This window comes from Ferdinandcohnia salidurans (genome assembly GCF_042680725.1).
Taxonomy (GTDB): Bacteria; Bacillota; Bacilli; order Bacillales; family Bacillaceae_L; genus Ferdinandcohnia; species Ferdinandcohnia salidurans.
Window position 1 is genome coordinate 1 of sequence record NZ_JBHUEK010000020.1, and the last position, 57,671, is coordinate 57,671.

Sequence of the window (57,671 nt, forward strand, 5' to 3'; positions counted from 1 at the left end):
GTATGCGATGACCCGCACGTACGGATCTGTGAGAGGCGCATGAGTAATTCATGCGCCTACTCTATTGTGAAAAAAAGTTGTTGTAAAATTCTAAAATTTACATATAATAAAACTGAGAGGTGATTCAGGTGTCAGAAACAATTAAGTCTGAAGAAAAAATATTGACTCAAAAAGGGCTAGAAACAAGAGAGAAACTATTACGTGCAGCAGAGGAGGTATTTGGACAAAAGGGATATTATGAAACTTCAATTGTAAATATTTCACAAGAAGCAAACGTTGCTCAGGGTACATTTTATAATTATTTTCCCTCAAAAAAAGATATTTTTGACGAACTAATTCGACAATATAATCGTGAACTTCGTTTAGCAATAAAAGAAGAAATGAGTAAATCCAAAAATTTCGAAGATGCACAAAGGAAAGGTTTCAAGGCTTTCTTTAATTGGGTAAAGAGCCGTAGAAATTTATATAGTATTGTTCAACAAGCGGTAGTGGTCGATAAAGAACTTTATCGATGGTACTATGATAAACTCGCAAATGGCTTTTTAAAAAGTCTTGCTGCTGGCATCGAAGTTGGGGAATTTAAAGAAATTGATCAAGAAACGGTTGCGTATTGCTTAATGTCAATTGGTCAATTTCTTGGAATGAGATGGGTGTATTGGGAGCAACAGGATGTCCCGGAGGAGGCGTTTGAAGCAGCAATGACACTAATATTTGATGGACTTAAAAAGGGATAACAAGGAGGAGACTTTATGCAAGGCATTGCTTATTGGATTGATAAAAGAGCAGAATTACATCCAGAGCGTATAGCCATAATTACAGAAAAAGAACAGATCTCCTATAAAGCTTTGAAACAAGATGTAGACAAGTTAGCTACTTTCTTAAAACAAGATCTATCTATAATGGCAGGAGAACGGATTGCGATTTTATCCAATAATAGATATGAATATATTGTTTTATTATTCGCAATTGCAAAACTAGAATGTATCGCTGTTCCTCTTAACATTCGTTTAACGGAGAATGAGCTTTTGTACCAATTAAATGATAGTGGGACAGAGGTTCTATTTTTAGAAAATACCTTTAAAAGTACAGCTATTTCGTTACAGAAGAAAAGTAAATTGAAAGAAATAATTTCTATTGAAAGCGTAAGGAATCTTGAAGATAGAAATAAAAACCTTTCTTTAAAGATTAATGAAAGCACTCCCTTTATCATTTGTTATACTTCGGGAACAACCGGTAAGCCAAAGGGAGCGGTTTTAACACAGGATAATATGTTTTGGAATGCCATCAATAATTGTACTGCAATCGATATCACATCAAATGACCGTTCACTTGTGTTACTTCCACTTTTTCATATTGGTGGAATTGGTTTATTTGCTTTTCCTACACTCTTTACTGGTGGGACCATAATTTTACCTGAGGGGAAATTTAACTCGGAGAAGGCTTTATTGATGATTGAGCAGCATCAAGTGACTATTGTAATGGGTGTTCCTACAATTCATCAGGCCATTTTGCATAGTCCTTCATTTGAAAAGACAAATTTGCAATCTGTACGCTGGTTTTATAACGGTGGTGCACCATGTCCTCATGAACTAATTCAGGCTTTTTTTGAAAAAGGGTTACTGTTTGGTCAAGGATTTGGGATGACTGAAACATCACCGACATTATTTATGCTTTCCAAAGAGGACGCTAAACGGAAAATTGGGTCTATTGGAAAGCCTGTTATGTTTTGTGATTATAAATTAATAGATTCAAAGGGAGCTATTGTTAAAAGGGGGGATATTGGAGAACTCATTGTCCGTGGTCCAAATGTAATGAAAGAATACTGGAATAAACCAGAAGCAACAGGTGAAACTCTTCGGGATGGCTGGCTATACACAGGAGATTTAGCAAGGGTTGATGAAGAGGGATTTTTATATATAGTGGGAAGGAAAAAAGAAATGATTATTTCCGGTGGAGAAAACATTTACCCATTGGAACTTGAACAAATAATTGGTCAGTTAGCAGATGTTGTAGAGGTAGCAGTAGTAGGAGTTGTTGATGCAAAATGGGGAGAAACTCCAGTAGCCTTTGTTGTAAAAAAGAAAGAGAGTTTACTAACAGAAGAGGAAATTATTGAATATTGTAAACTGTTTTTGGCAAGATACAAGATTCCTCAAAAAATAGAGTTTATCGAAAAACTACCAAGGAATGCGACAGGTAAAATTCAGAAGAACCAGCTAGTTAATTCATAAAAAAGGAACTTGTATTCACTGGGGCAGCATTTAAGATGGCTCCATCAGAAGGGGGATTAGTATGATAAATGTTGGAATTGAAGCTACAAGTGTATATTTTCCAAAAGGTATTGAAACAGCAGAGGAATTGTCTAAAAAAACCGGAATTCCTGAACAGGTTATCATTGAGAAATTCGGGTTGTATCAAAAGCATGTTTCCGACGATACAATGCAGGCTACTGACCTTGGAATTGAGGCTGCAAAGCAACTACTTACTAAAATAGATCCTTTATCAATTGATGTTGTTATCTATTTTGGTAGTCCACATAAGGATTATTTAGTCTGGTCGTGTGCTCCAAAACTTCAATTTGAATTAGGAACGAAAAACGCATATGCATTTGAATTAATGAATGTGAGCTCTTGTTTTCCAATTGCTTTAAAAGTGGCCAAGGATATGCTTACATCTGACAAAACTATAGAAAACATTTTACTAGTTGGAGGTTGTAAGGAATCACAGATCATTGATTACGAAAACCCTCGTTCCAGGTTTATGTTTAATTTTGGTGATGGTGGGACAGCTGTACTCGTTAAGAAAAATTCCACTTTAAGTGAAATTCTGGAAAGCTCGATAATCACCGATGGTTCATTTTATGAAGATGTTCGGGTACCTGCTGGAGGTTCAAAGCTTTTCCCAAGCATTGAAACCGTAGTAAATAGGCAACATTTTATCGATGTACATAATCCATCCAGGATGAAGGAGAGACTTGACCCTGTATCCATTCCCAATTTCGAAAAAGTGATTCGAAATTCATTGCAGAAAAGCGGCTATTCACCTCAAGATATTAAAGTTCTTCTACCACTACATACGAAACGCTCCATGTTTAGAGAACTACTTCAAACATTACAAATACCAGAAGAAAACACAATATATTTAGATCATCATGGACATATGTCGGCACTTGACCCGTGTATAGGCCTTCATTTTGCTAATGAGCAAGGGAAATTATCTGAAGGGGACATTGCGGTTGCAGTAAGTGCCGGAACAGGTTATACATGGGCTGCTACTGTTATTCAATGGAAGGGTGTATGAAAAATTGATTTTGTAACTCAGTTGTAACTATCCTCAAGTACGATGAATGCAAAGGTTTCACAGTTTCAACGAACATAAGGGGGAAGGAAAAATGAAGAATTTCTCATTTCGTAAAATGCTTTTTTTAAGCATGCTTGCCATGCTAATGGTGATTGCTGCAGCATGTAGCTCAGGATCATCAACTACAGAAGAAAAGAAGCCAAGCTCAGGTGATTCAGACAAACCAGCAGAAGAATCAAAGGATCCAATCAAAATTGGTGTGCTTGCTTCATTAAGTGGTGGGCTTGAATCCTACGGCAAGCAATCAACACAAGGATTTGAACTCGGCCTCGAGTACGCAACAGACGGAACAATGGAAGTAAATGGTCAAAAAATCGAATTCTTTGTAGAGGATACTGAGACAAAACCAGAAGTTGCCATTCAAAAAGCAACAAAATTGATTGAAGAAGACGGAGTTGACTTCTTAGTTGGATCATCAAGTTCTGCAGATACATTAGCAGTTCTTCCATTAGCAGAAGAATATGAAAAGATTATGATTGTTGAACCAGCTGCAGCAGACAGTATAACAGGTGCAGACTGGAACGAGTATATATTTAGAACAGCCCGTAATTCATCACAGGATGCGGTTGCAGGTGCGGCAGCAATTGCAAAAGAAGGGGTTAAAATTGCAACCCTTGCACCGGATTATGCTTTCGGTCGAGATGGAGTTGCAGCCTTTAAGGAAGCCGCTGAAGATTTAGGTGCTGAGATTATCCACGAAGAATATGCAGATCCTGCAGCAACTGACTTTACTTCAAATATCCAAAAGATTATTGAAGCAAAGCCTGATTATTTATTTGTTGTGTGGGCAGGTGCAAATTCACCTTGGAACCAAATTGCAGATATGAAGGTCCAAGAAAATGGTATTAAAATTTCCACAGGTGCCCCAGATATCCCAGCACTTGCAACAATGGATGCGTTAGTTGGAATGGAAGGATTCACCGTTTACTATCATCAGCTTCCTAAAAATGAGATTAACGATTGGTTAGTTGAAAAACACAAAGAAAAGTTCAATGGTGAGGTTCCTGACCTATTTACTCCAGGAGGAATGACGGCTGCCTTAGCAATTGTGGAAGCGATTAAGAAGACAGATGGCGATACGAATGCTGATAAACTAATTGAAGCAATGGAAGGAATGAGCTTTGAAACACCGAAAGGAAAAATGACATTCCGTGAAGAAGATCACCAAGCTCTTCAAACTTTATATGCGATTCGCCTGGAAAAGGTTGATGGTGTGGATTATCCAGTTCCAGTCTTAATGAGAGAGTTAAGCCCTGAGGAAACAGCTCCACCAGTTCGCAATTAATTTGATCTATAAGCTTCGGTAGGAATGCTACCGAAGCTTACTTTTTAGAAAAAAGAGGTGAAAATACGTGATGAATATTATCGAAACGAAAAACCTGACAATCGCTTTTGGAGGGCATGTAGCTGTTGATAATGTGAATTTTTCAGTTCCTCCGAACCACTTCAAATCAATTATTGGCCCCAATGGTGCCGGCAAAACAACTTTTTTCAATTTATTAAGTGGTCAGCTTACACCGACTGCTGGCCAAGTTTTCTTACAGGGAGAAGATATTACAAAATTATCTCCAACAGCACGTACACGTAAAGGAATCGGTCGATCCTTTCAAATAACAAATGTTTTTCCTAATCTGACGGTTCTAGAAAACGTACGTTTAGCCGTTCAATCGGAATCTGGTGTTCGCTACCAAATGTTTAAGCATTTCCGTAAATATCGACAATTCGAAGAAAAGGCATTACAGATTTTATCGCTTGTTCTTCTTGATAATAAAGCTGATGCAATCGCTAAAAACCTTGCACATGGTGAAAAACGCAAGTTAGAAATAGCCATGTTGTTGGCATTGGAGACTGAGGTACTGTTATTAGATGAACCAACAGCTGGAATGTCACTTGAAGAGGTTCCTGCAATCCTAGAGGTCATTAAAACAATTAAGGAGGAAGGCAATCGCACCATCATTTTGATTGAACACAAAATGGATATGATTCTTGATCTTTCTGATAGTGTGATGGTCTTATTTAACGGCAGATTGCTTGCTGATGGAACACCGGAAGAAATCATGAACAATGAAACAGTTCAATCAGCGTATTTAGGAGGTTTGTACGATGACACTGCATCTTAAGGTTGAGGGAATAGAAACCTATATAGATCAATTTCATATACTTCAAGGCGTTTCATTTGAGGCTAAAAAAGGAGAGGTTACCGTACTATTAGGCAGAAATGGTGCCGGCAAAACAACTACCTTAAGGTCGATTATGGGCCTTAATCCACCGGCTAAAGGAAAAATCGAATTTAATGGTGAGAACATTTCAGGTCTACCAACCTACCATATTGCCACAAAAGGCATTGGCTATGTCCCTGAGGATCAAGGGATATTCGGAGAGTTGACTGTAGAAGAAAATATGAAAGTTGCAATCAAAAAGGAAAACGATGAAACGAAGGAACGTCTAGATTATATTTTGAATCTGTTTCCAGATTTGAAGAAGTTCTGGAAAAGAAAGGGCGGAAACCTCAGTGGTGGACAAAAACAAATGCTCTCAATTGCCAGAGCATATGTCAATAACAATGACTTATTGCTCATTGACGAACCAAGTAAGGGACTAGCACCAATTGTTGTTGAAAAAGTAATGGAATCCATTCAAGAAATGAAGTCAAAAACGACAATTGTGCTCGTGGAGCAAAACTTTATCATGGCAAGTACGATCGGAGACCGCTTCTACATTATTGACGATGGAAGAACCGTACATCGTGGTGAAATGAAGGAGTTAAAAGAAAATGAACAACTCCGTAGACAATATCTAGGAATTGCTTAGTAGGACTCATGGGTGAAAGGAGGAAAAATTTGTGGAAGCAATCATCAATTTAACAATTAACGGCCTTGCTACAGGTATGTTAGTTTTCCTACTTGCGGCAGGGTTAACCTTGATTTTTGGTCTTATGGATGTCCTAAACTTTGCACATGGAGGTTTGTTTGCCTGGGGAGCATATGCAGGAGTTTGGTCATATGGGCAAACTGGAAGCTTTGTAGCCGGAATTGTGACTGCCCTGATTACAGGCCTTATTTTAGGTTTACTTATGGAAAAATTCATTGTTACTCCTGTATATGGAAATCATGTTCAGCAAATTTTGATTACGCTAGGGGTTATGATCGTTCTTTCTGAAATGTTAAAGGTCGTTTGGGGACCGAACCAATTGAGTGCGAAAACCCCTGAATATTTAAGCGGGAGCTGGGAGTTTGGCGGGGTTATTTTAATCAAATACCGCTTGTTTATCATATTGGTTGGATTTCTAGTTTTCTTCCTCATTTACTATATCCTTAAAAATACAAAAATCGGATTAATTGTTCGTGCCGGTGTAATAAACAAAGAAATGGTTCAATCACTTGGAATCAATATTAAAAGGATTTTTATGCTTGTCTTTATGGTAGGTGCAGCTATGGCAGCACTTGGTGGTGTATTACTAGGACCATATTCCGGTCAAATTTATGCAGAGATGGGAATGGAATTTGCAATACTCGCATTTATTGTCGTTGTTATTGGTGGTATGGGAAGTATTACAGGCTCCCTGTTTGCAGCAATCCTAGTAGGATTATCGGGATCCTTCATGGCCTACTATGTCCCAGAATTATCACTAGCAGTTAATATGCTTCTAATGGCTGTTGTATTAATTTTTAGACCACAGGGATTATTCGGTGCAAAGGGGTGAGGAAATGAAGCTTCTTACTGGTTCTTCAAAAGCTAATATTATCTACATTGCAGCAGCTGTGTTCCTTCTATGCTATCCATTTATCAATGATACTAGAAGTATATTAATTTTATTTACACAAATTTTTATTTTTGCTGTCTTTGCAATGAGCTATGATATCTTACTAGGTTTTACAGGGATTGTTTCATTCGGGCATGCCATGTTTTTTGGAATAGGTGCCTATTCTACAGGAGTTCTTTTAGATCGCTTTGAACCAACAGTTCCTATATTTCTACTATCGATTATTGTTGGAATGATTCTGGCAGCCATTTTAAGTTATGTTGTCGGTTTACTCTCATTAAGGTTAAAGAGTCACTTTTATGCGATGCTGACGTTGGCGTTCTCAGGATTGTTTTTAGTAGCAGCAGAAAAATGGAGGTCGTTGACAAGGGGGAATGACGGATTTACTTTTCGCATCCCGGATGTCTTTAAAGATCGGATGACTCTATATTTTATTACATTAATTCTTATGATTTTTGTTTTTTTAGTGTTAAAGAGATTTACAGAATCTCCTCTAGGGAGAGTTCTTCAAGCTATCCGAGAAAATGAGCCACGGACAGAATCACTAGGCTACAATGTGATTCATTATAAAATCATTGCAAGTATTGTGGCTGGTGTTATCGCAAGTGTTTCTGGTTCGATGTATGTTCTTACACTACGTTTTGTAAATACTTCAGTATTCGCGCTCGATGTGACACTGGATGCTCTTCTCATGACGATTATTGGTGGAGTAGGGACACTTGTTGGAGCCATCATTGGAGCGGGACTAATTGAATTTGCACACCATTGGCTAACTGGACTTGCAAAGGTTCATTGGATTTTTGAACGATGGATGATCTTCTTTGGCATTTTATATATTTTAGCCGTTATGTTCTTCCCAATGGGAATCGTCGGAACTGTAAAGTCATGGTTTTATAAAAGAAAAGGTAGTAATAAAACGAAAGACGTCGATAAAGAAAAAATAGCTGGCTAAGGAGAGAGGGTCATGAATGATAATCAAACCATAACTTCATTCGTTGTCCGTTGTGCCTTAATTCATGTTGATAGTGAGACAATGAAAAAGCAGTGGCGGATAAAGGTAAGCCATGTTCAAGGGGAAGATGAAGTAATTGTTACCGATTTAGATGATGCTGTTCAGTACATGAAACGTGTAATAGAGGAGTGACTCACATTGACTTTGCAATCAGTTGGAATTATAAGTACAGGAATTTACATTCCAAATGATTTTCTAACTGGAGAAGACATTTCACGAATGAGCGGGATACCTAAGGAAATTGTTGAAAAGAAACTGGGCATATTGAAAAAGCCAATTCCCGGGCCTGATGACCATACGTGTGAAATGGGAATAAAGGCAGCAAGAGAAGCTATAAAGAAAGCAAAAATCGATCCTCTGGATATCGATTTAATCATTTATATCGGCGAGGAACATAAGGAATATCCCTTGTGGACAGCTGCGATTAAGATGCAGCAAGAGCTTGGTGCGGTTAATGCATGGGGATTTGACGTTGCGATGCGCTGTGGTACGACAATCATGGCTTTAAAAGTGGCTAAGAATATGATGAAGTCGGATGACTCTATTAAAACGGTTTTACTTGCCGGTGGTTATCGCAATGTAGATTTCATTGATTACGAGAATCCGAGAACGCGCTTTATGTATAATCTAGGAGCTGGTGGAGGTGCCATTCTTTTACAAAGAGGTGCACAAAAAAATCACGTCCTTGAAAGTCATATTATAACGGACGGTGCATTTTCCGAGGATGTTGTTGTGGTAGCAGGGGGAACAAAAAATCCAATCACAAAAGAGGCGCTTGAGCAAAAATTAAACATGCTCGATGTCCTTGATCCAGAGGGGATGAAGCAACGGCTTGAAGAAAAGTCCATGCAAAACTTTCTTAAGGTTATTCGAACTGCAGTAGAAAAAAGTGGATATACAGAGAAAGATATTGATTATTTAGGTATTCTCCACATGAAGAAATCAGCCCATGATTACGTGTTAAAGGAATTAGGCTTATCTGAGGAGCAATCAATCTATTTAAATGAATATGGGCATATCGGTCAAATGGATCAAATTCTTTCTTTGGAAATAGCGGAAAAAAAAGGTAAAATAAAAGAAGGAGATCTTGTTGTGTTAGTGAGTGCAGGAATTGGATATGCGTGGGGGGCCACGGCAATAAAATGGGGGGATTGTTCATGCTAGCTATCGAACTGAAAACTGTTAATCTAGCAAATGGAGAAACGTTAGGATATCGGGAACGTGAGGGTGGAGAAAAGGTTCTTTTACTTATACATGGTAACATGACTTCGTCAAAGCACTGGGATATATTAATTGATAAAATTGATAACGATTACAAAATTATCGCTGTTGATATGAGAGGATTTGGAATATCCTCATATAACAAGCCCATACAATCGATAAAGGACTTTTCTGATGATATCAAACTATTTGTTGATGAATTAGGCTTATCAGATTTTATCATTGCTGGTTGGTCAACTGGTGGTACCGTAGGAATGCAGTTTGTAGCGGATTATCCAGGATATTGTAATAAGTTGATATTAGTGGAGTCCGTCTCAACAAGAGGTATTGCGCTTTATGAGGTTAATTCAGAGGGGAAAGAGGATTATTCAAAGAGACTTAAAACTTATGAGGATATCTTAAAGGATCCACTTAGAATTATTCCGATTCAAAATGCGTATGACACTAGAAATAAAGAAGTATTAAAAGCGATTTGGAATGCTTTAATTTATACCCATAACTTGCCTGATGAGAATCATTATGACGAATATTTAGACGATATGTTAACACAAAGAAATCTAGCTGAAGTCTATTATTCATTAAATAAATATAATATCAGTGAATATCATAACGGATTGGTTGAGGGAAACGGTCTTGTGAAAAAGATTAAAATTCCAGTCTTAATTTTACGTGGTGATAGAGACTTGGTGATTACAGATAAAATGACAAAAGAAATAGTTGAGGATTTAGGTGAAGTAGGAACATTTATTGAATTAGCAGACTGTGGACATTCTCCGTTAATTGATAACCTAGATTTGTTGTTAAAACATATACATGAATTTATCGAACAAAAGGAGCCTGCAAAATGAGATTAAAAGACAAGGTAGCTATTATCACAGGAGCAGCAAACGGACTAGGGCTAGAAGCTGCTATCACATTTGTCCGAGAAGGTGCAAAGGTTGCGTTAACAGACTATGACACAACAGGTGCAAAGAGAGCAGAGGAATTAAAAGAACAAGGTGCAGATGTTGAGTTCTTTCAAGTGGATGTTGCTGATAGAAACAGTGTCGATCAAATGGTTGCTACAGTAATGGAGCGATTTGGAAAGATTGATATTTTAATAAACAATGCCGGAATTACTCGTGATGCGATGCTGACAAAACTATCTCAGGAGGACTTTCAAAAGGTTATTGATGTGAACTTAACAGGTGTTTTTAATTGTACACAAGCAGTGGTTCCACATATGATAGCAAATGGTAAAGGAAAAATTGTCAGTACCTCTTCTGTAACGGGTGTATATGGAAATGTTGGACAAACAAATTATGCAGCATCTAAAGCCGCGGTAGTAGGGATGACAAAAACATGGGCAAAAGAGCTTGGCAGAAAAGGAATCAACGTCAACGCAGTTGTACCCGGATTTATTGAAACAGGAATGGTGGCAACCGTTCCTGAAAAAGTTATCAATCAATTAAAGCAAATGATTCCACTTCAAAAACTTGGGAGACCATCGGATATCGCCAATGCGTATTTATTTTTATCCTCCGATGAAGCCGATTATGTGAACGGAACAACCTTGCATGTTGATGGTGGGATTATGATGTAACGAAAAGAGTGGGAGCCCCACTCTTTTTTTTTCATAACTTACATCATGTAACTTCCATGTAACTCCTGTCTTCTATAGTAAGAATAGAATTAAGAAGACGTAAGGAGAGATAGTTGTGAGGTGGGAACTGGATTGGATTGCAAATCGGGCTCGACTATCACCTGATTCGATTGCTGTCGTGGATGGAGAAACAGGCAGCCGATATACCTTTCAGGAACTGAATAAACGTGCGGAAAGTATCGCTTGTTTTTTAAAAACAATTGGCATCCAGAAGGGAGATCGTGTAGCACTAATATCTCCGAATGATGTTAGTTATTTCGATTTGCTATTTGCATGTGGAAAAATTGGGGCAATCTTTGTGCCGCTAAACTGGCGCTTATCGAGTGAAGAAATCGATTATATACTTTCAAATTCGTCACCCAAACTGGTTGCATTTTCAAGCCAATTTGAGGCTTTATTGCAGGGAAATACATCTAGGGAAATCGTAAAAATTGATTCTGTTGAATATAAACGGATTGTCAATGAAGTAAGTACCATAATTGAACCAGAGGAGTGCATTCTAGAGGAAGACCCACTGGCGATCATTTATACAGGTGGAACAACAGGAAAACCTAAAGGAGTTGTCCTTTCTCATCAATCTATTTTGTGGAATGGGTTAAATACAATTGTGAGTTGGAATTTGTCAGCAGAAGATGTGACATTAACCTATATGCCGATGTTCCATACTGGAGGTCTTAATGCGTTATCCATTCCTATTTTAATGATGGGGGGCAAGGTTGTAATAGCAAAAAACTTTGAGCCCAAACGTGCTATTCAACTTATTAATCAAGAAGGATGTACAATCGTTTTACTCGTTCCAACGATGTACCATATGATGGTTAACACCCCTTCCTTTAAAAATGTGACATTTCCAACCATGCATACCTTTCTATCTGGGGGAGCGCCTTGCCCACTCGAAATTTATCAGGCCTTTGAAGAAAAGGGATTATCGTTTAAAGAAGGTTATGGTTTAACAGAGGCGGGGCCAAATAATTTCTTTATTGATCCGAAAATATCAAGGTTTCGAAGAGGGTCTGTTGGTAAGGCCATGTTTTTTAATGAAGTGAAGATTATGACAGCCGAAGGACATGAGGCAAAGGCTGGTGAAGTTGGAGAGCTATTGATTCGTGGAAAACATGTGTTCCACCATTATTGGAATAATCCGGATGCAACAAAGGAAGTGTATAATGATGGTTGGTTGCACACAGGGGATTTAGCCAGATGTGATGAAGAAGGCTATCACTATATTGTGGGGCGCAAGAAAGAAATGATTATTACAGGTGGAGAAAATGTATACCCACTTGAGGTTGAACAATGCATTAGCAAACACCCAGCAATTAATGAGGTTGCTGTTATCGGGGTACCTCATCAAAAATGGGGAGAGATGGTGATTGCTGTGGTCTCTTTAATGCCAGACCAACAGGTTTCAAAAAAAGAATTAATAGAGTTCTGTCAAGAAAAGATAGGCAAATATAAGGTGCCAAAAGAGTTTATCTTTGTGGAGGATATCCCTAAAACACATGTGGGAAAGATTGATAAAAGCCATTTGCAAAAGACTTATGAAAATTTAGTTGGTTAAGATAAAACAGATTTTGAGTGTAAATTTTATTGTTTAAAAAACGGCTACTTTTTTCATTTGTAGTCGTTTTTTGTGTTGTGTGCTTACCTAAAGAAAAAATATTAACATTAGACTACGACCATTTACCTATTGTTCGTGTATTATACTAATTTTTGTAATACTTTTGTTTAATTTTCGTAAATTTTATTGACCAAATACCCCTTTCCCAGTATTCTGTAGGCGTACCATATTCTACTAATTTACTAAGTGAGGGGAGAAAACTGTGAAAAAAGGCATAGTAAGAAAACTACTGTCGTTATTATTCGTTTTTAGTTTAATAGTGCCTAGTACTCTATTAAACTTTGCACCTGCTGTAAGTGCAGCAGAAGCAACTGCTGAACAAACATCCTATATAACTGTAGCAGATGCAATTGCAAATAATGCTGGCAAAGCTACAGTACAAGGATATATTGTTGGCACCGCTATTAGTGGAACAAATTATGATCAAGTTCCACCATTTGATAGTAATAATAGCAATACAAATCTTGGTTTAGCAGATGATCCGAACGAAAAGGATCCAGCTAAGATCTTACCTGTACAACTACCAAGTGGTAATGTTCGAACCGCGTTAAACTTGGTAGATAATCCAGAAAATTTTCAAAGAAAAGTAGCAATTACAGGAAGCCTCGAAAGATACTTTAGTGTTCCAGGATTAAAAAGTGCAACTTCTTATGAATTTCTTGACGGTGATTCTAACCCTGGTGAACCAACTCCAGAACCTGAACAACCAACTATAATCACAATTGCTGAAGCTCGCAGCCAAGGTACTGGTCAAGCAGCAGTCAAAGGTACAGTAACTGCATTATTAAAGAATACAATTCACATTCAAGATGAAACAGCTGCAATTGCAGTTCGTCCAACTTCTTTAGATGTTAAACTTGGTGATGAAATCACTGTAAGTGGTTCATTACAAGATTATAGAGGGTTATTACAATTAGATTCTGCAACATTGATTGGTAAAACAGAAGATCAAGGTGTACCTTCTCCAGTTGAATTAGACGGTACTAATGTTAATGAAGAAAATGAATCTAAATTAGCTCTAGTAAAAAATGTAGAATTAATCGATGTAAATAAAGGAAATGGCTGGGCAAATTATACAGCTAAAGCCGAAGATGGTACAGAATTTTTAGTTCGTGATGAAAATAGTACTTTAGAGTTATCTGTTAGCACTACTTACGAATCAATCACTGGTATCGTTCAACAATTTGACCAAGCTTATCAAATCATCCCACGTGGACAAGCTGATATTATTGAAGATGCTTCAAAAGTTCAAGCAGTTAGTGCATCTCAACCATCAGGTACAATTCCTGTGGGTACTCAAGTAACGTTATCTACTTCAACTGCGGATGCAGAGATTTACTTTACAACAGATGGTTCTGAACCAACAGTAGAAAACGGTCAAAAATATAGTGAACCAATTACAGTTAATGAAGATGTAATTATTAAAGCTATTGCTGTAAAAGAAGGTTTAACAGCTAGTGAAGTAAAAGAATTTACTTATAGCGTATACGATGCTGAAGAAATCAATATTCATGATATCCAAGGAGAATCTCATGAATCTCCATTAGATAATGTGAAAGTTGAAAATGTTGAAGGTATCGTCACGTATACTTATAAACTTAATGGCGCCAACTATTTCCATATGCAAACTCCAGATGATAAAAAGGATAACAATCCAAAGACATCTGAAGGGATCGTTGTTTATACAGGAAACCAAGCCAATGCAGAAGTGGGTAATCTAGTAAGTGTAACGGGTACAGTCGATGAGTATCATATCGATGGGTACTCTAATACTAAAGGTGACACGGATCTATCTGTGACACAAATTAACGCACGTGACGACAAAGGTGGATTAGTAAACGTAATTGAAAACAATGTAGAACTTCCTACTCCAGTAGAAATTACGAGTGAAAACCTACCAAATCAAGTTATTGATAATGATAGTTTCGGAGAGTTTGACCCAGAAGAAGATGCAATCGATTTCTGGGAAAGTATTGAAGGAATGCTTGTTGTAGTTGGAACAGTTAAGGCTGTTGCACCTCAAGAACACGGAGATTTGATTACGGTTCTAGAAAACAGAAAAACGGATACTCTACATGGTGGAGTATTACTTACGGAAGACAATGCGAATCCGGATCGTATCCAGTTTAAAATGTACGATAACAATGCTGCTAGAGATTTCGAGGTAGCAACAGGAGACAAATTTACTGGACCAATCACAGGTGTAGTAAACTATGGTTTCCAAAATTATAAGATTTATGTTGATTTAGAAGACATGCAATCGAACCATGTTAAGGGTAATGCAGAACCTGAGACAACAACGATTGTTAAAGAAGACGATAAGGTAACGATTGCTTCTTACAATCTAGAAAACTTCTCAAATAATTCGAAAGAAACATCAGACGATAAAGCTAGAAAATTAGCAAGAGCATTTGTTCAAGACATGAAGAGTCCTGACATCATCGGGGTAACTGAGGTTCAAGATAACAATGGACAAAGTGCAGGAGATTCAGCCGCTAACGAAAGTTATGAACGTTTGATTCAAGCAATTGTTGCAGCTGGTGGCCCTGAATATCAATATTTAAATATTGATCCTGTTAATAACCAAGATGGTGGAGCACCAAATGCAAACATCCGTGTTGGATTCTTATATAATCCAGAACGTGTTTCTTTACCAGAAGACATTCCGGCTGGTGATGCAACAACAGCTGTTGGTTATGAAGATGGCAAATTAACACATAACCCTGGACGAATTGATCCTACAAATGCAGCATTTGATAACAGTCGTAAACCTTTAGCAGCACAATTTACCTTCAAAGGTGAAGATGTAGTGGTTATTGTTAACCACTGGAACTCCAAATCTGGAGACACTCCATTATTCGGTTCAACACAACCGCCGGTATATGGTAGTGAAGTTCAACGTAAACAAATTGCAAATATTGTTTATGACTTTATCGAAGAAATAAAAGTTGATAACCCTAATGCAAATGTTGTATCAGTTGGTGATTTTAACGATTACCAGTTCGCTGAGTCCCTTAAAATCCATGAAGGCGACTTAATGACCAACATGATTAACCATGTTGAACAAAGTGATCGTTACACATATTTGTTCCAAGGTAACTCACAAGTTTTAGATCACATTGTGGTATCAAATAACTTAGTACCTGGAACTGAAATTGATATTTTACACATTAATGCAGACTTTACAGATATGGCGGGGCGTGCGAGTGACCATGACCCGGTTATGGTTCAAATTGACCTAAAAGCTAATTATGACTTAACAATCATGCACACAAATGATACTCATGCTTCCTTAGACAACATGCCAAAAACGGTAACTGCAGTGAAGGAAGTAAGAGCAGAAAATCCTGATTCTCTCCTTCTTCATGCAGGAGATGCTTTCACAGGAACACTGTATTTTAATGAGTTTCTTGGAAAAGCAGATTTAGCCATGATGAATTTAATGGGCTTCGATGCAATGACCTTTGGTAACCATGAATTTGACTTAGGTTCTTCAAGTGAAGGACATCAAAAATTAGTTGAATTTATCCAAAGTGCACAATTCCCATTTGTAAGTGCCAATGTTGATTTCTCGAAAGATGCTAAATTTGATGGGATTTTCAATAATTCAATCGCATCTGATATTGAAAATGGACAAATTTACAATGGAGTCATCAAAGAAGTAAACGGTGAGAAAGTGGGTATCTTCGGTTTAACAACAGAAGAAACAACTGACATTTCAAGCCCAGGTTCGATTGAATTCCAAAACTACATTAATGAAGCAAGAAAAGCTGTAGAAGCTTTTGAAGCACAAAATGTTAACAAAATTATTGCATTAACTCATATTGGTTATGACGATAATGCTGCGGTTGATAACGATCTACTTCTTGCTGAACAAGTGGAAGGAATTGACGTTATTGTTGGTGGACATAGCCATACAGTATTGGCTGAACCAGTCGTTGTTGCAAAAGATGCAACACCTACTGTAATCGTTCAAACAGGTAATGCAAACAGCAACTTAGGTGTTCTAAATGTTGAATTCGACGAAAATGGTGTAGTAGAGACACATGATGGTAAATTAATTGAGATTAAAGGACAAGTTCCTGATGAAGAAGCTCAGGCCGTATTAGCACCATTCAAGGCAAAAGTTGAAGAAGTGGCTAATACAGAAATCGGAGTTTCAACTCCTATTGAATTAGAAAACCCACGTACAAGTGGTGATGATACAAAACCAAGCGTACGTAGAAACGAAACAATTCTTGGTAACTTAATTACAGACGGTATGCTTGAAAAAGCAAAATCATTCACAGGTAAAGACGTGATAATGGCTTTACAAAACGGCGGTGGTATCCGTGCTGCTATTAATGCTGGCCCAATCACAACTGGTGAAGTAATTACAGTTCTTCCATTTGGTAACACGTTAGCAACAATGGATATTACTGGTGCTGAATTGAAAGAGGCATTTGAAATCTCCGTAAGCAAGTACCCTGGAGAAAATGGTGGATTTTTACACCTTGCTGGCGGTAAAGTTAAGTTTGACTCAACTAAACCAGAACATGAACGCGTGGTATCCGTATCTTACCTAAACGAAGATGGTGAGTATATCGAAGTACAAGATGAGAAGATGTATACTATCGCAACTAACGCCTTCACAGCTAAAGGTGGAGACGGCTATGATGTATTTGCAAAAGCCTACGAAGAAGGCCGTGTAACAGACTTAGGTCTTTCTGATTGGGAAAACTTCCGTGACCATTTAGTAAGTCTTGGAAGCGAGGGAATTCCAACTGAGGTTGAAGGTAGAATCGTTGATGTGGAAGGTCAATTTAACTTAACGGTACTACATACAAACGATACGCATGCTGCCTTAGATAAGATGCCTAAAACGGTAACGGTAGTGAAAGATGAAAGAGCCAAAAATCCGAATGCACTACTTCTTCATGCAGGAGATGCTTTTACAGGAACACTGTATTTTAATGAGTTCCTTGGAAAAGCAGATTTAGCCATGATGAATTTAATGGGCTTTGATGCAATGACCTTTGGTAACCATGAATTTGACTTAGGTTCTTTATCTGAAGGACATCAAAAATTAGTTGAATTTATCAAGGGAGCTAAGTTCCCATTTGTCAGTGCCAATGTTGATTTCTCGAAGGATGCTAAATTTAATGGGATTTTCAATGATTCTATCGCATCTGAAATTGATAATGGACAAATTTACAATGGGATCATCAAAGAGGTTAACGGTGAGAAAGTCGGTATCTTCGGTTTAACAACAGAAGAAACTGCTGACATTTCAAGCCCAGGTACAATAGCATTTGAAAACTATCTAAAAGAAGCTGAAAAAGCTGTTGAGGCTTTTAAAGCAGAAGGTGTCAACAAGATTATTGCATTAACACATATTGGTTATGATGATAATGCTGCGGTTGATAACGACTTAATCCTAGCTGAAAAAGTAGAAGGAATTGATGTTATTGTAGGTGGACATAGTCATACAGCATTGGATGTGCCATCCGTTGTTGCAAAAGATGACACACCTACAGTAATCGTTCAAACAGGTAATGCGAATAGCAACCTAGGTGTGCTAGATGTAGTATTCGATGAAAAAGGTGTAGTAATTGAACATGCTGGGGAATTAATTTCAATCGGTGATCAAGAGGCTGATTCTGAAGCAGCAGAAGTATTAGCACCGTATAAAGCACAGGTTGACAAAGTAGCACAAGAGGAAATCGGAGTATCAACTCCTATAGAGCTAGCAAACCCACGTACAAATGGTGATAATACAAAACCAAGTGTACGTAAAAACGAAACAATCCTAGGAAACTTAATTACAGATGGAATGCTTTTAAAAGCAAGAGAATTTACTGGTAAAAATGTAGTGATGGCTTTACAAAATGGCGGTGGCATCCGTGCAGCAATTAATGAAGGCCCAATCACGGTAGGTGAAGTAATCACAGTTCTTCCATTTGGTAACACGTTAGCTACGATGGAAATAACAGGTGCTGAGCTTAAAGAAGCGTTTGAAATTTCTGTTAGCAAGTATCCAGGTGAGAATGGTGGTTTCCTACATGTTGCAGGAGGTAAGGTAGAATTCGATTCTTCAAAACCAGCAGGCGAACGTGTAGTTGCAGTATACATTGAAGATGCTAAAGGAAACCTTGTAGCTGTTGATGATAATGCTACCTATACTATAGCTACAAATGCTTTCACAGCTAAAGGTGGAGACGGCTATGACGTATTTGCTAAAGCCTACGAAAAAGGCCGTGTAACAGATTTAGGACTATCTGATTGGGAAAACTTCCGTGATCACTTAGTAAGTCTTGGTAGTGAGGGAATCCCAACTGAAACTGAAGGTAGAATCGTTGATGTTACTACAACACCAGGCGAAGAGGAACCGCAGATTATTGTTGTTACTCCAGAAGTCGAAAGAGGAAACAAATATGTAGTATCTGCAGATGATTTAGGCGAACTAAAAGAAGGAGCTATTGTTAGAGTTGAAGTTCCTGAAAAGAAAAATACAATTTTTGTATCATTGAGCTCTGAAGCAATTGCGAAACTTAAAGCAGCAAATGCAACATTAATCATCTCAAATGGCGTGGTTGACCTTCAAATTCCTTCATCTATCTTACCTGATAGTGAAACGGAAGTTAAAGTACAGAAGGACAATCGTAAGGATGCTTTAGTTGCCTATGATTTTACAATCAAATCAGAAGGCAAGGGCTATCACAAGTTCAACGAAAAAGTCACAATGACTTTTTCGATTGACCCTAAAAAAGTGGATGATCCGAAAAAAGTGAAGGTTTTCTATTGGAATCCACAAAGTAAGGAATGGGAATTGGTCGGTGGCGAATACAATGATGGAAAAATTACTGCTACTACCGATCACTTTAGTACATTTGGAGTGTTAGAAGTTGAAGAGTCTAAGGAAGTTCCAGGTTCTGAAGTGAAAGATTCTGATACAAATGACTCAACTGTAAAAGATTCTGACTCGAAGAATTCTAATGGAGGGAAAAAACTTCCGATAACAGCTACAAATATGGCTAACATGTTAGTGGTTGGACTCGCGCTAATCCTTGTAGCTGCTGGCCTCCTCTATGTAATCAGAAGAAAAACAGCTTAATAGAATGAATTGAGGACTATAATAAAGTCCAATAATAGCAAGCAGTGAGAAAAACATTTGTTTCCTTCTCACTGCTTTTTAATTTGAACTTTTTTTTCGAAAATTTGATTCAAGTCAAAGTTTTTGCAACCTTTTCAATGGATAATGAAAGTATCAAAAGGAGGTAGACCATATGGAACCCTATGTATTTTTAGAGATTACTGGAATCATTACTTTAGCTTTTGGAGTCATTTTAAAATCTAAAAAAGTTTTCTTCACCCAACTAGTCATCTTGATTGGAATCTTTCTGCTAACGGACACTACATTAAATCTACTCTATTATTCTTCTTTATATGCCCTTCAATCCGTTATAAGTGCACTCGTACTACTTCGATATAAAAAGGCAATAGATCGAAATTACACACTTATCCTAGAAAAAACACACAAAATCCCTCGTAATCTAACGAAAGGTGGTGACCTCGGTAGTCAAACCTCATTTTTTGAAAAGAAATAATTTCTAAAGGATTTTTACAAAAAACGTTGAATTACTCTCTTAGTAAAAATAAGGGAGTAATTCGAATGATTACGTACAATTTGTTAAAAGGAAAAAAGGTTCAGCTTGTCAGAATTAAAGAAGATGACGTACCAACCATTGTAAGTTGGTATGAGGATCAAGAGTTTCTTAGAAATCTAGATACTTTACCGTCCTTCCCAAAACATCCGTCTGCTTTTAAAGAGTGGGTTGAGCAGAAAAACGAGAAAGAGTTTGTGTTTGGGATTAAAGAATTGGAGACTGATAAATTAGTTGGATTTGTGGACATTGACAGCATTATTTGGCCACATCGAAATGCATGGCTTGCAATCGCAATAGGTGGAGAAGGAAACCGTAATCGAGGGCTTGGATATGAAGCCATGCAACTCGTTTTGGATTTTGCTTTCCAAGAGTTAAATCTTCATAGAATCCAATTAACCGTTTTTCAGTACAATGAGAGGGCCATCGCCTTATATGAAAAGTTAGGATTTGTTAGAGAAGGTACCTCAAGAGAATTTCTAGAGCGTGACGGGAAGCGATTTGATATGTACTTTTATGGGCTGCTAAAACATGAATGGAAGAAATAAAAACAATTCCCCTAGATGCTAGGGGAATTTCCTTTACTTCTTTTCATAGTTTAAGTCCCATATGATCCCGAATGGGTCCTTTACTTTTGCATATTTTGCACCCCAAAATGTATCCTGTAACTCCATGAACACAGTGCCCTTTTGCATTAGGTCATTATAAGTTTTCGTAATTTCTTCTTCACTTTCAAATTCTATAACTAAAGAGATATTGTTTCCAAATGTTACACTATGGTCGGGAGAGTCATCTGATACCATTAGTAAGAATTCATTCTTTTTGAATTTACCATGAATAAGTCGGTCATTAGCCCAGTCCTGTGTTTCATAACCTGCCTTAGCATATGTTTGAACATCCAATATTTCGCCCTCAAATATTTCCTGATAATATTCCAAAGCTTCTTTCGCATTCCCATTAAACATTAAATAAGGTGTCGCTTGTCCTTTCATTCACAAAACACTCCTTTTTTTAATAAGTAAGTTGCCCTACACTATGATTTCTATTTACTAAAGATATCATACACTCTTTCCCCTCGAGAAAAAGTACAAGGTATTATTTCTCGAGAAATAATTGTCAATTTTTGTCTTGCTAAATAGGTAGGTGTCCCTTATTATTAATTGTAATAGTATATATTGATAGATTTTGAATATTAACAACTACATATTGTGTTTAGCCTTGGGAAAAAGATGCCATTTGTGCTTAAAAGGGAATCTGGTGAAAATCCAGAACTGCCCCCGCAACTGTAAATGCTGACGAAATGAACAGGCCACTGTATAAGATAACTTAAATAAAGGTGCTTATATGGGAAGGGTTCAAAGTAGAGTGACGCATTAGTCAGGAGACCTGTCTTTTCTTAAGATGTTTCACCTTCTTCGGGGATTGGGAAGATGAAACGATGGCGACAGGTAGGGCAACTCATGTGCTCTCTTGATGTTATCGTTTCATCCGCTCAATTCAATTGGGCGGATTTTTTTATTATAACGAAAAAAACGTTAAGGGAGAGAAATAGATGAATATTACAACACAAGGGGAATTGGATTCAGTTTTACACTCGCTTGAATATGCAGAAAGTACCTACCAGCTCGACACGACCGAAATTCGAAACAAACTGCAGGGAATGAATGTCACTACATTTGAAGCAAACCAGCATGCACTTTTTTATTCCTTAAACAAAATTGCCATGGATCAACCCAACTGGACATATTTAGCGGCTAATCTCTATTTAAATGAATTGTATGAAAAAGCTGCAACTAATAGAAATTACAATAGTGCTCTAAAATACGGCAATTTGCATGAGTTGCTACAGGAACTAACATCAAGAGGAATATATTCTAATGAATTAATAAACTCTTATTCTAAGGAAGAAATACTTGAACTAGGAGAAGTCATTGATCCTTCTAAAGATCATTTATTTACATACATTGGTTTGTTTTTATTAGCGGATCGCTATCTTGCAAGGGATTACGAACGAAATATTTATGAACTTCCACAAGAGCGATTCATGATAATCGCGATGACATTAATGCAGCATGAGGTAACGGAAGTTCGTCTTACTTATGTGAAAGAAGCCTATTGGGCATTAAGTAATTTATATATGACAGTAGCCACTCCAACTCTATCAAATGCAGGTAAAAGTTTTGGTCAGTTGTCCTCTTGTTTCATTGATACTGTTGAAGACTCACTTGATGGCATTTATTTAAACAACTGGGATATTGCTAGATTATCAAAAGATGGTGGCGGAATTGGCGTATATTATGGCAAGGTTCGCGCGTTAGGCTCCGACATAAAGAAATTCAAAGGGAATTCTTCTGGGATCGTTCCATGGATTCGCCTTATCAATGATACAGCAGTAAGTGTTGATCAATTAGGACAACGCCAAGGAGCAATTGCCATCTATTTAGACCTTTTCCACAAAGATATTATGAACGGTTTTCTAGACTTAAAAACAAATAATGGAGACGAACGTCGTAAGGCACACGATATTTTTACAGGGGTTTCCGTACCTGATTTGTTTATGGAGAAGTTACAAGAGGTAGATGAGAACGGCAGAAGTATTGGGGAGTGGCACACTTTTTGTCCACATGAAGTAAAACAAATCATGGGTTGGAAAGATGAGAACGGAAACCCATTAGGTCTCGAGGATTTTTACGATGAAGAGGATGAAAAATACTTCACTGAAAAATACTTGGAAGCTGTGAGTCATCCACTTTTACCACGTAAATCCTATCGCGCTATGGATGTCATGGCAAGGATCATGATTGCTCAATTAGAAACAGGAACACCTTACATGTTTTATCGCGATCAAGTAAATCGCCAGAACCCTAACAAACACCTTTTAGGAACAGGACGAACCTCGATTTTTTGCAGTAATTTATGTACAGAAATCGCGCAAAATATGTCAGCAACAGCGATTACGAAAGAGTATATCGACGATGAAGGAAATATTGTGATCATTCGAAAACCAGGTGATTTTGTGGTTTGTAATCTCTCATCTGTTAATCTACCAAGAGCTATCGGAGACAATGTCCTTGAACGACTAATTCGAATCCAGGTTAGGATGCTTGATAATGTTGTCGATTTAAATACGATATCGGTAAAACAAGCTGACCTCACAAATAAGAAGTTTCGAGCAGTAGGATTAGGTACCTTTGGTTGGCATCATCTTTTAGCATTAAAGGGTATTTATTGGGAATCTGATGAGGCTGTTCAATATGCAGATGAACTATATGAAGCAATTGCTTATCATGCAATCAAATCATCGATGGAGCTAGCGAAGGAAAAAGGAGCCTATAGTAAATTTAAAGGTTCTGAATGGGAATCGGGCATCTATTTTACTCGCAGAAAGTATTCGTCGGAACGATGGAGTATGCTTCAAGAAAATATATCAAAACATGGTGTGCGCAATGGCTGGCTAATGGCTGTGGCGCCAAATTCATCGACAGCTAAAATCGGAGGTTCCACAGATGGAATTGACCCAATCTATGCGGCTGAATATGCGGAGGAAAAAAAGAATTTTAAATTTAAAGTTACCGCACCTGATATCAATCATAAGACGTATGAGTTTTATCGAAAAGCACGTCATGAGGTGGATCAGGTTTGGAGCATTAGACAAAATGCAGCTCGCCAACGTCATATCGACCAGGGAATTAGCTTCAATTTGTATGTGAGACATGACATTAAAGCAAAGGATCTTTTACAGCTTCATTTAGAGGCTTGGAGACAAGGACTTAAGACAACGTATTATGTGAGAAGCACGTCACAAGCAGAAATTGAAGAATGTGAACTATGCCATAGTTAAGGGGGAATGGAGCTAATGACGAGTAATCAGCCATTAACAAAAATAAAATTGTTTAATCCAGAGTTTCCGAATAAATCAACGGGAATCATTAATGGGGAAACCTCGGGACTACTGAATTGGAACGATATCGCATATCCACAAATGTATACACTCTATCAAACCTTGCTATCAAATTTTTGGAAAGCACAAGAAATCAATATGCAGGATGACATCAAACAATGGGACCAACTAAGTTCTATTGAAAAGGATGTGTTTTTACGAATCAACACGCAACTAGCGTCATTAGATAGTTTGCAAACACCGACAATGAACCAGGTAATGGATTATGTGACGGACTCTAGTTTTAAAGCCATTTTTGCAGTGATTTCGCAACAGGAAGCCGTTCATAATGAATCATATTCTTATATTCTGAGCTCGCTTGTGCCTTTACCCGAACAAAAGGACCGTTTTAATCAGGCGAAGGAAGACCCAATTGTCCGAAAAAGGAATCAATTGATTTTAGAGGCTTACGAAGGTTTTAGGGAACATCCAACTCCGGAAAACTTATTTAAGTTAGCAATTAATTCGATTAATCTAGAAGGCATTTATTTTTATGCAGGGTTTGCCTTTTTCTATAATCTAGCTAGGCAACAAAAAATGCTTAAGACTAGTACAATGATTAGCTATATTCAAAGGGATGAAATGCAGCATGCATATTTCATTGCACAATTTGTTCGAATTCTTTTATCAGAGAACCCAGAATTGAATACCGAAGAGAACAAAGAGTATGTTTATAAATCAATTGGACAGGCAGTGGAGCTTGAAAAAGAGTGGGCACGCTATATTTTAAAAGACATTGATGGAATCGATTTACGTGAATTTGAAGAGTATGTCGAGTACCTTGCGAACAAGCGCTTCCGCCAACTTGGGTTTCAAAACCTATATGAAGAAAAAGAAAACCCAATGCCATGGATTCAGGTATTTAGTGACGAGATGATGAATGATACCAAATCTGACTTCTTCGAGCAAAAATCACGGACGTATACAAAGGTATCCCAATCCAATGGATTTGATGAACTATAAGTATGAGAGTCGCCATTGTCTATACATCAATTACAGGTAATACAGAGGAAACAGCAAAAATCATCAACCATTATATGAGAAGGTATACAACTGAGTGTTACGTCTATCAGGTGGAACACTTTCCTTATTACGAATTAGGATCATTTGATGTCATGATCATAGGGACCTATACATGGGGGAATGGGGAAATTCCGCACGAAATGCTTCGGCTTTATCGAGCCATTGAGAACAGCCCTACAAATGGTATTGTAACAGGGGTTTTTGGTACTGGAGACCAATGCTATCCGAATTTTTGTGGGGCGGTTGATGAATTTCGCGATATGCTTTATGTACACTCGAAGTTAGCGGCGACCTTAAAAATTGAATTAACTCCACAGCGAATCGATGAACCTCGGTTCGAACGCTTTGCCGAAGTTGTAGCAGAACGAGTTAATAGTCAAAAGGGTATCACTGTCTAGTGGTACCCTTTTTCATAGGCATGCTTAAGGCTATGTTGATGATAAACACTCCAATAAGGCTTACTAGTAAAATAGGAAAATCTAAAGCTGAGGCTATAATTGGACCAAAGCTAGCGCCGGTTAATAATGTAAAAGAATATAATGAAATAGCGGAACCACGTGCGTGTTCCCCCAATTTGCCTACTAGGGATATAATCGAAGGGAAGAGCAATGAGATTGAAGCAACAAAAGGTATGCTTAAAACAGCGATAACTCCTGGTCTACTGGACATTAAAAGACAAATAAGACTAGTGGTAGCTAAACTTAATCCAATTAATAATGTTCGCCGGTCACCGAATTGTTGAACTAATTTTCCCGTGAATAGCGATAGAGAAGCACCAATAAGGCCAATTGCCCTGATCTTGAATAATGTCTGTTCGTCGACCCCATGCAGTTCATTTAAGAACTGACCGATACCATCATAAAATGAAATAAAGGAAAGCAAAATTGAAAAAGTGATTATATAGCATATGACTAATGAAGGGTTTTTTATAATTTTATAAAAGTCTTGTAAGAGAGAGGCATCTGCCTTTTTCATAACTGGTACACTGGGGTATATAAACAGACTACCTATAAAAAGGACAAGATAGATCCCAGCATAACTATAAAAAACATACTCCCACCCATAAAAATAAGTGATACTTGAGCTCATGAGCTGCCCAAGGATTCCTGCAATTAAAAAACCGCTATTGATAAGGGCAAGAACTAGGGTTTGATGTCGCACTGGAAATATTTCAAATGTATAGGCGAACGCAACCGGTGCAAAGCTTCCAAGAGCAATCCCTTGCAATCCTCGAAAAACATATAGACTTACCTCATTAAAGGAAAAACCAACGAACCAGGTCGTAACAATTGAGAAGAATAAGCCAGAGACGATTACTTTTTTTCTACCTACCCTTTCAGAAAGTGGACCAAAGGTTAGTAACCCTATCGCATAAAAAAATGAAAAAATGCTCCCTCCAAGCACCGCTTTTTCATTTGTGATCTCGATGGAATCTGAAATGCTTTGATATATGGGGATCAAAGTATAAATGTTGGAGGCTACAAATACGCCCGTAATAATAAGCAAAAATGCTACAAGAAATAACCGATTCAATATAAACCACCACCTCTTTGTAACATATGCCTAACTTAAAATGCGGGTTCAAGAAAAATAGGCCTAGTGCTGAAATATCATGCACTAGACCTTCTTGAACGTTTAAGCAGAAAATATTCGTTTCCATACCTTCATAAATTCATTTCCTATAACAGGTACAATTGATAGTCCAAGAATGAGAAGCCAATCCTTGCCTGTAAGAAAATGAATGCCAAATACATTGTTGAAGAACGGGATATAGACAAGCCCCACTTGAATGGCAATACCTAAACAAATTGCGGCGATTAAGTATTTATTTGTAAATAGTCCCACCTTAAAAATCGATTTCTTACGACTTCTGAGATTGAGAGAGTGAAATAATTGAGAAATACTTAATGTAATAAACGCCATTGTTTGAGCGTGAATTAATGCATCTGCTGTAATGTTACTATAATCAATTGAAAAAACTGAGCTTGCACCAGAATAGAAACGTAGGCCTTCTACAAATGCAAATAAGGTAATAAAACCAATTAATAACCCATTCAATACGGTGAAGCTTCCACTCCCCTTGGAAAAGATGCTTTCCTTTGGATCTCGCGGTTTTTCCTTCATCACATCGGGATCATCAGGATCCATCCCTAACGCAATTGCGGGAAGGGTATCTGTAATTAGATTCACCCATAGAATTTGTACGGCTGTTAATGGAGCGGGTAAGCCAAGTAAAATACCAATGAATAACGCAGTAATTTCTCCTAGATTACAAGAGAGTAAAAATAAAATTGATTTCTTGATATTTTGGTAGATGTTTCTTCCATGTTCTACAGCTGATACAATTGTAGCGAAATTATCATCTGTAAGGATGATATCAGCGGCCCCTTTTGCAACATCTGTACCTGTGATCCCCATGGCTACTCCCACATCAGCCTGCTTTAATGATGGAGCATCATTCACACCATCACCAGTCATTGAGGCGATATGGCCATTATCTTTTAATGCTTTTACAATACGCACCTTATGCTCGGGAGAAACTCGCGCAAATACTCGAACAGTTTTCACTTTTTCCTGTAGCTCCATATCACTAAGTGCTTGTAGTTCTTGGCCAGTCATCGTTTGTGCCTCGTGGTTAGCTATTCCAAGTTCGGACGCGATTGCTAATGCTGTCTTTTGATGGTCACCTGTAATCATAATGGTCTGAATGCCCGCATCTTTACAAGAGGCAATCGATGCTTTCACTTCATCTCGGGGAGGATCTATCATCCCGATCAGGCCAAGGAAAATAAATTCTGTTTCTAAGTTGTTATCAAGGCTGTCATCTTTTGATACATTCTTCATAGCCACAGTTAGAACACGTAAGGCCTTATCAGACATTTTTCCTGCAGCTTGTTGAATACGTTGTTGGTCAATATCGGTAAGTGGGGTAACTTCCCCATTTTTATAAATAGCTGTTACCCTAGGTAGAATGCTCTCCAAAGCCCCTTTTGTAAAGGAAACAATCCTATCATTATCTTCGTGTACAGTTGTCATCATTTTTCGGTCGGAATCAAAGGGAAGTTCGTAGATCCGTTTAAATGCTTTTTCAAGTGTCTCTTTGTGCAACCCAATGTTCAACCCAGCTTGAACAAGTGCAATTTCGGTTGGATCTCCTGTACTTTGATCCTCTGAAACCTGGGCATCATTACATAATGTAATCCCATGAAAAAATGGATGGCTTTGTGCGATATCAGAAGGAACCTCACCAATCTCCCGATAACGATCATCCATAAATATAGTGGTGACTGTCATTTTGTTTTGTGTTAGTGTTCCTGTTTTATCCGAGCAAATCACACTTACTGCACCTAAAGTTTCCACGGCAGGTAGCTTACGTACAATCGCATGATGCTTAATCATCCGCCCTACACCCATAGCGAGTACAATCGTCACAATTGCAAGAAGACCCTCGGGAATCGCTGCGACCGCCAAACTTACAGCAATAAGGAACATATCCAACGGTTCTCTTCCTTGAAAGAAACCAATGAAAAAGATGACAATGGAAACTATAATCGCGCCTATTCCTAAGAACTTACCTAATTCGTCTAATTTCTTTTGAAGAGGGGTTGTTTCTTTTTGTTGTTTGCCAAGCATTCTAGCAATCTTTCCAATTTCCGTATTCATTCCTGTATCGACAACGATGCCAATTCCTCTGCCGTAAGTTGAAAGAGTTGTCATAAACGCCATATTACGTTGGTCCCCAATGGATGCCTCGTGACTGGTGATTAAAGTAGCATTTTTTTCAACTGGAACAGACTCCCCTGTTAAAGCAGATTCTTCGATTTGCATATTCGCTGATTCTACGAGGCGTAAATCTGCAGGGACATAGCGCCCAGCATCTAAAATGACAATATCACCTGGGACAATTTCTTCAGAAGCAAGTTCCCACAGGCTCCCATTTCTTTTGACAATCGCTTTTGGAGTGGACATTTTCTTTAGTTCTTCTAAAGCTTTTTCAGCTTTAGACTCCTGAACAACCCCAATTACAGCATTAAGAAGGATGACGATAAAAATAATGGTGGCATCAGCTATTTCGCCTACAAAAGCCGAAATAACAGCTGCAGCTATTAGTATGTAGATTAACATGCTATTAATTTGAACCCAAAACATCTTTAAAATCGAAGTTTTTTCATGATCTTCAAAGCGGTTTGGACCAAATTTTTGAAGTCGTTCCGCTGCTTCACTTTCTGAAAGACCTGTTTCAATATTTGTGGTAAGTTCCAATTCTACATCTGCTATCGATTTCTTGTACCATTGTGACATTATCATCACTTCTTTCTACATAATAAAATCTACTCATTCAAATATATTGGAAGTACCTTACAAAAATTATAACATCCTGAAAAATAACAGATTGTGAGCGTTCTTTGACACTTTCTAGAATCTGGATGGTGATACAATTCACTGTTCGACATTTTTTTTGATACAATTAGAGGATAAGAATGAAACGAATGATTCTTTCTCTCTTTAGGAGGTTACTATATGTCACTACAATTTATTTTGGGACGTGCTGGTACAGGGAAATCATATACATGTCTTGAAGATATTCGATCAAAGCTTCTTGACGACCCAACAGGTTTTCCGATTGTGTATTTAGTTCCAGACCAAATGACGTTCCAATCAGAATATGATTTAATCAACACCCCTGGAATTGGCGGTATGATGAGAGCTCAAGTATTCAGTTTTACTCGTTTGGCATGGCGAGTGTTGCAGGAAACAGGGGGAATGAGCCGTTATCATGTGAATAATGTTGGAGTGAATATGCTTCTACGTAAAATTATTGATTCCAAAAAACAGGACCTTAAGGTTTTCACACGTGCTGCTGATAAAAATGGATTTATTACTCAAATGGAAGAAATGGTTGCGGAGTTTAAACGATATTGTGTCACTCCTGAAACTCTTGAAGAACAAAAACAAACAGTTGCATCTGATAACAAAGTACTTTCAGATAAATTACATGATCTTCAACTTTTATATGACGAATTAGAAAAACATCTATTTGAGAAATACGTAGATTCTGAAGATTATTTACGACTTTTAGCGGAAAAAATTCCTCAATCTACCTATATTAAAGAAGCAGAAATCTTAATTGATGGATTCCATAGCTATACCCCTCAGGAGCTTGAAGTCTTAGGGCAGCTTATGAAAGTCTCAAAGAAAGTAACAATTGCTTTAACGATTGATAAGGCGTATGAAGTTCCGCCACATGATTTAAATCTTTTCCGAATGACTGGAAAAACCTATCAATCTATTATTCAATTCGCTCAAGAAAATAGCATAAAGGTTGAGGAGCCTGTTTTGTTAACAAGTCAATATCGATACTCCTCTGAACCTTCATTAGCACATCTAGAAAGATATTTTGATGAGAGACCAACAGTTCCATATCAAGGTCAGACGTCAATCAGACTTAGCCAAGCGGTGAATCGACGTGCTGAAATTGAAGGGATTGCGCGTGAAATTCAAAAATTAGCAAGGGATAAAAATTATCGATATCGTGATATTGCGATTATGATTCGAAATGCGAGTGATTATCATGAAATTATCGAAACGATCTTTCAAGACTATCACATCCCATTTTTCATTGACCAAAAACGATCGATGTTAAATCATCCATTAATTGAATTGATCCGTTCAAGTCTTGAGGTCGTAAATAGCAATTGGCGCTATGAGTCTGTATTTCGTTGTGTCAAAACAGATCTCCTGTATCCTTTTGGTGAAGAGATTTCAGCACTCCGGGAGGACATGGACAAGCTTGAAAACTATGTGCTTGAGTACGGGATTCAAGGCTTTAAATGGACAAATGGTAAGCGATGGAAATATAAGCGGATAAGGGGATTAGAGGATTCTGACCTTCCGCAAACAGACAAAGAACGTGAATATGAGGACAAGTTAAATGACCTACGTGACATGATTGCCCGCCCGTTACTTTCCCTCGGGAAACGTCTCCAAAAGGCGAAGGACGGTAGAGAGATGTGTGAGGCACTTTTTCTTTATTTAGAGGATCTTGAAATCCCTGCAAAAATGGAAGAGTTAAAGTTGAACGCAGAACTCGCTGGACGACTTTCGGAAGCAAGAGAAAATGATCAGGTGTGGAATGCGGTATTAGAACTACTAGATCAATATGTTGAAATCGTTGGTGACGAAAAAGTTTCCCTTACTACGTTTAGTAACATGATTGAAACTGGGTTGGAAAGCATGCGATTTGCACTAGTGCCGCCTGCGATAGACCAAGTCCTAGTTGCAAGCTTGGAACGGTCTAGATTATCAAACATTAAATGTACCTTTATTATCGGTGCGAATGATGGTGTCCTTCCTGCACGTCCAAATGAAGAAGGTGTATTTTCGGAATCAGACCGAGAAACATTAGGTGATGCTGGTTTACAATTAGCGCCAGGAAGTCGAGAGACTCTTTTAGATGAAAATTTCCTTATTTATTGTGCACTAACTAGTCCACAGGAAGCTTTGTATATTAGCTATCCTTTAGCTAACGAAGAAGGAAAGTCACTTCTTCCATCACCACTCATAAAACGTCTGAAGGATCTATTCCCAAATGCAGAAGAAAAGTTTTACATGAATGAACCTTCAGAGTTACCAGCTATAGAGCAGTTAGAATACATTGTGAATCCTGATGTTGCCTTATCTTCATTGGCAACACAATTACAGGCATGGAAAAAGCAGTATCCAATTCAGGATTTATGGTGGGATGTATACAATTATTTTGCAAACCACGATGAAATGAAAGATAAAAGTCAGCTTGTATTAAGTAGTTTATTTTATAAAAACAAACCGAAAAAGCTATCAAAAGAAATAACGGATGCCCTATTTGGTGACCATATTCAAGGGAGCGTTTCTCGAATGGAAGTGTTCCAGGGCTGTCCTTTCTCCCATTTTGCAAGCTATGGACTTCAGTTGAAAGAACGGAAAGTATTCCGCTTGGAATCACCAGATATCGGTGATTTATTCCATGCGGCTTTAAAGAATATTGCCGACTTTTTACGAAAGAATGGCATCGACTGGCGGGACTTAACAAAAGAACAGTGTGACAAGTTAGCGATAAAAGCAGTAGAAGAATTAGCTCCACGATTGCAGAAGGAAATTTTATTAAGCTCAAACCGTTATCACTATATCATGCATAAATTACAAAAAATCATCAGTCGTGCATCAAAGATTTTAAGTGACCATGCGAAAGCAAGTGGCTTTGCCCCAGTAGGAATTGAGCTAGGCTTTGGTAAGAAGGGGCCACTTCCACCAATCCGCTTTCAATTGGATAATGGCAGTACGATGGAGCTTATTGGCAGAATAGACCGTGTTGATAAAGCAGAAAGCTCAAATGGTGTGCTTTTACGAGTGATCGACTATAAGTCTAGTCAAAAGGCACTTAATCTTTCAGAGGTTTATTATGGACTTGCTCTACAAATGTTAACGTATCTGGATGTAATCATTACACATTCGAAAGATTGGATCGGTACTTCTGCAAAACCTGCAGGTGTTCTATATTTCCATATCCATGATCCATTAATTCATTCAAATAAAGTCCTGTCTGAGGATAAAATTGAAGAGGAAATCTTTAAGAGATTTAAAATGAAAGGACTCTTATTAGGGGATGAGGAATCTGTTCGTTTAATGGACCAATCACTCGGAACAGGCTACTCCCAGATTGTTTCTGCAGCCATTAAGAAGGATGGTAGCTTTTATTCTAATTCCCAAGTGGCAAGTGAAGAAGAGTTGGGATATCTTCGCAACCATGTACGTGGAGTCTTTAAAAACACTGGAAACAGGATTACAGATGGTGAAATCGATATTGCACCATATAAACTTAAGGATAAGACGCCTTGTACGTTCTGTTCGTTTAAATCTGTTTGTCAGTTTGACCAAAGCTTAGAAGAAAATAAGTACCGAGTTCTCCCAAATGAGAGTAAAGACGTTATCCTCGAGAAAATTCGGAATGGAGGTGTGAAAATTCATGACTAATCTCATACCAAAGCCAGAAGGAAGTCAATGGACCGATGATCAATGGAAAGCAATTGTCTCAAGTGGTCAAGATATCTTAGTCGCAGCTGCAGCGGGTTCTGGTAAAACGGCAGTTCTTGTTGAGCGGATTATCAGAAAAATATTATCTAAGGAACATCCGGTCGATGTTGACCGTTTACTTGTTGTGACTTTTACAAATGCATCTGCGGCTGAAATGAGAAATCGAATTGGAGAAGCACTAGAAAAAGCATTAAAGGAAGATCCAGCCTCCTTACATGTTAGACGTCAACTTAGCTTACTCAATCGTGCTTCAATCTCAACGATTCACTCTTTCTGTTTGGAGGTCATTCGGAAGTTTTACTATTTAATTGACATTGACCCTGGATTTCGAATAGCAGATTCAACTGAGGCAGAGTTAATGCGGGATGAGGTAATGGAAGAACTTTTTGAAGAGCATTACAGTAAACTCGAAAACACGAAATTCTTTGACTTAGTTGATCGCTTTACGAATGACCGCACCGATGTTGAATTGCAAAATATGATTCGGAAACTATATGAATTTTCACGAGCACATCCAGCGCCTAATGAGTGGCTTAAGCAAATTGTGGAGGATTACCGAGTAGATGACCAGAGTTTGGATCAAACCCCGTATATACCATATTTGTTAGCGGATATTTCTCTTCAGCTTGAGGGGGCAAAAGCTAATTTAGAACATGCGATGGATTTAATTCGAATGCCTGGGGGACCTGCTCCAAGGGCAGAAAATATTGAAGCAGACCTAGAACAGATCCATCGACTCTTACATGCGAAGAACCACTCATGGACGGCTCTTTATCATGAAATGCAGACTCTAGTGTTTGGGAGAGCGAAGCCTGTTAAGGGCGATGAGTATGATGAAAATCTGAAGGAACAGGTATCAAAGCTCAGAGATGACGCGAAAAAGCTGGTTGAAAAAATAAAGGAAGATTTGTTTAGCCGTCCTCCAGAAAGCTATTTAGACAACATTAAAGAAATGCAGCCTTCGATCGAGATGCTTGTTGAACTTGTAATTGAATTCGGTGACAGATTTCAGAAGGTAAAAGAAGAAAAGGGGCTAGTTGACTTTTCTGACTTAGAGCATTATTGTCTTGAAATTCTACGAAAGAATGGGACTTCGTCAGACGATTTAGTGCCTTCCGAAGCAGCGTTTGAATACCGGCTCCAATTTGAAGAGGCTTTTGTGGATGAGTATCAGGATACCAATATGGTACAGGAGTCCATTTTAAAGCTAGTTACAAAAGACGGAGAAGCAACTGGAAATATGTTTATGGTTGGGGATGTGAAGCAGTCGATTTATCGTTTCCGGCTTGCAGAACCCATGTTGTTCCTAAGTAAATATAAAAGGTTTACCCAATTAGGGGAAAATACCGGATTAAGAATTGATTTATCGAAAAACTTCCGTAGCCGTGCTGAGGTTTTGGACGGAACGAATTATCTGTTCAAACAAATCATGGGTGAAGCCGTGGGTGAAATCGATTATGACGATGATGCTGAGCTAAAGCTAGGCGCTGATTACCCTGAAAGTAATCAAATGGCTGCTGAACTATTGTTAATTGATAAGAATGGCCAAGAAGTGGCAAGTTATGAGCCAGAAGAAAACGAAGAAGATGAGGAGTCAATGATCCTCTTTGACGAAGCAGAGCTTGAAACAGCCCAGCTTGAAGCTCGCGCGATGGCGAAGCAAATCAAGGACATGATTTCTTCTGGATTCCAAGTGTATGATCGTAAAGAAAATCGGATGAGGAGTATAACTTATCGCGATATTGTCATTTTGATGCGTTCAATGCCATGGGCTCCTCAAATTATGGAGGAATTCAAACAACAAGGCATACCGATTTATGCGGATCTTTCAACCGGCTATTTCGATGCGACAGAAGTCAGCGTTATGATGTCCTTACTGAAGGTGATTGATAATCCATACCAGGATATTCCACTCGCATCCGTTTTACGTTCACCAATTGTTGGACTTGAAGCCGATGAGCTTGCCAAAATTCGAACGTATGAAAAAAACAGTCCTTACTATGAGGCGTTGAAAGTATTTCTAAAGGAAGTCTCTACTGATGATGAAACACACGGGAAAGTATCCGATTTTTATCATAAATTAGATAGCTGGCGTACAAGAGCAAGAACAGGTTCATTATCTGATTTGATTTGGCAATTGTACCGAGAAACGTACTTTTATGATTTTGTAGGGGGCATGCCTGGAGGAAAGCAACGTCAAGCAAACCTTCGTGCCCTGTACGACCGTGCCCGACAATATGAAGCAACATCCTTTAGAGGTTTATTTCGATTCTTGCGTTTTATTGAACGGATGCAGGATCGTGGCGATGATTTAGGTACAGCTAGAGCCCTTGGAGAACAAGAGGACGTTGTCCGCCTTATGACAATTCATAAAAGTAAGGGACTAGAGTTCCCGGTTGTGTTTGTTGGTGGACTTTCAAAGCAATTTAACATGATGGATTTAAATAAAAAATATTTATTAGATAAAGAGCTTGGATTTGGAACGAAATATGTGAATCCAACGCTTCGGATTAGCTATCCCACTCTACCAATGCTTGCGATTAAGAAGAAAATGCATCTAGAACTGATTTCAGAAGAAATGCGTGTTCTTTATGTTGCCCTTACGAGAGCAAAGGAAAAGCTATATCTTGTAGGTACGGTGAAGGATGTAGAAAAACAAATTGGTAGATGGCAGGCCACACTTCAAAACAAAGAATGGTTAATTACAGACCATTTAAGAGCAGGTGCAAAATCCTATTTAGATTGGATCGGCCACGGTTTAATTCGACATAAGGATGCCGTGTTGCTACGAGGGGAAGAAACAGTAGACCAGCTCCCAGACGACATCGTAAATCATCCAGCAAAATGGGAGATTAGGACAATTCCAGCTATAGAGTTACAAAAAATTGAGGTTGAGGAAGAAAGCAAGCAAGAACAAATAGAGGCAGCAATGAAAGATGGAAAGCCAATTCCAGTTAGTAGTGAACTTTTAGAAAGAATTGAACATCAATTAACTTGGAAATATCCGTTTAAATCTGCAGCAAATAAGCGTTCCAAACAGTCTGTTTCAGAAATCAAAAGACAAAGAGAGAGCATGGATGAACATAGTGACACACTCTTTCTTCCAAAGTTCCGCTCAAGTTCTGCAGACCGGCCAAGGTTCATGCAGCAAAAATCATTAACACCTGCAGAACGTGGTACAGCGATGCATATGGTTATGCAGCATATTAGCCTTAGTGAACCAATAAATGAAGAATCAATTCGTGAGCAGATTCAAAAAATGGTTCATCATGAATTAGTAACACAGGAGCAGGCTGATGTTATTGATGTAACAAGTATTTTGGGATTTTTTAAATCGGATCTTGCAAAGCGAATGCTTACAGCTGAAAATGTAAGACGAGAAGTTCCGTTTAGTGTGGCTATTCCAGCTACTGAAGCCTATGCGGACTGGTCTGATGAACAACAGGAAAATGTCCTCATCCAAGGGGTCATTGACTGTATTTTTGAAGATGATAAAGGAATTGTTCTAGTTGATTATAAAACAGATACGATAACTGGGAAGTTTAGAAGCTTTGAAGGTGCAAAGCCAGAGCTTGAAGACCGTTATCGTGTACAGCTTGAATTATATAGTAAGGCCATCGAACACATTTGGAGAAAACCACTTACAGAAAAGTATTTATACTTTTTTGATGGTGGCCATTTGTTAGAGGTGTAGTTTAAGAAGTACTGCTCTTAATTAAGGGCAGTACTTTTTATATCAATTTCCAGTTAACTCTACCATTTCTAGTCAACCTCCTATGTTAAAATAATAGTACTGGATTACGGTTTAGAAAGGGGACTTTCAAATGAGAATTCTTCACACCGCCGATTGGCATTTAGGTCGATCACTTGAGGGAAGAAGTAGATTAGAAGAACAAGCACAATTCTTGGATGAGCTTGTAAAAATTGTCGAGGAAGAAAAAATCGATGTTGTGCTAATGGCTGGGGATGCCTTCGATACAGTGAATCCACCAGCTGCAGCTGAAAGCTTATTCTATGAAAGTATTTCTCGTTTATCAAATGGGGGGAAGAGACCCATATCAATCATTGCAGGAAACCATGATAATCCTGACCGCTTGTCAGCAGCTTCACCACTTGCACACGGTCAAGGAATTCAATTACTGGGCTTGCCAACGATGGATGTCCAAACCATCTATGTACCCTCTACAAATGAAACTCTTAAACTAGCAGCATTACCATACCCGTCTGAGTCACGATTGGCTGAAGTACTATCTGAATCTCATGAAGAATTAATGCTTCGCGATAAATATGACCAACGGATTCAAGGGATCTTTGAACAAATGAGTAAAGCTTTTACACCTGAAACGATTAATATCGCAATGAGTCATATCTATGTGACAGGTGGCAGTAGCACTGATTCTGAGCGACCAATTGAAGTTGGTGGAGCGTACACCGTTGCATCCACAAGCCTTCCGGAAGCAGCACAATATGTTGCATTAGGGCATTTACATCGCCCGCAAATGGTATCAAGAGCTAAAACGATGGCAAGATATTCAGGTTCACCATTAGCCTATAGTTTCTCAGAAGCTGGTTATGCGAAGTCAGTCACAATTTTAGACGCAAAACCCGGCCAGCCGGTTGAAATGTCTGAGGTATTTTTATCAAGTGGAAGGCCACTTGTAAGATGGAAGGCAAAAGAAGGGCTTGCTCAAGTATACAGTTGGCTTGATGAAGGCAAGGATGCAAACGCATGGGTTGACCTTGAAATTCATGTAACAAATGCGTTATCAATCGAAGAGATTCATAGATTACGTAAGTATCACAGCGGCTTGATCCATATTCGGCCTGTATTTGAAGAACTTGAAAAAGATAAACTGGAACGGACTGTAAGTACGAATACCCCAATCGATGAACTTTTTGCACGTTTTTATGAAAAACAAACTGGCGGGGCTAAACCAGAGCCTGAACTTACCCGATTGTTTTTAGAACTTATAACCGAAGACGAAGATGAGGAAGGTGACGAAGCATGAAACCAATTACACTCACAGTAGCGGGACTTCATAGCTTCCGAGAGAAACAAACTGTTGATTTTGGCTCCCTTTGTGAAGGTGGAGTTTTTGGGATATTTGGTCCGACTGGAAGTGGAAAGTCCTCAATCCTTGATGCTATGACACTTGCCTTGTACGGAAAGGTGGAGCGCGCATCGAATAATACCCATGGGATTCTGAATCATGCAGAAAATCAGCTTCATGTTTCTTTTATATTTGAACTTGAAAATGCCAAAGGAACAAAGCGATATATGATTGAACGTAGCTTTAAACGACAGGACGACTTAAAGGTCAAATCTTCAGTGAGTCGGATCATTGAAGTAGGTGAGGAATCTGTTGTCCTGGCTGATAAAATTGGAGAGGTCAATCAGTGCGTACAGGATTTATTAGGCTTGACGATTGATGACTTTACAAGAGCAGTCGTGTTACCACAAGGAAAATTCTCTGAGTTTTTATCATTGAAGGGTGCGGACCGTAGACAAATGCTTCAGCGTCTATTCAATCTTGAACAATATGGGGACAAGCTTAATAAAAAATTAAAGAATAAGCTCACGACAGCAAAAAACGAATTGAACGAAGTAACAGCTGAGCAGGCTGGTCTAGGGGATGCTTCAACAGAAGCAATTAAAGCTGCAGAACAAGAGCTAAAAGAAACAGAGGTCCTTCTTACTAAACGTCAAAACGAAGTTAATAAGATAGATGCTGATTTTGAAAAAAGTAAAAATATTTGGCAATGGCAGCTGGAAAAGAGCGCCCTATCACAAAAAATAGTTGAAATTGAACAAGAGAAACCGCAAATTCTTCAGCTAGAAGAAAAACGGAAGAACGCAGAAACAGCTGCTCTTATCCTGCCATATCTTGAGGAATACGAAACGGCGAATGATGCTTTAGAAAAAGCAACTGTTCGTTATCAATCCCTGCAAAGCCAGTTAAACTCAAAAAAAGAGGAAAATGAAATCAAGGCCAATGAGTATCATCAGGCACGTCAGGAAAAGACTGAAAAGCTACCGTATTATCTAACCAAGAAGCAGAAACTTTCAGATGCGATCATTGTTCAGGAAAGAGCAATCGGTCTTGAAAAGGAAGTAAATGAACTACAACAAAAGGTGAATAACTTACAATCACTTGTACGTGAAAAACAAAATCAGATTGAAGCGATCACAGTTTCCACTACATCAGACTCAGAAATGCAAAAAGAACGGAGAGAAAAACTGACTCAGTTAACTGTTTCAGCAGATGTTCGTGAAGAGCTTCAAAAAGCGAATCAAATAAAACTATCCATAATGTTCTCCACAGAAAACCTTAAGGACCAACAGACGGAATTGGAAAAGAGCCGCGTACAGCTTGAGCAAACGCAAGAAAAGCTACATTCTCAAAATGAGGCTCTTGCCCAAGCTAAACACAAAATGGAAACGATCTTTATAAAAAATGCAACAACATATGAAAAGGTTTGTGAACGGGATAGAGAATGCGAAAAAGTTATAGGATTTGGTGAGGTTAAATTATCTAGGCTCAAGCAAGAATTAGAGGATAGCCGTAGAAATAATCTTGCCATCAGACTTGCTAGCCAGCTTCAATCTGGGCAACCATGTCCAGTCTGTGGATCTACGCATCACCCAAATCCAGTTGTTCATGAGGATCATGGAGATGCCTTAGAAACACAAATTGAAAAATTGACAAATGAGATAGCAACAGCACGTAATGTGAAACAGGAGTTTTCTACATTAAAAATTAAACTTGAACAAATTTCTGGGGGGCTTGTACAAGAATATCCAGGTGAAATGACTATCCCTCCAAAAGCTAATATGGTGGTAAACGATCAGGAAATGGAAGATATCACCGAAAAACTTCAATTTCTTCTTGTCGAACAAAAATCATTACATCAGGATTACTTAAAGATTCAAGAAACAGGAAGAAAAGTGATCCAAGAGATTCGAGCGGTCATGCAAAAAGTAAGTCAGCTTGAACAGACCATATCAATGAGCACGAAATCTTATCATGAACTGGAAGTGCGTGTTGCGAGTTTACAAGAAAAAATGAAGGAACAGTTCATGAATTGGAAGCGAACTTTCCCGCAGCTTGATTTTGAAACAGTTGAAGCAAAGCTTGGAGAAATCTCGAAAAATGATAAGTTGGCACAAAGTCTTTCTGTTGAAATCGAAAATGCAAATAATGTATTAGAACGAAAAGAACAGGAAAAGAAGAAATATCAGGATGACTGTAATACCATTGATCGCCAAATTGTTGAACTCAATTCAACCTTAAAGGGTAAACTCGAGGCATTAACAGAGGCACATGAAAAGCTTTCAACAGAAGTTGGAGACAACAACATCAAGCAGCTCATGGCTGAAACCGAGCAAATGGTAAAAAAACTTGAAGAAACTGAGAGTATCGCGTACGAAGCTTGGCAAATGGTCCAATCACAATGTCAAAAACTCGAAAACGAAACCCACGCCGCCTTTCAGGCCGTACAAGATGGCAAGGTTCGAAGTGAAAAAGCAACAGCAAAATGGACTGATGTGCTTGAGGCTACAAGCTTTAATACAATATCCGATGTGAAGGAATCGCTTCTTTCCAAACACGTGCAGGAAGAACTACAAAAACAAATCGAGACGTTTTGGGATCGTTTCAAGCAAATCCAAACTGATTTGCAAAAAGTAACTGATTTACTTAATGGTGAAGAACTAACAAAAGAAAAATGGGAAGAAATCCAAATAATCCGTACGGAAATGAGAGAGATGCTAAATCAAGCAGTAGAAGCAAAAGGAGCTGCTGTAAAAGCACTCCAAGTGCTTTTAGATAAACATGAGCGTTTCAACGAGCTTGAAGATAGACGGATTGAATTAGATAAATTAGTAGAGCAATATAATAAGCTCCAATCCGTATTCAAAGGAAATAGCTTCGTAGAATATATTGCCGAAGAACAACTCGTTCAAGTAAGTCATGATGCTACCGAGCGACTTGGTATTTTAACAAGGCAGCGTTATGCTGTTGAAGTGGATTCGCAGGGCGGATTTATTATGAGGGATGATGCAAATGGTGGCGTAAGACGACCTGTGACAACCCTTTCCGGTGGAGAAACGTTCTTAACATCTTTGGCGTTGGCATTATCACTATCTGCTCAAATCCAGCTAAGGGGAGAATATCCATTACAATTCTTCTTCCTAGACGAAGGTTTCGGAACACTGGACGCCGATCTATTGGATACGGTTGTATCCGCACTCGAAAAACTTCACTCAAAACAGTTAGCAGTAGGCGTCATAAGCCATGTTCAGGAATTAAGGGCAAGATTGCCAAAACGTCTAATTGTTGAACCAGCAGAGCCTTCGGGCAGAGGAACGCTTGTTAAATTAGAAACTTTATAGAAATACGAAAAAGGCCAGAAATGGCCTTTTTCTTCTGCACAATGCAAGTAATAGCCGGAACATTCGTGGGCGAAATATATTCATTAGGCCGTTGCAGTATACCATTTATCGAAAAACGATGTAGCAGTATACCGAATAAAGCTTAATCGATATAGCATTTATCGAAAAACGATGTGAAGGTATACCGAAACGAGCTTAATCGATATAACATTTATCGAAAAACAATAAGGCACTATACCAAAAAAACATAAGCTTAAGAATCTAGCCATCGCATCGTGTAAAAAATACTTACTGTTAGTATTTTCTACGCATTCTTTTTAATGAGTTGGTCTGCAAAATCTTCATCATTTGTATTTGTAGCATTCAAACCGTTATTTGTGCAGATAAAGTCACCTGTATTAAACGAGCCAGAGCCTGAATATGTCTTGCCTGTGCTTTTTGGTGAAACATAGAAGGAGTCCCCGAAATTCACGACTCCACCACCGACACTATTGATTTTGATTGGTCCTACTATTGAGGGCATATCGCGTCATCCTTTTAAGTGTACAATTTAATTATTCATACTATTACTTTATGAAAAACGAGGTATTTCGTTACCTGTTCGTTTTTGATTTGTCATCAAGGAGCTTTCGAATATGCTTTACCTTTGATTCAGTGTGAATGGTTTCCGTTGAACCAATTTGCATAACGGCAGCCGACGAAACCCCGTTGACCTTTATGGAATCTACCTTAATAACTGGGTTTTGATTAAATATCTCCATATTAACAGTTTCGGTCACTTTTACTTTAGGAAGTTCCCTCGAAAAAATAGGATATTGTGAAAAATCCCCTTCATTTGTAAAAAAAAGTGGAACCTCTCTTTGTACCGCAAGTGCCTGAGAAACAGGGGTGATTTTTTTCGAGTCTCCAATTTCTAAAATACTACTAAAAGATACAGAATTGACATAAATAAGATCAACAACGGATATTCGTTGCATGGACATCAACCTTGTGGTGCTAATGGAACGTATGGTCCAATAATCAGTGATTCCGGTGGAGTATCAAAGGCAGATGCCATTGATATTGTTTTAGCGTCCCCGATAATAAAAACAGATGAAGTGGATACTCCAACGATTTCAATATTCCCAACATGGATTTCTTTATTTACAACAGTAAAGTTCATGTATCTTGACCTTCTTTCAAATTATCTGGAAGATTATTCAGATAAGCTGTGATTGAGTTTTGAATATCTATTTTTATTCTGTCAACAATGGCTGAATATACCTCATGTATCCGTGTAGGATCTTGGAGTTCAGCTTGCTTTTGTTCTAAATAAAAAATGATCCGTTCATTGATCTGCTTACGAATATCCTCCACAACAAACTGGACATGCTCGTCAGGGATTGAAGTCCCTTGTTGGTTTAACTTACTTTGGATATAAATCGAGCAATCATTACTTAAGTATTCATCAATTTCATTTTCAATTTCACCAATTAAGTCTTTATGGGTATGTCGGACGTCAGGTATATTCATCTTACTTTGTGAAACTGCAAAATCTTCAATTTGTTCTCCGTTCATAGGGTTTAATCCGATATTTAATGTACCTTCCAACGTTTCAACCTTAAGTTGATCAAATTTATATTCAATTTTTTCTATATGAGTAGTTGGTTTATTCTTGATTTCTTTAAGTTCTCCCTGGATGAGCTGCAGTGTCTCTTCTAATTGTGCGATTCGTTGATTCTGTTGTTCGATATAGTAATGAAGGCTTCGGATATAAGAGTTGATGTCATAAGGATAAGTGTACAACGGCATTCACCCTTTCTATAAACATTTATGGTTTACAGTATGCATGCACATTAATATGGGTGAATGCCTATGAAGGAGTTGGTGCAACAAGTGGAACGTTTGGTTTTGAACCAGGTGAGGTTTTAGATCCGATTTCGGGAGCAGGCTCCGTAAATTGACCTGTATTATATAGGTTAGACGTAGGTTTGATCAGCCCAGCACTACCAATTTGTAAAACGGATGAATTACTAACGCTATCCACACGTAAAGAATGAATACAAATACTTTGATTAATATAAAAGTTCATGTCCTCATCCCTCCTTAAGCATTCCCAACAATGACATTGTCAATTTTATCTGTATCGTAAGTGTTCGTAACACTTTGATTATTATAGACTCGAAGACCATCCCCGGTATTAAATGAGCCAGCCCCTGCAAAAGTCTTAGCAGTGCTGGTAGGGGAGATTTGAAAGACATCACCAATATTGAAAACACTGCTATTTCCAACACTATTTACTTTTACGGCTCCTACGATTGCTGGCATACAAAAACACCCTTTTACAAAACGAATTTGAAGAATTACGAATAGTGATATCATTGGTCGTATATAAACAGTTTTTTTATTCTATGAGAACTGCCCAGAAGATGTGATTTTTTAACATAAGGTCCTTCCTTTGAAGGCTAATTTCAATATCAGAAAATTTTCCTAGTGTTTCCAATTTAGTTCTCTTATAATCGAATATATGTAAAAGTGGTAAGGAGTTGTACGAATGAGTAATGATCGATTAAGTCCCGCATTAGGAGCAGAGCGGATTCACTCAATTGATGTGATAAGAGGGTTAGCAATATTAGGGATATTTTTTGTCAATATGCCATCGTTTTTTGCACCGATTCTCTATTTAAATCCAGCAACATGGTGGATAGGGGAACTCAATCAGTGGACAAATAGTATCATTGATATTTTTGCACAAGCTAGTTTTTATACTTTATTTTCATTTCTTTTTGGCTTTGGTTTTATTTTGTTTAAGGAAAGAGCAGTTGCTAAAGGCTATTCATTTTATCCATTGATTTCAAGAAGATTAATTGTGCTATTGCTTTTTGGATGTTTACATGCATTCTTTGTTTGGCACGGTGATATTTTAATCACATATGCTGTAATTGGCGCGATTTTACTATTATTTCATAAAGCAAAGCCGATTACCTTGCTTATTTGGGCATTAGTCCTTATCTTTGTACCCAATGTCGTTCTCGGTGGACTTATGTTTGTAGCGGTCTTGTTTGAACCAGATTTAAATGCTGTTATGTACAATGAACAGCTTGCTTTAAAATCAGCAGAAATTTATGCAAACGGTGGTTTTTGGGAGATTACGATTCAAAGATTTCAAGATTGGTATTTTGTGAATAACGTTGCAAGCATTTTTGTAATGATCATTACATTGCTACCAATGTTCCTCCTAGGTGCCTTTATCGCTAAGAAAAAATGGTTTGAAGGCCGTGATGAGGATGTTAAGAAGGTTAAGTTTCTTTGGTTAACCGCACTGGTAATTGGGGTTCCAATGAAATTGCTACCCTATTACACGGCTAAAAATCCGGCAACTGATTATTTACAGGATACAATCGGTGGTCCGAGCACTGCTCTTTTATATGCAACGTCGATAGTCCTGTTAATGAGATTACCCGTTTGGAAAAGGCTGCTATCTCCACTTGCTCTTGTTGGAAGGCTTTCGCTGAGTAATTATCTATTCCAATCAATAGTCTGTACCTTATTGTTTTATGGCTATGGTTTTGGATTATATGGCAAGATACAGCCATTTACAGGTTTCCTACTTACTATTGGCATTTACATTGTTCAAGTCATCCTAAGTTATTTCTGGTTGAAAAAATTCCGATACGGTCCATTTGAATGGGTTTGGAGATCATTAACATATGCTAATAAGGTTGATATAAGAAAAAAGGCTATTCGCTAATGCGAATAGTCTTTTCAATTTACCATCTTTAGTTTTTTTTGTTTTGTCTTTTGATAAATATTCAATAATTGATCTAACTCTTGACTACACTTTACTGTCTCCCAAGCAGTAAAGCCGTGCCGATTTGCTAAAACTGTCATTTTTCGGCGTTTTAATTCAATTGCAATCTTCAACATGAACATTTTCATTTCTCCATTTTTTTTAGTACATTGTAATCATGAACGCTTAGACTAAAGTAGTACATACAAGCTTTGTACCATTATTATACCTGCCTTTACAGGGATTAAAACAGGTTCGCTAAAACCTCTTAAAATGTTACAAAAACAAACAAAATTCTACAAAAAGTATAGAAAGAGGAATTTCAACATCGAAAATAGAATAAAGTAAAAGACTAAATAAGAGGTGATGAAAATGAGGTTTGTAACAGCTGAAAAGAATGGAAAACAATTTATTGGAATTGTAAATGAGGAGCTTAATCAAGTAATAGATGTAAAAGTTGCTGAGATGAAAATGAATGGCACAACAACTATTCCAGAAACAATGATTGAAGTGATAGCTCAAGGGGAAGAGTGTCTTGAAAGAGTTCAGGAAATTGAATTGTGGGTCCGCGAAAATCCTGATACAGATTGTATTTACCCTATCGAAGAAATGTCATTAAAGGCTCCAATCCCAAGACCGCGCAAAAATATTTTCTGTGTCGGCAAAAATTATGCAGAACACGTCATTGAAATGGGAAGTGCAAAGGATATCCCAGAGCATGTTGTAATGTTCACAAAAACACCAACAACAGTAGTTGGTCCAGAGGAGACTGTACTAAATCATAAACATATCACTGAACAGCTAGATTACGAGGGAGAGTTAGCTATTGTTATTGGCAAAACGGGTCGAGGCATTAAAGAAAGTGAAGCTTTTGACTATGTTTTTGGATATACAATCTTAAACGATATAACAGCCCGTGATATTCAATCAAGACATAAACAATTTTTTCTTGGAAAAAGCCTAGATACGACATGTCCAATGGGTCCAGTGCTAGTACATAAATCATTGATCCCAGATCCAAGTAATCTGTCCGTAAAAACGGAGGTAAATGGGGAGGTTCGTCAGTCAGGTAATACAAGTCAATTGATTTTCCCGATTGAAACGATTATTTCGGTCATTTCACAAGGAATGACACTCGAAGCTGGAGATATTATTGCTACAGGTACACCATCCGGAGTGGGTAAAGGCTTTAATCCGCCACGCTTCCTAAAAGGTGGAGACGTCATTGAAATTACAATTGACGGCCTTGGAACATTGCGTAATAAAATTGAGGAATAATTGAAAGGAATACGATTTCACAAAAAAGACATATTTACTATGTGCATAGTGAAAAAGGATAGATGTAACCTTTTGAAATTCCTGATAAACATGCTATGATAATCTCTGGGATAAAAAAGAAAAGGAGGAGTAGTACATGACTGTGAACACTCACGCACATGTTACCTCTTGGGTAGTTGCTATTATTCTATTTGTGATTGCAGCAACAGTTCTAAATAAGGCAGGAAAAGAAAAGTCACAAAAAATTGTTAAAATGACATTACGTTTATTTTATCTATTCATTTTAGCAACAGGTGCACTGCTTTTATTTGGTGGAGTTGTAATTGACGGTGAATACATAGGTAAAGCAGTACTTGGCATATTAACAATTGGATTTATGGAAATGATCTTAGCACGCTCCAGTAAGGGAAAACCAAATGGACTCTTCTGGGTATTGTTTATTATTGTATTAATCTTAACCATTGTGTTAGGAGCAAAACTCCCACTAGGTATGTGGAGATTCTAAAAAATTTGTGAAAAAGCTACCATTCGTGGTAGCTTTTTCTTTTTTTTTCTATGTTTTTCGACAAAATCTATGCTATCTTTATGAATAGATATACATACTTCTTGAGGGAAAAAGAGTGGTGAATCTCGTATTGAGAACGAATAGCTTTGTGTATAAACAATTGATAGATATCAGTGAATTAATAGAGCAACACCAACTTACTACCGAAAAATATAAAACTATTGAAGCTTTTTATGAAAAAAAGGCTGAGGAAAAGATTACGCGTTTAGCCTTTTATGATGCTGACACTGGCTTACCGAATCGTCAGCATTTTACGAATCAAGTAGAGGAATATGTGAAAAGGTTTAAGCAGAAAAAGAAACATAATAAATTTGCTGTGTTATTTATAGATTTAGACCGTTTCAAAATTATTAATGATACAGTGGGGCATTATGCAGGGGATATTATATTAAAGGAACTTGCAAATCGGATTAAAGCGTTACTCCCCAATAAGAGCTATCTTGCAAGATTTAGTGGTGATAAATTTACGATTTTAATAACCAATGATGTTGAGGTTGAAAAGATTGTTGACCTTGGACAAAGTCTTTTGCATGATATCGCTAAACCAATTATGTTTGAAGCACGTGAGTTCTTTTTAACGGGGAGTATTGGAGCTAGTTTTTATCCTAATGATGGTATAACAACTGAATTGTTATTTAAGCATGCTGATACCGCGATGAACCTTGCAAAGCAGCAAGGTGGGAATAAAATGAAATTCTACCGCGCCGAAATGAATCAGCAAGTATTGTATAAGCTTGAGCTTGAAGGTTATTTGCGCAGAGCCCTTGAGAAAAGTGAATTTCATTTATGCTACCAGCCCCTTATAGATTTGGCCACAGGGAGGGTCTATGGCAGTGAAGCTCTCTTAAGATGGGAACATCCAAAGCTTGGCCTAGTTTCACCAGGGGAATTCATTCCGTTAGCTGAAGAAACAGGTTTGATTCATGATATCGGCAAATGGGTTTTAACAAAAGCCTGTCAGGAGAATAAAAAATGGCATGATATGGGGTATGATTATTTAACTATTGCCGTTAATGTATCTGCTAATCAGTTTCAACAAATAAGCTTTATCGATGAGGTGAAGGAGGCATTATTTGAAACAGGTCTTCCACCGCAATTTTTAACACTTGAGCTTACAGAAGGTGTGATGCTTCGAAATATCACACACAGTGTATTTGTAATGAAAGAGCTGCAAAAGCTTGGTGTAAAGGTATCTATTGATGATTTTGGAACGGGTTATTCATCTTTAAGTTATTTGAAGGATTTACCTATCAATACCCTGAAAATTGATCGGACCTTTATTAATAATCTGAAGGTCAATACCTCTGACATCGCGATCGTTAAGGCGATTATTACGATGGGACATGGTTTATCTGTGAAGGTAGTGGCTGAAGGTGTTGAAACCGATGAACAAATCGAATTACTAAAAGAACTTGATTGCCATTATGCACAAGGATTTTATATCGACAAACCAATGAAAAGTGAAGAATTTGAGAATGGATTAGCTAAACTTAAGGCATTGTAAATATAAAGGGCTGTTCACGGATGAACAGCCCTATTATTATCATGTCTAGCTCCAGGCGCCATCGGCTCTCTGGTCTAAGTCAATCGCTTCGGAAGGTAAAATGCACCTTCTGTCAGCGCTTGCCTTATGCTTGTCGCCTAAAGCTGAGCGCCTTGCGCTTTTATTATTTGCATAATGTTGAAAGTACCGCTCTTTTTCCATTTGCTAACGTAAATTCAAAACGATCCTTCTTTAATTTTCCTCGTGAAAAGTGATGGTGAACAGATAGGAGCATTTCTGTATTATCAAACATAATAAAATTAACACCCTCATTTTCACCATTGTCTTGTTGGTACATCAATTGATTATGACAATGGATGCAATCATATAATGAAAAGGAAAGTTTATTTAAGGTAGACGTAAAGCGTAAAAACTGATCTTCTGAGAAATTCTCCAAAAGTTCCTTATAAGCAAGGGATAATTTTTTGCGAAAACGAAGGCAGTCCCCATTATCAAGCTTGTAAAAATAATTATTCATTTGGATAAGGCCATCCTCCACAAAAATGCCTTTTTCCCATTTGTTCAAAGTGAAAACTTCTACTTCCTTCCCAATCATTTCTTCAAGCATCGATGCTTCATCTGTTTCTGCATCAAAGAAGATCCACTGGTCATTTATACATTCAGTCGTTCCCATAATAAAAGAGCGTTTTTGTTCATTTATGCTGCCGAGACGTTGTTGTAAATCCAATGCAAATCCTCCATCCATCATGTGTTATCTATAATAAGTTGTGTTATCCTCTTTTTAGACAAAAAGAAGGAAATTTATAACCAAGGATTTTACCCATAGTTTGGATTATTTCCTTCATAAAAAAAACAGCCTGATTCATTCAGGCTGTTATGTTTGCATTCTCAACAGGTGTAACAAATGATTTCTTTTCCCAAGCCCGAGAACGCCATCTCCACAGCATTACGATACCACGGAGCCATTCATCCACAATAAAGGAAATCCAAACACCTATTAATCCTAATTCAAAATGAACTCCAAGCACATAGGCAATTGGTACACAAATCCCCCACATCGAAAGAATTCCCATATAAACCGGTAATTTAACATCTCCAGCCGCCCTTAATGCATTAATAAGAACAAGATTAAAGGCTCGGCCGGGTTCAAGAATGATGGTTAAAAGAATAAGGACACCACCGGTTTTTATAATGTCTTGGTTATTTGTAAAGATAGAGAGCAGTGGTACTTTAAAGATTGAAAATACAATTGCCATGACAGCAGAGATTAAAATGGCGAGCTTTAGACTTTTTATTGCCCTTAGATATGCATCGTTTATCTGCCGGGCTCCGATCATTTGTCCAACTAATATCTGTGTTCCCTGACTAATCGCAATACTAAATAAAAAAATGAACATCATTAAGTTCTGTGCGTATACCTTCGTCGTCAGCGCTTGTGTCCCCATAATTGTAATGAAATACGTGATAATCATCTGGGAGGAATTATAAGAGAGTTGTTCACCGGCAGAAGGTATCCCTATTTTAAGAAGGTTTTGGATATGTTGTTTTGGTAAAGTGAACACCTTTTTAAATGGAAGACCATGATCTACTCGTTTGATTAAGAGATAGGTGATAACAAGTAAGCCGACTAATCTACTGACAGAAGTAGAAATAGCAACCCCTTCAACCCCGAGTACTGGCAATCCAAAAGGACCAAAGATAAAAATATAGTTACCAATCACATTAAGGATATTCATCCCAATCGTTACGTACATGGTGTCCCGTGTAAAACCATAGCTTCTTATGACAGCCCCAATCGTCATAATAAGTGCTTGGAGGAAGGAGAATAAACCTACTATTCTCAGATAGCTATCTGCTTCGTCTAATAATTCAACAGGCAAATCCATTAAGAGCAAAAGCTTCTTACTCCAAACAAAAACGATAAGACTTAAAATAAGACCAAATATCAGGTTCGCAATAACTGAGACAACCGAAACTTCGGCAGCGCTTTTTTCATTATTTGCACCAAAATGTTGGGCCACTAAAACGGCTGTACCGGTTGCGATAAATCCAAACATGACAATAATTAATGATAAGATTTGGTTTGCTACCCCAACAGCCGCAACTGAATTATCGGAATACATGCTTAGCATTAATGTATCAGCATTTCCCATTAACATATGTAGAAGTAATTCAATAAAAATTGGCCATGTCAATGCAAACAGTGTTAATTTTTTTGTATTGATAGAAGTTTCCAAGCGGTCCACTCCCTTGTTTCATAAGTGTAAAACTATAATAGTTTATCACAGTTTAAGGAGGGAAAGATACGTAATTTTTTTGGGGATAATCCCGAATTTTTTAGATATTAAATTTGTACAAAATTTGAACAAACCGTTGTTATATTTGATTTTCAGGGGGGAAAAGGTTACTTTTAAGTATGATGATTACTAATACGATAGGGGTTAAATGATGAAGAAAAAGTTATACATAGTAGCGTTTCTACTACCAATGTTATTTATGTTAGCCATGCCTGTTGTGGCTGCTGATGATTTTAGGATAGAAGAAGAAAGCATTTATTACATAGTGGTCGATCGATTTAATAATGGAGAAAGTATGAATGATCTTGATGTGGATCGTTCAAATCCAATCGCCTACCATGGAGGAGACATTCAGGGGATTATTGGAAAACTTGATTACATCAAGGATATGGGGTTTACCTCACTATTATTATCTCCTGTTTTTGAAAATGATTCGAATACATTTTATCCGTATCTTGTAACTGACAGACAAGAAATCAATAAGCATTTTGGTACGAAGGATGATTTAAAACAACTTGTAAAAGAAGCACATGAGAAGGATATGAAGATTATTCTAGACCTTGGAATCAATTCAAACGAAGGTCCTCTTGATGGTGAATTAGTACAGACAGCATTAAGCTGGGTTCAAGAAACAGAAATTGACGGATATAAGATAGACCTCATAGAAGGGGTTTCACCAAGTTATATTTCTACATTATCAACAGAACTTAAATCTAAACAAGAAAATCTAATCTTAATTGGTGAATCTGCTGGTTTAGATAATTTAAGAGAGTTTGAAGCAGCAGGTCTTGATTCAGTTTTCAATCCAACACCTTATGAAGGAATCACGAGTTTTAGTGTTCCAGATCAACCTTTTAACAATGTAGATACAATATGGGAACAGAATCAAGAATTTGAAAATACTAATTCCTTAATTCATTTCATGGATAACACGAATACAGTTCGATTTACATATTTGGCAACGGAAGCAAATGAGCACCCAGCGCCTCGCTTAAAGTCAGGATTGACGTATTTGTTTACAACACCTGGAATTCCTATTGTATTTTATGGAACAGAAATCGCGTTAAATGGAAGTGAGCCGCCAGACAATCTTGGATTAATGGATTTTCGAACAGACCAAGAGCTTGTTGAATATATAACTTTGCTATCAAAGATTCGTTCAGGAGTACCAGCATTAACAAAGGGATCCATTGAATTGGTTAAAAATGATGCAGGTTTATTAGTTTTTAAAAGAGAGTTCGAAGGGCAAATCGCGTTTGTGGCGATTAATAACACAACGAAAACTCAAAGCTTTACTCTAACAACTGATCAAGTTGGAGAAGACAAGGAATTAACCGGACTGATTACGGAGGACCTTATCCGTTCGATAGATGGTGAATTTCCTGTTGTTGTCAATCGTGATATCTCAGAAGTATTCGTAGTTCGAGACAAAACGAAAATTAATTATACCTTATTCTTTGCTGTATTTATCGTACCAGTGTTAATGATTGGGTTCATTTATTTAAATAAAAAACGGCATGGACGCCCAAAACCTGAATAATAAGGAAAGCATCATCCAATCTTTGGATGATGCTTTCTTTTTTTATCCATTCACAATTTCTCCACCGTTAACGTGAAGGATTTGGCCTGACATATAGGAAGCATCATCACTTGCTAGGAAGATGTAGCATGGAGCGACTTCCTCGGGCTGTCCAGGGCGTTTCATCGGTGTTGTTGAACCAAATTTCGCCACCTGATCACTTGTAAAGGTAGATGGGATAAGTGGTGTCCAAATTGGTCCAGGAGCTACTCCGTTGACACGGATTCCCTTACCAACCAATTGCATGGAAAGTGACCTTGTAAAAGAAACAACGGCTCCTTTTGTTGCAGAATAATCAACAAGTTGTTCATTGCCCTTATATGCGGTAACGGATGCAGTATTAATGATGGAACTTCCCTGTTTTAAGTGGGGAAGAGCAGCCTTCGTTAAATAAAAATAAGAAAAGATATTGGTTCGGAATGTTTTTTCAAGCTGCTCAGCTGTAATAGCAGAAATACTTTTTTGAGGATGCTGTTCAGCTGCATTATTGACCAAAACATCTAGCTGTCCAAATGTATCAATTGTTTTCTTTACTATTTCCTTACAGAACTCTTCATTCCCAATATCACCAGATAAAAGTAAGCATTTTTGTCCTTCTTCTTCTACTTGGCGCTTTGTTTCCTTAGCATCCTCATGTTCATTTAAATATACGATGACAACATTTGCGCCTTCCTTTGCATAATGAATCGCAACAGCCTTTCCTATTCCACTATCCCCACCTGTAATAATGGCAACCTTATTTGCTAACTTATTGCTGGCTTGATAGGAATGGTCCTCGGAGACAGGTCTTGGTATCATTTCCGTTTCTGTACCAGGCTGTTGATTTTGATGTTGTGGAGGCAAAATATTCTTCCCTTGACTGTTAGACAAAATAAACACCTCTTTTATGTAGTAACTGCACCTTACTTACTTTTTTATAAAAGGGCCATTAATATACATTCAGGATAAATATTAAGTATTTATAAAAAATCAAAAAGCGCTACAAACATCCGATATAATGAAAATAGATAGAAAGAGGGGTTATCCATGGAAAAACCTGAAAAGATTCTACTTGTTGAAGATGATAAGGAAATCGCCCGTATTGTTTGCGATCATTTACGGAAAGAAGGCTATACCGTAACATGGGCATCGACTGGAAAAGAAGGGTGGGAGGATTTTAAAGCGGATAAATTTGACCTTGCCTTAATTGATTTAATGTTACCTGAAATGGATGGGTATACATTATGTAAAACCATTCGATTGGAAAGTGAAATTCCTTTACTCATTTTAAGTGCACGAAATGAGGATGAAAGCAAAATAAAAGGCTTAAATATTGGGGCTGATGATTATGTAACAAAGCCATTTAGTCTTGAGGAATTGAGTGCGAGAATTAGCTCCCATTTAAGAAGATACAGAAGATACAACAACAAGACAGTAAATGATAATCGCATTACTTATATGAATGGCTTGACCATTGATTTTACAAATGATCTTGTTTATTTAAACGGTGACGTTGTCCAGATAAGCTCTAAGGAGAGAGAGTTATTGTTTCTCTTAGCAAAGAATCCATTACAAACTTTTTCGAAGACAGAGATTTATGAGCATATTTGGCAGCAGGAAGATGTCGACGGAAATAATACAGTCACTGTTCATATTAAAAGTTTACGATCTAAATTAACGGATGATACACGATCTGCAAAGTTTATCCAAACGGTCTGGGGCGTTGGCTATCGTTTTATAGGAGAACACTTGTATGAGAATTAAGCAGTGGTTGATGATTAGCTTTTTTATTGTAATGCTACTTCCGGTTGTTACTCTTTATTTTCTTTATATAAGTATAAGTAACCTTGATGATAAGCAAGCATTTGTGGAATACGTTGAGATGACCAATAAAATGGAGGAAATTGCGCCACAACTCCTGGATCCCAATTTATACAGACCACAATCAAAAGAAATGTATGATTCTGTTCAAGCTTTAACAAATGAATCTATCAAAATCACATTATATCGAGCTGATGGAGTCGTTTTGTTTTCTAGTTTACCTGAGCCAGGTTCATATGGATTTCCTACGATAAACATGGAACAGGTATATCGAAATTTAAATGATCTCCAAAAGAATGCTCGTACTTATTCGTTGAAAAAACCTGTTAGTAAAGATGGCAATGTTGTTGGAATTTTTGAAATATCCATTGCTAGAGACGAGTGGATAGAAGGGGTAACAAATCGTTATATCTATTTGGGTGTACTTTTTAGTATCTTTTTTATCCTACTCTATACGATTGTAGTGATTCTATTAAATCGAAAGTTGAATCGTCCTTTAAGCCAGTTGCAAGCTCAAATGACTGCTTTTGCAAATGGGGAAAGTCCCTCAACTCAAATTCGTGAATCAAATGATGAAATAGGGGATTTAATTAAACATTTTTGGAAAATGAAAGCACAAATTGAACAAACACAAGAGGCATTAGCTGTTCAACAAAAGGAAAAAGAATTTATTGTGGCGTCATTATCACATGATTTAAAAACACCATTAACAGTGATACAGGCTTATACTGAAGTCCTCCAGAATGATCGAACGCTAACCGAGAATGAAAGGGCAGAATATAAGGAAATCTTATTTCAGAAGCTTGAGTACATGAAACGTATGCTTGATGACTTAACAATGTATACTGCATTACAATCCTCTAAACAACGGACAGAGCTTGTTAAAGTAGAAGGGGAAGAATATTTTGAGATGTTGTTATCAGGATATGATGAACCATGTATTCGAAAAGACGTTTCACTACATGTACTTCAATCTGTAAAAAAATCCTATAAGATTGACCCAAAACAAATGGTAAGGGTTGTAGATAACATCATGGGTAATGCCATTCGTCATACTGAAAAAGGAAAACAAATTTGGCTTGCTGCTATTTCAAGTGACACAAAACTACCAGATTGGGTATTTAAAGAATTTCAGGTAGAACTTGAAACTTGGAGAAAAGCAGGCACCGTCATTTTAATTCAAAACGAGGGAATAGGAATCCCGAAAGAACAATTGGACAAAGTATTTCAACCCTTTTATCAGGCAGAGGATGCTAGAAATAATGGTGGAAGTTCTGGGTTAGGACTTAGTATTTCAAAAATGTTAATAGAACAACAAAACGGAAAAATTGGAATCTGGTCAGCGGAAAAAGATGGGACATTACTGGCTTGCTGGATTAGGGAAGGAAGGGATTAATATGAAGAAAAAACGATTCTTACTAATTGCTATTCTAATAATGGGGATTTTATCAGGTTGTAAAGGGGATATGGCTGTGTCATCAGAAGAAATTGTCACAAAAGTCTTATCAGCAAAGGAAGGTAAGCTTTCTTATTATGGAGAAGGTGTCATAAAGCTTGAGACAAATGGTGAGGTCACTGAAGATGCTAGTTTTAAAGAGTACGCTGCAGAAGATGGAAAACGAAAAATCATTACAACAGGTCTTACGAATGACCTTGAATCATATGTGTTAAACGACGGAAAACAAGTGATTTCCTATGAAACGGGGAGTGAAACGGCATTAAGTATCGATCTAACAGAGGAAGGTATGCCTTTATTAGATGCTTCACCGAAAGAACAACTCATGACAACGCTAGATGCTATTAAAAAAACACATGAATATGAAATTGTTGGTGAAGAAAAATTAGTAGATTTAGATGTATATCATATAAAGGCAACGCCGAATACAGATTCTAATTTATTTGGAGAAGTTGAATTCTGGATTGATCAAAAGACTTGGTTTGTAGTGAAATCGATGTCTGTCGTTGGAGATACGAAATCTGTTTTTGAATATAAAGTGCTCGATTTTTCACCAAATTTTAAGCAGGATACCTTCACTTTAGATATACCTGAAAATGTGAAAATTACCCCAATTGAGTCACAATTTGAACCTTCTTATGGGTCACTTGAAGATGCACAAACAGCATTAGCACAACCATTCCTTGTTTTCTTGGGGGAAGACTTGACTGTCGATAATGTTGAAGTTATAAACCTTCAAGGAGTAGTCAATCGTCCAGAAATTACTGTTTATTATTTATATGAAGCTGTACCTTCTGTATTAGTATCAATCTTTCCAACTCCAGAAGATGCAGGAACGGAAATTAAACCTGGAAAATGGCAAGTGCGTGGCCAGAATGCAGAATATGATGATTTTATTGATGCCTTAAGCTGGGATGAGAATGGTCTGCGTTATACAATTCTCATTCAAAATCCTGATCTTGCTATGGAAGATATTCTCGAAATGACGGAAAAAATGGTACTTAATAATGAAATGTAGGTGGGGCCATTGCTGCCAAGTTGGAATTTGATCGTATTGTATCTATTAGTAGGGGCCGGAATCCAAATCTTTGGTTTGGTTTTCGGTAAGTTAAATAAAAAAGTAGGAACGACAATTGAAATACTCCTAGCTCTTCTTTCAGTCGGGTTTGTTTTTTATCAATTTTCCTTTATGAATGGGTTCATCTATATCGCGTTTATTTCAAGTGGCTATTTTCTAGCAATCTCTCTAACTACAGGAGATGAAAAACGTATTGAAATCGAAAATGAATTACGTCAGATAGTAGTGGAGGAAATCACTTTAGAACGTAATTTGAAGAGAATTGCATCCGATATATTAATGACTGGATTAGTTGTGTTTGGTGGTATCATGTTTTACATCTTTGGTCCTGAATATAGTCCGTTAAAATACATTATTGTTTTCGGACTGGTCAGTACATTTACAGAAGTCATAAAAAGAATCGGCAGTTATGCAACTGTACAAATATTTTTTGACATAGAAGAAAAGCAATTATATCTCACCTCACGCTTTGAATCTCGAAAGATTCCAATAGAAGATTTAGAGGAAGTGAAACTAGAAACGAATGTAGACTTGTTAAAGCTTCATCCATTATTTACGATGTTTTCTTCTAATACTGATTTGACAACAAACTTTCAGAAGGTATTACGAATATCTGTACCTGGTGAAACAATTTATTTAACGATCCTAGAACCGGAAAAAT

At 37.6% G+C, this 57,671-nt stretch carries 45 protein-coding genes and 1 riboswitch (1 of these 46 running past the window's edge); of the genes, 32 read left to right on the top strand and 13 right to left on the bottom strand.

Annotated features, from left to right (window positions below; genetic code table 11):
* The first annotated feature begins 128 nt into the window (after nucleotides 1-128).
* From ACFSFW_RS12990 to ACFSFW_RS13065, 16 genes are all read left to right on the top strand, one after another.
* Nucleotides 129-734 carry a TetR/AcrR family transcriptional regulator gene (locus tag ACFSFW_RS12990; protein ID WP_388038905.1) on the top strand — a complete coding sequence of 202 codons (606 nt, stop codon included), beginning with the start codon at nucleotides 129-131 and terminating at the stop codon, nucleotides 732-734.
* Between the two features lie 15 nt (nucleotides 735-749).
* The gene (locus tag ACFSFW_RS12995; RefSeq protein ID WP_388038907.1) at nucleotides 750-2,231 is read left to right on the top strand and encodes an o-succinylbenzoate--CoA ligase; all 1,482 of its coding nucleotides are present in this window, start codon (nucleotides 750-752) and stop codon (nucleotides 2,229-2,231) included.
* 64 nt (nucleotides 2,232-2,295) lie between these two features.
* Nucleotides 2,296-3,300: a 3-oxoacyl-ACP synthase gene (locus ACFSFW_RS13000; protein ID WP_388039044.1), complete on the top strand. Its 1,005-nt coding sequence runs from the start codon at nucleotides 2,296-2,298 to the stop codon at nucleotides 3,298-3,300.
* Nucleotides 3,301-3,391: 91 nt separating this feature from the next.
* A complete protein-coding gene (locus ACFSFW_RS13005) occupies nucleotides 3,392-4,645 on the top strand; it encodes a substrate-binding domain-containing protein (RefSeq protein ID WP_388038908.1) in 1,254 nt (417 codons plus the stop codon).
* 67 nt (nucleotides 4,646-4,712) lie between these two features.
* Nucleotides 4,713-5,480, top strand: a complete 768-nt coding sequence (locus ACFSFW_RS13010) for an ABC transporter ATP-binding protein (RefSeq protein ID WP_388038909.1) — start codon at nucleotides 4,713-4,715, stop codon at nucleotides 5,478-5,480.
* Complete coding sequence (locus ACFSFW_RS13015; RefSeq protein WP_388038911.1) at nucleotides 5,464-6,171, top strand: ABC transporter ATP-binding protein; 708 nt, start codon at nucleotides 5,464-5,466, stop codon at nucleotides 6,169-6,171. The genes ACFSFW_RS13010 and ACFSFW_RS13015 overlap by 17 nt, the downstream gene beginning before the upstream one ends.
* A gap of 31 nt (nucleotides 6,172-6,202) precedes the next feature.
* Nucleotides 6,203-7,063 (top strand): branched-chain amino acid ABC transporter permease, encoded by an 861-nt coding sequence (locus tag ACFSFW_RS13020; protein ID WP_388038913.1) that lies wholly within the window; start codon nucleotides 6,203-6,205, stop codon nucleotides 7,061-7,063.
* Nucleotides 7,064-7,067: 4 nt separating this feature from the next.
* Nucleotides 7,068-8,075 carry a branched-chain amino acid ABC transporter permease gene (locus ACFSFW_RS13025; RefSeq protein WP_388038915.1) on the top strand — a complete coding sequence of 336 codons (1,008 nt, stop codon included), beginning with the start codon at nucleotides 7,068-7,070 and terminating at the stop codon, nucleotides 8,073-8,075.
* Between the two features lie 12 nt (nucleotides 8,076-8,087).
* Nucleotides 8,088-8,267: a hypothetical protein gene (locus ACFSFW_RS13030; protein ID WP_099354299.1), complete on the top strand. Its 180-nt coding sequence runs from the start codon at nucleotides 8,088-8,090 to the stop codon at nucleotides 8,265-8,267.
* Nucleotides 8,268-8,279: 12 nt separating this feature from the next.
* A complete protein-coding gene (locus ACFSFW_RS13035) occupies nucleotides 8,280-9,299 on the top strand; it encodes a 3-oxoacyl-ACP synthase (RefSeq protein ID WP_388039046.1) in 1,020 nt (339 codons plus the stop codon).
* Nucleotides 9,293-10,204 carry an intracellular short-chain-length polyhydroxyalkanoate depolymerase gene (phaZ, locus tag ACFSFW_RS13040; protein WP_388038917.1) on the top strand — a complete coding sequence of 304 codons (912 nt, stop codon included), beginning with the start codon at nucleotides 9,293-9,295 and terminating at the stop codon, nucleotides 10,202-10,204. Before ACFSFW_RS13035 ends, phaZ begins: the two co-directional genes overlap by 7 nt.
* A complete protein-coding gene (gene fabG, locus ACFSFW_RS13045) occupies nucleotides 10,201-10,938 on the top strand; it encodes a 3-oxoacyl-ACP reductase FabG (protein ID WP_388038919.1) in 738 nt (245 codons plus the stop codon). Before phaZ ends, fabG begins: the two co-directional genes overlap by 4 nt.
* Nucleotides 10,939-11,053: 115 nt before the next feature.
* Entirely contained in the window at nucleotides 11,054-12,556 is a 1,503-nt protein-coding gene (locus ACFSFW_RS13050; RefSeq protein WP_388038921.1) for an acyl-CoA synthetase, read from the top strand.
* A gap of 262 nt (nucleotides 12,557-12,818) precedes the next feature.
* The gene (locus ACFSFW_RS13055) at nucleotides 12,819-19,709 is read left to right on the top strand and encodes a 5'-nucleotidase C-terminal domain-containing protein (RefSeq protein WP_388038923.1); all 6,891 of its coding nucleotides are present in this window, start codon (nucleotides 12,819-12,821) and stop codon (nucleotides 19,707-19,709) included.
* A 172-nt stretch (nucleotides 19,710-19,881) separates the two neighbouring features.
* The gene (locus ACFSFW_RS13060) at nucleotides 19,882-20,202 is read left to right on the top strand and encodes a hypothetical protein (protein ID WP_388038925.1); all 321 of its coding nucleotides are present in this window, start codon (nucleotides 19,882-19,884) and stop codon (nucleotides 20,200-20,202) included.
* Nucleotides 20,203-20,267: 65 nt separating this feature from the next.
* Complete coding sequence (locus ACFSFW_RS13065) at nucleotides 20,268-20,807, top strand: GNAT family N-acetyltransferase (protein ID WP_388038927.1); 540 nt, start codon at nucleotides 20,268-20,270, stop codon at nucleotides 20,805-20,807.
* Between the two features lie 33 nt (nucleotides 20,808-20,840).
* Here the strand turns inward: ACFSFW_RS13065 and ACFSFW_RS13070 are convergent, their stop codons facing one another.
* Nucleotides 20,841-21,251: a VOC family protein gene (locus ACFSFW_RS13070; protein ID WP_388038929.1), complete on the bottom strand. Its 411-nt coding sequence runs from the start codon at nucleotides 21,249-21,251 to the stop codon at nucleotides 20,841-20,843.
* A 218-nt stretch (nucleotides 21,252-21,469) separates the two neighbouring features.
* Nucleotides 21,470-21,667, top strand: a riboswitch (cobalamin riboswitch).
* Nucleotides 21,668-21,811: 144 nt separating this feature from the next.
* On the opposite strand from ACFSFW_RS13070, the gene ACFSFW_RS13075 reads away from it, so the two are divergent.
* The 3 genes from ACFSFW_RS13075 to ACFSFW_RS13085 are packed head-to-tail and all read left to right on the top strand — an operon-like array spanning nucleotide 21,812 to nucleotide 25,620.
* Nucleotides 21,812-24,100, top strand: a complete 2,289-nt coding sequence (locus ACFSFW_RS13075) for a ribonucleoside-diphosphate reductase subunit alpha (protein ID WP_388038931.1) — start codon at nucleotides 21,812-21,814, stop codon at nucleotides 24,098-24,100.
* 15 nt (nucleotides 24,101-24,115) lie between these two features.
* Nucleotides 24,116-25,162, top strand: a complete 1,047-nt coding sequence (locus ACFSFW_RS13080; protein WP_388038932.1) for a ribonucleotide-diphosphate reductase subunit beta — start codon at nucleotides 24,116-24,118, stop codon at nucleotides 25,160-25,162.
* A 2-nt stretch (nucleotides 25,163-25,164) separates the two neighbouring features.
* On the top strand, nucleotides 25,165-25,620 hold the full coding sequence (locus tag ACFSFW_RS13085) for a flavodoxin domain-containing protein (protein ID WP_388038934.1): 456 nt from the start codon (nucleotides 25,165-25,167) through the stop codon (nucleotides 25,618-25,620).
* On the opposite strand, the gene ACFSFW_RS13090 is transcribed toward ACFSFW_RS13085, so the two are convergent.
* Both ACFSFW_RS13090 and ACFSFW_RS13095 read right to left on the bottom strand, forming a co-directional pair.
* A complete protein-coding gene (locus tag ACFSFW_RS13090) occupies nucleotides 25,610-26,755 on the bottom strand; it encodes an MFS transporter (RefSeq protein WP_388038936.1) in 1,146 nt (381 codons plus the stop codon). The genes ACFSFW_RS13085 and ACFSFW_RS13090 overlap by 11 nt on opposite strands.
* A 102-nt stretch (nucleotides 26,756-26,857) precedes the next feature.
* Nucleotides 26,858-29,524, bottom strand: coding sequence for a cation-translocating P-type ATPase (locus ACFSFW_RS13095; protein WP_388038938.1), 2,667 nt, complete (start codon nucleotides 29,522-29,524; stop codon nucleotides 26,858-26,860).
* Nucleotides 29,525-29,743: 219 nt separating this feature from the next.
* Here ACFSFW_RS13095 and addB point away from each other — a divergent pair, with 219 nt between their 5' ends.
* The 4 genes from addB to ACFSFW_RS13115 all read left to right on the top strand — a co-directional run bounded on the left by addB (nucleotide 29,744) and on the right by ACFSFW_RS13115 (nucleotide 41,684).
* A complete protein-coding gene (gene addB / locus ACFSFW_RS13100) occupies nucleotides 29,744-33,232 on the top strand; it encodes a helicase-exonuclease AddAB subunit AddB (protein ID WP_388038940.1) in 3,489 nt (1,162 codons plus the stop codon).
* Nucleotides 33,225-36,986, top strand: coding sequence for a helicase-exonuclease AddAB subunit AddA (gene addA / locus ACFSFW_RS13105; RefSeq protein ID WP_388038942.1), 3,762 nt, complete (start codon nucleotides 33,225-33,227; stop codon nucleotides 36,984-36,986). The genes addB and addA overlap by 8 nt, the downstream gene beginning before the upstream one ends.
* 130 nt (nucleotides 36,987-37,116) lie before the next feature.
* Nucleotides 37,117-38,301 (top strand): exonuclease SbcCD subunit D, encoded by a 1,185-nt coding sequence (locus tag ACFSFW_RS13110; protein ID WP_388038943.1) that lies wholly within the window; start codon nucleotides 37,117-37,119, stop codon nucleotides 38,299-38,301.
* Complete coding sequence (locus tag ACFSFW_RS13115; RefSeq protein WP_388038945.1) at nucleotides 38,298-41,684, top strand: AAA family ATPase; 3,387 nt, start codon at nucleotides 38,298-38,300, stop codon at nucleotides 41,682-41,684. Before ACFSFW_RS13110 ends, ACFSFW_RS13115 begins: the two co-directional genes overlap by 4 nt.
* A gap of 304 nt (nucleotides 41,685-41,988) precedes the next feature.
* Here ACFSFW_RS13115 and ACFSFW_RS13120 read toward each other — a convergent pair whose 3' ends face one another.
* The 6 genes from ACFSFW_RS13120 to ACFSFW_RS13145 all read right to left on the bottom strand — a co-directional run bounded on the left by ACFSFW_RS13120 (nucleotide 41,989) and on the right by ACFSFW_RS13145 (nucleotide 43,991).
* Nucleotides 41,989-42,207 carry a spore germination protein gene (locus ACFSFW_RS13120; protein WP_099362373.1) on the bottom strand — a complete coding sequence of 73 codons (219 nt, stop codon included), beginning with the start codon at nucleotides 42,205-42,207 and terminating at the stop codon, nucleotides 41,989-41,991.
* 70 nt (nucleotides 42,208-42,277) lie between these two features.
* Entirely contained in the window at nucleotides 42,278-42,661 is a 384-nt protein-coding gene (locus tag ACFSFW_RS13125; RefSeq protein WP_388038947.1) for a spore germination protein GerPE, read from the bottom strand.
* A 5-nt stretch (nucleotides 42,662-42,666) separates the two neighbouring features.
* The gene (locus ACFSFW_RS13130; RefSeq protein WP_099354282.1) at nucleotides 42,667-42,846 is read right to left on the bottom strand and encodes a spore germination protein GerPD; all 180 of its coding nucleotides are present in this window, start codon (nucleotides 42,844-42,846) and stop codon (nucleotides 42,667-42,669) included.
* The gene (gerPC, locus tag ACFSFW_RS13135; protein ID WP_388038949.1) at nucleotides 42,843-43,469 is read right to left on the bottom strand and encodes a spore germination protein GerPC; all 627 of its coding nucleotides are present in this window, start codon (nucleotides 43,467-43,469) and stop codon (nucleotides 42,843-42,845) included. The genes ACFSFW_RS13130 and gerPC overlap by 4 nt, the downstream gene beginning before the upstream one ends.
* A gap of 67 nt (nucleotides 43,470-43,536) precedes the next feature.
* Nucleotides 43,537-43,755 (bottom strand): spore germination protein GerPB, encoded by a 219-nt coding sequence (locus ACFSFW_RS13140; protein ID WP_388038951.1) that lies wholly within the window; start codon nucleotides 43,753-43,755, stop codon nucleotides 43,537-43,539.
* A 14-nt stretch (nucleotides 43,756-43,769) separates the two neighbouring features.
* Nucleotides 43,770-43,991 carry a spore germination protein gene (locus ACFSFW_RS13145; RefSeq protein WP_099354279.1) on the bottom strand — a complete coding sequence of 74 codons (222 nt, stop codon included), beginning with the start codon at nucleotides 43,989-43,991 and terminating at the stop codon, nucleotides 43,770-43,772.
* 226 nt (nucleotides 43,992-44,217) lie between these two features.
* Here ACFSFW_RS13145 and ACFSFW_RS13150 point away from each other — a divergent pair, with 226 nt between their 5' ends.
* Nucleotides 44,218-45,414, top strand: coding sequence for a DUF418 domain-containing protein (locus ACFSFW_RS13150; protein ID WP_388038952.1), 1,197 nt, complete (start codon nucleotides 44,218-44,220; stop codon nucleotides 45,412-45,414).
* Between the two features lie 14 nt (nucleotides 45,415-45,428).
* Here ACFSFW_RS13150 and ACFSFW_RS13155 read toward each other — a convergent pair whose 3' ends face one another.
* On the bottom strand, nucleotides 45,429-45,596 hold the full coding sequence (locus tag ACFSFW_RS13155) for an aspartyl-phosphate phosphatase Spo0E family protein (RefSeq protein ID WP_099362368.1): 168 nt from the start codon (nucleotides 45,594-45,596) through the stop codon (nucleotides 45,429-45,431).
* Between the two features lie 229 nt (nucleotides 45,597-45,825).
* Here ACFSFW_RS13155 and ACFSFW_RS13160 point away from each other — a divergent pair, with 229 nt between their 5' ends.
* The 3 genes from ACFSFW_RS13160 (at nucleotide 45,826) to ACFSFW_RS13170 (ending at nucleotide 48,800) form a co-directional block, all read left to right on the top strand.
* Complete coding sequence (locus ACFSFW_RS13160) at nucleotides 45,826-46,731, top strand: fumarylacetoacetate hydrolase family protein (protein ID WP_388038954.1); 906 nt, start codon at nucleotides 45,826-45,828, stop codon at nucleotides 46,729-46,731.
* Nucleotides 46,732-46,867: 136 nt separating this feature from the next.
* Entirely contained in the window at nucleotides 46,868-47,236 is a 369-nt protein-coding gene (locus ACFSFW_RS13165; protein WP_388038956.1) for a YisL family protein, read from the top strand.
* 118 nt (nucleotides 47,237-47,354) lie between these two features.
* Entirely contained in the window at nucleotides 47,355-48,800 is a 1,446-nt protein-coding gene (locus ACFSFW_RS13170; protein WP_388038958.1) for a putative bifunctional diguanylate cyclase/phosphodiesterase, read from the top strand.
* Between the two features lie 163 nt (nucleotides 48,801-48,963).
* Here the strand turns inward: ACFSFW_RS13170 and ACFSFW_RS13175 are convergent, their stop codons facing one another.
* Entirely contained in the window at nucleotides 48,964-49,527 is a 564-nt protein-coding gene (locus ACFSFW_RS13175) for a DUF2777 domain-containing protein (protein ID WP_304213258.1), read from the bottom strand.
* A 139-nt stretch (nucleotides 49,528-49,666) separates the two neighbouring features.
* Nucleotides 49,667-51,037 (bottom strand): MATE family efflux transporter, encoded by a 1,371-nt coding sequence (locus tag ACFSFW_RS13180; protein ID WP_388038960.1) that lies wholly within the window; start codon nucleotides 51,035-51,037, stop codon nucleotides 49,667-49,669.
* Nucleotides 51,038-51,248: 211 nt separating this feature from the next.
* Between ACFSFW_RS13180 and ACFSFW_RS13185 the strand changes: the two genes are divergently transcribed.
* Nucleotides 51,249-52,637: an alpha-amylase family glycosyl hydrolase gene (locus tag ACFSFW_RS13185; RefSeq protein WP_388038962.1), complete on the top strand. Its 1,389-nt coding sequence runs from the start codon at nucleotides 51,249-51,251 to the stop codon at nucleotides 52,635-52,637.
* Between the two features lie 42 nt (nucleotides 52,638-52,679).
* On the opposite strand, the gene ACFSFW_RS13190 is transcribed toward ACFSFW_RS13185, so the two are convergent.
* Nucleotides 52,680-53,546, bottom strand: coding sequence for an SDR family oxidoreductase (locus ACFSFW_RS13190; RefSeq protein ID WP_388038964.1), 867 nt, complete (start codon nucleotides 53,544-53,546; stop codon nucleotides 52,680-52,682).
* A gap of 156 nt (nucleotides 53,547-53,702) precedes the next feature.
* On the opposite strand from ACFSFW_RS13190, the gene ACFSFW_RS13195 reads away from it, so the two are divergent.
* The 4 genes in view from ACFSFW_RS13195 to ACFSFW_RS13210 are tightly spaced (at most 9 nt apart) and all read left to right on the top strand, a layout consistent with a single transcriptional unit that may run on beyond the window.
* Nucleotides 53,703-54,419 (top strand): response regulator transcription factor, encoded by a 717-nt coding sequence (locus tag ACFSFW_RS13195; protein ID WP_304213250.1) that lies wholly within the window; start codon nucleotides 53,703-53,705, stop codon nucleotides 54,417-54,419.
* On the top strand, nucleotides 54,409-55,872 hold the full coding sequence (locus ACFSFW_RS13200) for a HAMP domain-containing sensor histidine kinase (protein WP_388038966.1): 1,464 nt from the start codon (nucleotides 54,409-54,411) through the stop codon (nucleotides 55,870-55,872). The genes ACFSFW_RS13195 and ACFSFW_RS13200 overlap by 11 nt, the downstream gene beginning before the upstream one ends.
* A 1-nt stretch (nucleotide 55,873) precedes the next feature.
* Nucleotides 55,874-56,950, top strand: coding sequence for a LolA family protein (locus tag ACFSFW_RS13205; protein WP_388038968.1), 1,077 nt, complete (start codon nucleotides 55,874-55,876; stop codon nucleotides 56,948-56,950).
* A gap of 9 nt (nucleotides 56,951-56,959) precedes the next feature.
* On the top strand, nucleotides 56,960-57,671 hold the beginning of the coding sequence (locus ACFSFW_RS13210) for a M56 family metallopeptidase (RefSeq protein ID WP_388038970.1). The gene runs 1,004 nt beyond the window's last position; only the first 712 of its 1,716 coding nucleotides appear in the window; its start codon is at nucleotides 56,960-56,962; its stop codon lies beyond the right edge, outside the window.

Bases quoted from the DNA above. Each gene is read 5' to 3' on its own strand.
- ACFSFW_RS12995 (WP_388038907.1), top strand. From the start codon at position 750: ATGCAAGGCATTGCTTATTGGATTGATAAAAGAGCAGAATTACATCCA.
- ACFSFW_RS13005 (WP_388038908.1), top strand. From the start codon at position 3,392: ATGAAGAATTTCTCATTTCGTAAAATGCTTTTTTTAAGCATGCTTGCC.
- ACFSFW_RS13015 (WP_388038911.1), top strand. From the start codon at position 5,464: ATGACACTGCATCTTAAGGTTGAGGGAATAGAAACCTATATAGATCAA.
- ACFSFW_RS13025 (WP_388038915.1), top strand. From the start codon at position 7,068: ATGAAGCTTCTTACTGGTTCTTCAAAAGCTAATATTATCTACATTGCA.
- ACFSFW_RS13030 (WP_099354299.1), top strand. From the start codon at position 8,088: ATGAATGATAATCAAACCATAACTTCATTCGTTGTCCGTTGTGCCTTA.
- phaZ (WP_388038917.1), top strand. From the start codon at position 9,293: ATGCTAGCTATCGAACTGAAAACTGTTAATCTAGCAAATGGAGAAACG.
- fabG (WP_388038919.1), top strand. From the start codon at position 10,201: ATGAGATTAAAAGACAAGGTAGCTATTATCACAGGAGCAGCAAACGGA.
- ACFSFW_RS13060 (WP_388038925.1), top strand. From the start codon at position 19,882: ATGGAACCCTATGTATTTTTAGAGATTACTGGAATCATTACTTTAGCT.
- ACFSFW_RS13065 (WP_388038927.1), top strand. From the start codon at position 20,268: ATGATTACGTACAATTTGTTAAAAGGAAAAAAGGTTCAGCTTGTCAGA.
- ACFSFW_RS13070 (WP_388038929.1), bottom strand. From the start codon at position 21,251: ATGAAAGGACAAGCGACACCTTATTTAATGTTTAATGGGAATGCGAAA.
- ACFSFW_RS13075 (WP_388038931.1), top strand. From the start codon at position 21,812: ATGAATATTACAACACAAGGGGAATTGGATTCAGTTTTACACTCGCTT.
- ACFSFW_RS13080 (WP_388038932.1), top strand. From the start codon at position 24,116: ATGACGAGTAATCAGCCATTAACAAAAATAAAATTGTTTAATCCAGAG.
- ACFSFW_RS13085 (WP_388038934.1), top strand. From the start codon at position 25,165: ATGAGAGTCGCCATTGTCTATACATCAATTACAGGTAATACAGAGGAA.
- ACFSFW_RS13095 (WP_388038938.1), bottom strand. From the start codon at position 29,524: ATGTCACAATGGTACAAGAAATCGATAGCAGATGTAGAATTGGAACTT.
- addB (WP_388038940.1), top strand. From the start codon at position 29,744: ATGTCACTACAATTTATTTTGGGACGTGCTGGTACAGGGAAATCATAT.
- addA (WP_388038942.1), top strand. From the start codon at position 33,225: ATGACTAATCTCATACCAAAGCCAGAAGGAAGTCAATGGACCGATGAT.
- ACFSFW_RS13110 (WP_388038943.1), top strand. From the start codon at position 37,117: ATGAGAATTCTTCACACCGCCGATTGGCATTTAGGTCGATCACTTGAG.
- ACFSFW_RS13115 (WP_388038945.1), top strand. From the start codon at position 38,298: ATGAAACCAATTACACTCACAGTAGCGGGACTTCATAGCTTCCGAGAG.
- ACFSFW_RS13120 (WP_099362373.1), bottom strand. From the start codon at position 42,207: ATGCCCTCAATAGTAGGACCAATCAAAATCAATAGTGTCGGTGGTGGA.
- ACFSFW_RS13125 (WP_388038947.1), bottom strand. From the start codon at position 42,661: ATGCAACGAATATCCGTTGTTGATCTTATTTATGTCAATTCTGTATCT.
- ACFSFW_RS13130 (WP_099354282.1), bottom strand. From the start codon at position 42,846: ATGAACTTTACTGTTGTAAATAAAGAAATCCATGTTGGGAATATTGAA.
- ACFSFW_RS13140 (WP_388038951.1), bottom strand. From the start codon at position 43,755: ATGAACTTTTATATTAATCAAAGTATTTGTATTCATTCTTTACGTGTG.
- ACFSFW_RS13145 (WP_099354279.1), bottom strand. From the start codon at position 43,991: ATGCCAGCAATCGTAGGAGCCGTAAAAGTAAATAGTGTTGGAAATAGC.
- ACFSFW_RS13150 (WP_388038952.1), top strand. From the start codon at position 44,218: ATGAGTAATGATCGATTAAGTCCCGCATTAGGAGCAGAGCGGATTCAC.
- ACFSFW_RS13155 (WP_099362368.1), bottom strand. From the start codon at position 45,596: ATGTTCATGTTGAAGATTGCAATTGAATTAAAACGCCGAAAAATGACA.
- ACFSFW_RS13160 (WP_388038954.1), top strand. From the start codon at position 45,826: ATGAGGTTTGTAACAGCTGAAAAGAATGGAAAACAATTTATTGGAATT.
- ACFSFW_RS13165 (WP_388038956.1), top strand. From the start codon at position 46,868: ATGACTGTGAACACTCACGCACATGTTACCTCTTGGGTAGTTGCTATT.
- ACFSFW_RS13185 (WP_388038962.1), top strand. From the start codon at position 51,249: ATGAAGAAAAAGTTATACATAGTAGCGTTTCTACTACCAATGTTATTT.
- ACFSFW_RS13195 (WP_304213250.1), top strand. From the start codon at position 53,703: ATGGAAAAACCTGAAAAGATTCTACTTGTTGAAGATGATAAGGAAATC.
- ACFSFW_RS13200 (WP_388038966.1), top strand. From the start codon at position 54,409: ATGAGAATTAAGCAGTGGTTGATGATTAGCTTTTTTATTGTAATGCTA.
- ACFSFW_RS13205 (WP_388038968.1), top strand. From the start codon at position 55,874: ATGAAGAAAAAACGATTCTTACTAATTGCTATTCTAATAATGGGGATT.